Below are 53,453 nucleotides of genomic sequence, written 5' to 3'. Positions count from 1 at the left end.
ATAATCGTCGTGTCAGTATCGGGCCGAACAGCGACACGAACCGATGAGAGAACTCGCGCCGGTACCGGCACGGTCTCGCTTTCGCCGGTCAACCCACCGGAACGATCTCGGGGTTTATCGCCGATAAACCCATCCGTAAACACATGGCACACCGATTCGTGCGCGCTCGGCCGAAACGCGAGCGACTCCCCGAGTTACGCGACCGGCTCGACGACGGCGATATCGAGCAGTTGGACCCGTTCGGCCGTGCGATGACGACGGCCCTCGAGAACGCACGCTTCGATCCGACGACCGGCGAGGCGGTGTGGATCGAGGAGGACTACTGTACGCCGCCGCTGGCGATGGAGCGGGGCGCGGTCCTCGAGGAGTACTTCGACGAGATCACCGTCGTCGCCGACGACGTCGACGAGGCGGCCGGCTGGCAACGCATCGACGAGCTGCCCGGACTGTGGGGGCAAGTACTTGACGAGGCGTAGTTCCCGCTGCACCCGTCGTCCGGAGAGATGGCCGGGAGCTGAGTCCGGATATCGATGCGGCGATAGCGGCCGTTCTCACTCCGACTCCGAGAGCAACGCCTCGACGTACTGGTCTTCCCACTCCCGACGCGCCTCGAGTTCGCGCCGCCCGCGCGCCGTGATCGTGTAGTAGTTCGTCCGCTGGTCGAGTTCGCCCTTCTCGACGAGACCCTTCTCGACGACGTCGTCGAGATTCGGATAGAGTCGCCCGTGGTGGATCTCCTTCTCGTAGTAGGTCTCGAGTTCGTCCTTGATCGCGAGTCCGTGCGGCTCGTCCTGTCCGGCGATCACGTACAGCAGGTCACGCTGAAAGCCCGTGAGATCGTACATGTCCGAGCTTTGGTCGGGTCGCGTATAAGAACCGCGGAACGAGATCCGGTGTGTCCAATTGGTACAGATCCACAACCGACGAGTCGGGGCTCGCTCGCGACCGGTCGACCGAGCGGACGGCGATCGGTACGATACCGCTTTTCTTGGGATGACGAACCACACCGCTTAATCGGGAGAACTACCAACAGTATGTATGGTTCGCCGAAGCGTTCTGTTCGCCCCGGGAGACGAACCCGAGATCATGCGGAAAGCGGCCACGAGCGAGGCGGATGTCGTCGTCTTCGACCTCGAGGACGCGGTCGCACCGGCCGACAAGGCGGCCGCACGCGAGGCCGTTCGCGACGTCCTCGCCGACGGCGCGGCCGAGCCCGAACGCTGCGTTCGCGTGAATCCGGTCGGTACGTCGGCCGCGACCGATCTCGAGGCGATCCTCGAGGGACCGCGTCCGGACAGCGTGATGCTCCCGAAAACGGAGTCAGCAGCCGACGTCCGAACGGTCGAGCGCCTCTTCGACGAATACGATGCCGATCTCCCGGTCCTGTCGCTGATCGAGTCCGCCGCGGGCGTCCTCCGGGCCGACGAGATCGCCACGGCCGCCGCGACCGACGCACTCTTGTTCGGTGCCGAGGACCTCGCGGCGGACATCGGCGCGACGCGGACGAGCGAGGGAACGGAGGTGTTGTACGCTCGAGAGCGGACAGTTCTCGCGGCCAGCGCCGCCGGCGTCGACGCTATCGATACCGTCTATACGGACTTTACGGATACGGACGGACTTCGCGACGAAACGGCCTTTGCCGCGCGGCTCGGGTACGACGGGAAGATCGCGATCCATCCCGCGCAGGTCCCGGTCATCAACGACGCCTTCACGCCGAGCGACGACGACGTCGAGTGGGCGGAACGCGTTCTCGACGTCCGGGACCGGACGGACGCGGGCGTGTTCGAAGTCGACGGCGAGATGATCGATGCGCCGCTTATCGCACAGGCCGAACGCATCCTCGAGCGTGCCGAGCAGGTGGAGTGAGCCCTCGACCGATAGGAATAGGTGTTTCCCACCGGCCATTGGACGTGATGAAGGCCGCCGTCCGGACGAACTTCGACGAGAGCGTCTCCGCGTACGACGCCTACGAGCAACGCACCGGTCGGTTCACCGCACTCGCGAAGCTGTTGGCCGCCGAGCTGTCGGCTCAAGCGGACGGCCCCGTCGACGCCGTCCTCGACGCCGGTGCCGGCACGGGCGTGAGTACGCGCGTCTTCGCCGAGCGGGCGCGGCGAACGGTCGCGCTGGATATCAGCCGCGAGATGCTGCGCGAACTCGAGGGCGCGCCGCGGGTCGAAGCCGATTTCGATCACCTGCCCTTCGCCGCGGGCTCGTTCGACGCCGTCGCGTTTACCGCGTCGCTCTTTCTGGTCCCGGATCCCGCGGTCGCGACGCGGGAAGCCGCCCGCGTCCTGCGGCCGGGTGGAGTCGTCGGTGCCGTCGCGCCGCTTGGCTGGGTCGACGCCGACGGACGGGACGTCTTCGCGGCCCTCGAGCGGGAGTCGCGATCGCCGACGGGTGCCGACGCGGTCGTGGCTGCGCTCGCCGAGGAGTTCACGGTCACGACGGGGACGTGGCGGTTCGCGACGACGGCAGCGGACGTGCGGCGCTTCCACGCGATTCCGGCCATGGCGGCGCGGCTCTACCCGAAACTCGCCGCCGAGGAGCGCGTCGCGCGGGCCCGCGAGTTGCTCGCGGACCTCGAGGGCACCGTCGAACAGCGGTGGCGCTGGATCGTCGGCGTCGCCGACTGATGTCTTCCCGGCGTTCACGCCGAGGGGGATGTCAGTCGGCGTGTTCGCGTTTCAGCGAGAGCGCGGTCCGGTCGAACTCACAGACCAGCGGCTCCTCCGGATCGTTCACTTTGAACGCTTCGACGTGCATGGTGACGATGCCGCGCTCGCCGTCGCTGGTCTCGTGCTTGTCGGTGACCGTCGACTGGACCCGGATCGTATCGCCGTGATAGACCGGGTTCGGATGCTCGACGTTGTCGTAGGAGAGGTTGGCGACGATCGTGCCGTCGGTGGTGTCGGGGATCGTGAGCCCGACGGCCAGACTCATCGTGTAGAGCCCGTTGACCAGCCGCCCGTCGAACTGCGTTTCCGCAGCGAACTCGGCGTCGAGATGCAGCGGCTGCTGGTTCATCGTCATATCGCAGAACTGCTGGTTGTCGCGTTCGCTGATCGTCCGTCGCTTCTCGTGTTCGATGGTCTCGCCGACCTCGAACTCCTCGTAGTAGCGTCCTGTCATTGGTGGTTGTGAAACGTTCGAAGGGTAATCAGAGGACGGTGCCGTGTTTCTTATCGGGCAGGTCCTTCTCGACGGTCTCGTAGAAGGCAAAGCGGGCCTCGAGTTCCTCCCGCAAGTCGCTCGGCGGGACGATCTCGTCGATGACGACCTCGCTGGCCATCCGGTGGACGTCGATGTCCTCGCGGTACTCCTCGCGGAGTTCCCGCTCCATCCGTTCGCGTTCGTCCTCGTCGTCGATCTCGGCGAGCTTGCGGGCGTAGACGGCGTTGATCGCCGCCTCGGGGCCCATGATCGCGATCTCGCCGGAGGGAAGCCCGATGACGCTCTCGGGATCGTAGGCGGGACCGGACATCGCGTAGATACCCGCGCCGTAGGCCTTGCGGACGACCACCGACTGTTTCGGCACCGTCGCCGAGGAGGTGGCGTAGATCATCTTCTTGCCCTGTTCCAAGATCCCGTCTTTCTCGACCTGTGAGCCGGCCATGAAGCCGGGCGTGTCACAGAGGTAGAGCAAGGGGATATCGTAGGCGTCACAGGTCCAGATGAACTCGGCGGCCTTCTCGGCGGCATCGGGGAAGATCGCGCCAGCCCGGTGTGCGGGCTGGTTGGCGACGATCCCGATGGGCCGGCCGTCGATCCGGGCGAAGGCGGTGATGATCTCCGGCCCGTACTCCGAACGTAACTCGAGCGTCGACCCCGCGTCGACGATCCGGTCGATGACGTCGAACATGTCGTAGCCCTTGTTGGGTTCCTGGGGGACGACGGCGTCGATCCCCTCGGGCGAGGCGGCGGGTGCCTGCCCGTCCGTTCGGGGCGGGGTCTCGTCGCTGTTGTTCGGGAGATAGCCGATGAGTTTCGCGACCAGTTTCCGGGCGTGTTCCTCGTCGTCGGCGATGAGGTCCGCGCTCCCGGAGTGGGCGGCGTGGACGTCCGGCCCGCCCAGTTCCTGGAGATCGATCTGCTCGCCGGTGACCATCTCGACCATGCGCGGGCTGGCGATGGCCATCGCGCTCACGTCCCGGACCATGACCGTAAAGTCCGCGAAGACGGGGGTGTAGGCCGCGCCGGCGATACAGGGGCCATAGAGGACGCAGATCTGGGGTACCCGGCCCGAGAGCATCGAGTGGTTGTAGTAGTACTTTCCGATGCCCTCGCGGTTGGCGAAGAAGCCGGTCTGCTGGTCGATCCGGCCGCCCGAGGAGTCCATCAGGTACAACACCGGCTTCCCGGTCTTCAGGGCCCGTTGTTGCATCCGGAGGAACTTCTCGACGCCTTTCGCGGCCATGCTTCCGCGTTTGACCGTGTAGTCGTTGGCCATGAAGTGGACGTCGCGGCCCTCGAACTCGGCGGCGCCGGTGATCAGGCCGTCGGCCGGCAGCCGGTCGTCGTCGTCCGCGTCGGTGTTTGCACCGTCCGGATGCCAGTCGTCGAACGCGGCGAACTTCCCGTCCTCGAAGAGGAAGTCGTCGCCGAACCAGAGATCGATCCGGTCGCGGACGAACAGCTTCCCCTGGTCGGGCAGCTGATCCTTGTACTTCTCGGGGCCGCCCGCGAGGATCTCGTCGATCTCCGCCAGCAGCGCCTCCTCACGGGCCGTCGGTCCGAGTTCCGGTTCGGGCTCGGGGTCGGCCGGTTCGTCGGTCCCACCGTCGTAGGACGCACTGCCGAGTTCCTCGCCGTCGTCGTCGACGACGGTGACGTCCTCCCGGTACTTCGACGCCATCGCTTCGGCGATGGCCCGCGCCTGCGCGTCGGTCGTGTCGCTTGTGATTTTGACTCGCATCGGTATCACTCCAGTGTCACGAGGGTGTCGCCCATGTCGACGGAGTCGCCCGCCGAGATCGGTACCGACCGGACCGTCCCGCCGGTGCTGGCGACCACGTCGTTCTCCATCTTCATCGCCTCGAGGACACAGAGAACGTCGCCGGCCGCGACCTCGTCGCCTTCCTCGACGGCGACCGAGAGGATGGTCCCCTGCATTTCGGCGGTGACGGCCCCGGCAGCGGCGAGTTCGGCGTCGTCCCCGCCCGCGGCCCCACCGCCGGGAGTGGCTCCCGTCTCGGTGCGGTCGGCCGTCGCCTGCGACGCGCCGTCCTCGATGACGACGTCGAACCGTCGGCCGTCGACCTCGACGGTGACCTCGGTCGTCGTCGCCGTGGACCCGTTCCCGTCGGTTGCCGTCGCGGAGCCCCAGCGATCGACGGCCGCCGCGAGCGCGTCGTCATCGAGTTCCCGGTCGAGATACGTCGTCGTGTGATCGCCGGCGACGAAGTTCTCGTCGTCGAGCAGCAGCCGGTGGAACGGGATCGTCGTGTGGACGCCGTCGACGGCGAAGTGTTCGAGCGCGCGTTTCGAGCGCTCGAGACAGTGGTCGCGGTCGTCGCCGCTGACGATCAGCTTCCCGATCATCGAGTCGTAGTCGCCGCCGATCTCGTCGCCCTGCGCGACCGCGTGGTCGAGGCGGACGCCGATGCTCGCCGGTGGCCTGTAGGTCGTCAGCTTTCCGGGGGTCGGCGCGAAGTCGGCGGCCGGGTTCTCGGCGTTGATGCGGTACTCGACCGCGTGGCCGTCGATCTCGACATCGGCCTGGTCGAACGCGAGTTCCTCGCCGGCGGCGACCCGGAGCTGCCACCGGACGATGTCGATTCCGGTTACTTCCTCGGTGACGGTGTGTTCGACCTGGATCCGCGTGTTCACCTCCATGAAGTAGAACTCGCCGTCTTCAACGAGGAACTCGACCGTCCCGGCGTTCGTGTAGCCGGCCTCGCGGACGCCCTGCCGGGCGGCCTCGCCGATTTCGTCGCGCAGGTCGTCGTCGAGCGCCGGACTGGGGGCCTCCTCGATGACCTTCTGGTGGCGGCGCTGCAGCGAGCAGTCGCGCTCGCCGAGGTGCCGGACGTTGCCGTGCCGATCGGCGAGTACCTGGACCTCGATGTGTTTGGGCGACTCGAGGTACTTCTCGACGTAGACCGAGTCGTTGTCGAAGTAGGCCTCGCCCTCGCGTCGGGCGCTCTCGAGGGCGTCATCGACTTCGGCCTCGCTGCGGACGATCTTCATGCCGCGGCCGCCACCGCCGCCTTCGGCCTTGATCGCGATGGGGTAGCCGTACTCCTCGCCCAGTGATCGCACTTCGTCGGCGTCGGCGACGGGCTCAGTCGTTCCGGGGACGACCGGGACGTCGGCCGCTTGCATGACGGTTCGAGCGTTCGTCTTTTCGCCGAGCGTCTCCATCGCGTCGCTCGGCGGGCCGACCCACGTGATCCCGTCGGTCGCTTCGACGCGACGGGCGAAGTCGGCGTTCTCCGCGAGGAAGCCGTAGCCGGGGTGGATCGCGTCCGCGCCGGCCCGGTCGGCGACGTCGACGATCGTCTCCTGGTCGAGGTACGACTCGCTGGCCGGTGCCGGGCCGACGTTGTAGGCCTCGTCGGCGTACTCGACGTGGCCGGCGTCGCGGTCGGCGTCGCTGTAGACGGCGACCGTCCCGATACCGAGTTCTTCGCACGCTGCCATCACGCGGACCGCGATTTCGCCGCGATTGGCGACGAGGACTTTGTCGAACATGGTCAGTAGGATTTGGGGAAGCCGAGTTCCTGGCCGATGTGGTTGTAGGCCATCTGCTGGGAGACCGGTGCGAGTCTCGTGAGGTTGATCTCGCGCCACCAGCGCTCGACGTCGTACTCTTTCGCGTAGCCCCAGCCCCCGAACGCCTGCATCGACTGCTTGACGGCTTCGATGCCGGCCTCGACGGCCGTCGCCTTCGCGACGTTCGTCTCGTAGCCACACTCCTCGCCCTGGTCGTAGAGCCAGGCGGCCTTCTCGCGCATGAGCGCGGCCGTTTCCATCCGCGCGTAGGCCTTGGTGATGGGGAACGAGACGGCCTGGTGGCTACCGACCGGGGCACCGAACACCTCGCGGTCGGTGGCGTACTCGATGGCGGTGTCGGCGGCCAGTTTCCCGATCCCCGTCCCGGCCGCGGCGAAGCCGAGGCGCTCGGGGTTCAACATATCGAGCAGCGCCCACCAGCCCTCGTCTTCCGCCCCGAGCAGGTTCTCCTCGGGGACGCGAACGTCCTCGATGAACACCTCACAGGACTTCGAGTAGTTGATGCCGTGTTTGGGGATCGGTGAGACGTCGATCCCGGGGTCGTCCATATCGACGATGAACAGGCTGATGCCGTCGGTGCCACGGTCGACGTCCGCCCGCGGGGTCGTCCGGGTGACGAGGATCATGTTGTCCGCCCGGTCGGCGAAGGTGATCCACGCCTTGTTGCCGTTGAGGACGTACTCGTCGCCGTCTTTCTCCGCGCGCGTGGCGACGTTCAGCGTGTTCGTTCCCGCTTCGGGCTCGGTGATGCCGATCGAGAAGTTTCGCTCGCCGGCGGCGATATCGGGTAAGTACCGCTCCTTCTGGGCCTCGGTCCCGTTCTCGCGGATGCCAACAGCGGCCATCCCCGCGGTAAGGACCAGATACCAGGTCCCGGCCATGCCACAGCCCTCGGCACAGAGCGTCTCCATCGCCAGGCCCATCTCCTGCATGCCCATGCCGGCACCGCCGTACTCCTCCGGAACCAACAGGCCGTGGAACCCGGCCTCCGCGAGTTCGTCCCAGAACTCCTGTGCGAACTCGCCGTCCGCTTCTTTTTCTCGCCAGTACTCCGGTCCGTATTCGGCCGCGACCGCCTCCGCGGTCGACCGGATCATCGCACGTTCGTCGGTAGATTCGAAATTCATGTTGTGGGATAGATCGCTCGTGATCGGGGCGTCTCGAGGGCGGGTCGCTTACGGCGACGCCTCGGACTCTTCTTCCGCGTCGTCTTGCAGTTCGGTTCGGCGGATCTTCCCCGTGACCGTCTTCGGCAGTTCCTCGCGGAACTCGATCTCGCGGGGGTACTCGTGGGCCGAGAGTTCGTCGCGCACGTGGGTCCTGATGTCCTCTTTGAGGTCTTCGGACGGCGTCGTCCCCTCGCTTGGCACGACGTAGGCCTTCACGATGTTGCCCCGCTCCGTGTGGGGCTTGGGGACGACGGCCGCCTCGGCGACGGCCGCGTGTTCGCCCAGCGAACTCTCGACCTCGAACGGGCCGATCCGGTAGCCCGAGGAGAGGATGACGTCGTCGGCCCGTCCCTCGAACCAGAAGTACCCGTCCTCGTCCTTGTGTGCGAGGTCGCCCGAGAGGTACCACTCTCCCTCGGGGCCGTCGACGAAACACGACGCGGTCTTCTCCGGTTTGTTCCAGTACTCGGCGAAGAAGCAAGGGTAGTCGCCGCGCTGGGCGATCTCGCCCGTCTCCCCGGGCTCGAGGACGGCCCCGGTCTCGGGGTCGACGATGTCGGCCTCGATGCCCGGCAGGGGCTTGCCCATCGAGCCGGGCCGCAGCTCCATCGTGGGGTAGTTGTTGATGATCATGTTGCCCGTCTCCGTCTGGCCGTACGTGTCGAGGATGGTGACGCCGAGTTCGTCCTCGCCCCACTCGACGACGCCGGCGCTGAGCGGCTCGCCGATCGAGAGCGCGTGCCGTAAGTCGAGGTCGACGTCCGCCAGTAACTCCTCTTTTTCGCGGAGCATCCGGTAGGCCGTCGGCACCGAGAACAGGACGGTAATCGGGTACTCGTCGAGCAGTTCGGCCCACTCCGCCGGATCGAACTCGCCCTCGTAGGTGAACAGCGACGCGCCCCAGTACCAGGCCCCGAGCGTGTTGATTACGCCGGTCAGCCAACCCAGGTCACCGGTACTCCAGTAGAGGTCGCCGGGCTGGAGGTCGACGGCGTATTTCTGGGTCGCCGCCACGCCGGCCACCCAGCGCTGCTTGTGTCGGACGCCCTTGGCCAGCCCGGTCGTCCCCGACGTGTAGTACAGCAAGGCGTCGTCCTCGCCGCCGGTATCGGCGGCCTCGTAGTCCGTACTCGCGCCGTCGAGTGCCGTGTTGAACACGACGTCGTCGGCGGGCGCGCCGCCGCCGCGGTCGACGGTGATGACGTGGTCGACCGACGGCGCGTCCGCGAGGGCGTCCGCGACCGTCTCGCGGTTGTCGGTCGTCGTCACGAGGACCTTCGCGTCGCAATCGTCGAGCCGGTACGAGATCCCGTCCGGCCCGAAGCGTTCGTTGACGCTCCCCCAGACGGCCCCCCGTTTCAGCGTGCCGACCATCGCCACGTAGTGTTCCGGAATCCGTGGCATGTACGAGAACACGCGATCGCCCCGCTCGACGCCGAGTTCCTCGAGGACGTTCGCGAACTGGCTCGAGCGGTCGGCCAGTTCCCAGAAGGTCGTCTTCGTGAGTTCGCCGTCGGTGTCGACCTGATAGAGCGCGACCTTCTCGCGGTCGGCGGCGTGTCGGTCGACGGTCTCGTGGGCGATGTTCAGGTCCGTCGGTGCGTCCCAGTCGGCTTCCGCGTAGATCTCGTCCCACGAGAACTGATCCCGTTCGGCCTCGTAGTCCGAGAGGTTGTGGCTGGACACCATACACCGCCCCGGATCCCGTTTCCCGATATAATAGTATCGGTAAATTATGCGATGCTAATAGACACATCGTAGAGGGAACTGTTACGCCGAGGTGAGTTTCATCGAGTCAGTCATGCGTAAACGGTCCTGTTTTCAGCACATCCGTTTAGATATGTGTTTTTATCGACTGAAAACGTCCTCCTCGTCCTACGCGCCGTCGCGGTTCTCGTCGTCGGCCGCCCCGTCGTGACGCGTGTCCCACAACCGTCGAGCGTCGTCGCGAACGGACGCCGGGAACGACCGGTCGAACGCGACTCGCGGCGCGATATACGCGTCGTCCCACCGCGGATCCCACGCCGCGTTCACGTACAGCCGGGAGCCGGTCTCCCCGTCCCGGCGATACCGAGGCCGGTCCGCCATCGGTGCCGACGGTTCGCTGAAGATCCAGTCTCGAGACGGATGTGCTTTGACCCAGATATCGCCGAGAACGCGGCCGAGGTCCCGCGGCGAGACGTCGTCGTCGACGACGATGACCGTATCGAACAGCGACGAGAACGCAAAGAGAATGTTGGCGAGTTGCCACTCGAATCCGGCGTAGAGAACGTTCGTCGCAACGACACAGATCCCGAGTTCGGCCGCCGCCGGCACCAGCACCCACTCGACGGGCGAGATCCCCCAGTAGTCGTCGATGCGGTCGTACAGCGTCGCCGCCGTCACCAGTCCCGTCAGCTGCAGGTCGTCCGACAGCGGCCGCTCGAGCGGTGAAAAGGGAAGTACCGGGTCCTCGGTCGCGAGTATCCGTTCGACCGACAGCGCCATCGACGTACTCTCGGTGCCGTACTCCCACGCTTCGCGTCGGTCCGACCGGGAGTCGGGATGGCGATCGTCGACCGCCGCCTCGATCACGACCTCGGTCGCGCTCGGGACGAGCCCGCCGTTCGTCGGGACGAGCGACACGCGTTCGGCGACGCCACAGTCCTGGATCGGGACCTCGAGGCGGTCCCTGACGGCGAGCAGGTAGGCCGCCGTCACGGCCGCCGGTGGGACGCCGAGGGCGACCGACACCGTCCCGCCGTCGAGCAGCGACGACAGCGCCGCGGGCGTCCGTACCCGGAGCGTGTCGTCGCCGATAACGGCACCGTGAACCGGGGCCCAGTGGGTCCCCGCCGCCGTCGATACCGACGCGACGCCGAGCGTCAGGGCGGGCCAGACATCGTCGGCATCGCGCGGCAGGGCCAGTTGCCGTATCCCATCGATGGTGCGTGCGGCCGCCCGCCTGTCGTAGGTCGGCTCCGGCCGATCGCCGGCCGGCCCCAGCCGCGTGATCGTCTCGAGGACGGCGACGAACGACGCCTCGGGGTCCAGTCCCAGACCCAGCGCCAGCCGCGACCACGGGGCCGACTCGCGTCGCTGCAGTTGGTCGGGGCCGCTGAACGCACCGCTGGTGAGATCGGCGCCGTCGGTCCGTTCGTACCGGATCGCCGGGCCGTTCGCACGGAGGGCCTCCGCCGCGATGACGGGCGGCGGCACCTCGAACGGGCCCTCGAGCGTCAGCAACTCGTCGTTGCTCGCCAGCCCCTGGACGTACTGTGCGAACGGGATCATCGCCGCTTCCCCTCCGCCTCGAGCAGGTCGAACCGCGCCGCCGACATGCCCGCGGTGACGAGTCGCTCCTGGGCCCGTTTCCGACGGTCGTCGTCGGCCGTCTCGTTCGCCCGTTCCCCGTCACTGGTCGCGTCGATGTACGCCTTCGCGGTCTTGGCTTTCGAGGTCCCCACGTCGGCGCTGCCTTTCTCCTCGGGCGTCTGGTAGATGTTGAGCGGGACCTTGGGCATCCGTTCGACGCCGAACTGGTGAAAGTCCGCGTCCGGGTCGGCGTCCAGCGCGATCGCCGTCAGCACGGCCCGCGGGTCGAACGGGTCGACGTCGGCGTCGACGAACACGAAGAAATCGATGTGGAGCATCCCCCAGGTCGTGAACACGAAGTTGGCCAGTTGATGGAGATAGCCCGGATAGGGACGGTCCGTCGAGATAACCCAGACGGTCCGGGAGGTAAAGCGCCACGGCACGGCCGACTCGACGTCGAAGCCGGCGGCCTGCAGTCCGAGGGTCGCATCCGGGCCGGCCGCGGCGAGTTGGAGCGTGCTGCCGGAGTTTCGCCCGTATCCCACGCCGGTCCCTTCGACGCAAAACGGGACCCGCGGCTCCGTCCGGCGGGTTATCGCGTCGATCGCGAACGCGGGCATCGATCGCCGCGGTCCGTTCATATATCCGAAGTAATCGCCGAACGGCCCCTCGTCGAGTCGTTCGTTCGGGAGGACACGGCCCTCGAGGACGACCTCCGCCGTCGCCGGGACGTACAGGTCGTTCGTCTCACACGGAACGAGGTCGACGGGTCGGTCTTTCATGCCGCCCGCGAAGGTGGCTTCGCTCCGCCCCGCCGGGATCCACATCTCCGTCGTCGACTGGACGACCGGCTCGGCACCGATGACGACCGCCACCGGCATCGGTTCCTCTCGCGGCTCGTAGTCGTAATAATACCGGTTGGGTACCTGTTCTCCCGCCAGAAACAGCAGGCTGGCGAACGGCCCGTCGTGGATCATCAGCCGATGGCTCGACCAGCGGCCCCACCGCGTCTCCGGGTCCGGTGCGACGACGGTGTGGAGGTTCGAGTACCGCCCGCCATCGCCCCGATGGATGTACGGCCACGGGAGCGACAGGAGATCGACGTCGTCGCCGGTCCGAACGACGTCCTTGCAGGGCGCCGCGTCGCGCTCGAGGACTCGCGGCTCTCGAGGTGATCGGAGTCGGTCGATGAGCCGCTCGTAGTACGCCCCACCGGACAGGCCGGTCGGCAGCCCGATCGCCCGGGCGAGGTGATCCCACGGTCGGTTTCGGGGCCCCCGGTACGGATCGCCGACGAGCGACGCGTCAACCGCTGTCTCCGTGACCGACTCGAACACCGGGACGTCGCCGTCGGACCGGTTTGCGATCGTCGTGATCGCGCTCGCCTCGAGGTCCCACGAGACCGGCTCGTCGAACGAGACGAGGGCGTCCGCCTCGTCGAGGCACTGGAGGAATCCCCGGAACGAATCCACCGTCATGGCTCGTTTTCCGAGCGGGCGCGGCGGAGCGGATCGTCCTCGAACTCGGTCCGGACGGTCTCGTAGGCGTCGAGTAACGCGGGGCGGTTCGCCGCGAGATACTGAAACGCCATCTCGCGAAGCGCCTCGGCGGTCGAGTCGTACTGGCCGGATTCGACGAGATACCGGAGGATGACGTTGAGATCGTCGGACCGGGTGTTGACGATGTTCGAGGTCGATTCCTGGTCCGCCGCGAGCCGGCGCAGGAGGTCCTCGTTGATCCCCGCCGCGTCGATCTCGTCGATGAGTTCGACGTACCGTTCCTCGCTGACGCTCTCGTGTGGCCCGGCGACGACGGTCAGCGGCCGTGGATCCGTGAGTTCGTCGGGATCGTTCGCGATCCGGACCCGCGCCTCGAAGATCCGCTTCGTCTCCGCGTCGGTTATCTGGAGTTTCGTTTCCGTCCGCTCCTCGTCGGGCAGATGTTCCGCTGCCGTGATGTACTGGTTTGACATGGCCTCCCGTCGCGTATCGTTTCCACGACCCACGTTCGTGGGGTCACGTGCCAGTGGTCCTTATGCTCTTTCTCGTCCGGAGGCGCGTTCGGCGGGCGGAAACGAGGTTCGCAACGGGAGCCGGCGGCCGCGCGAGGACGCGGTCGGAGCCCCGCGGGACCGGACGCACTCGTCCCGATCGGGACGCTAGTAGCCCAGCTGCTCGCGGACGAGGACGACGGTCGTCCGATCGTCCTCGAGTTCTTGTCGGAAGATGAGCTGTTTGGCGATGGCGGACTCGACGCCGTAGGCCTCCTGTGCCCGTTCGTTCTCGAGGGGATAGGCGACCGACTCGAGGCGGTCGAGCGCGTCGTCGAGCGTCGGCACGATCTTGTTCGCGCCGCTGACGATCACGACGTTGCTCGCGGCGAAGGGGTACGCGCCGATCCGGCTGCCCGAGCGGTCGGCCGCGACGAGTTCGCCGGTCTGGGCGATCGCGTTGATGCCGCCGAGGAAGTAGTCGGCGGTCTGGGACTCGCGGCGGGCGGCCTGCCGTTCCGCGTCGTCGTCGATGCTCCAGATGTCGTCGGCCAGGCTCTCCCACTCGTGGTCGCCCTCGGAGAGGTAGTCGGCGAACCCGATCTCCTCGAGCGTCGTGGAGTGGCCGTTCATGACCGACGCGCCGGCGGGGATCCGCGACTGGACCGCTTCGAGGGCCTCCGCGGCCGAGTCGGTGACGACGACCTCGAAGCCGTTCGCCTCGAGGTTGTCGACGGTCGCCTCGATGGCCTCGTCGGTCGGCAGTTCGTCGAGCGTCGCGTCGATCTCGGTGTCGTCTACGTAGTCCGGTTTTCGTTGTGACATGTGTCGTTGCCGTACGTTCGTCTGGGGCCGAGATCACCGTAAGTGTTCGCGGATACCGGTGTTAGCTGATTACACCGGTGTTACTTCGTCGTTCGGTCGGCCCGCACTGCCGTCCGCGAGTGCCACACGCTGGGCCCAATCACGAATTACCGGGCCGAATACCGCCAATAAGCAAAACGACTAACACGTCACCCGTGGTCGGCGACGTATGCGGGACTTTCACGTTCACTCGAACTACTCGGACGGAGACTTCCTTCGATCGATGGTTCGGACGGCCGAGGCGGCCGGTCTCGACGGCATCGGGTTCGCCGACCACTGCAACGTGGCCTCGCGCGAGCGGCCCGAGTCGATGCGGGGGGTCTACGGCTTCAACCTCGATCTCACCTACGAGCGCCGCCGTCGGGGGATCGAGCGACTGCGCGAGGCGTTCGACCTCGAGATCTACGACGCCGTCGAGATGGACTACGATCCGCGCGACGAGGCGGCCATCGACGCCTTCCTCTCGGAGGCGGGGTTCGAATACGCGATCGGCAGCGTCCACGCCGTCGACGGCAACAACGTCCAGGTCGCGTCACACTTCGCGGCGATGTCCGACGCCGAACGCGACGCGGTCGTCGACGAGTACTTCGACCGGCTGGTCGCGCTCGTCGAGTCGGAACTGTTCGATATCGCGGCTCACGTCGACCTGCTCGAGCGGACGCCGCCGCTCCGGGGGCGGGCGACCGAGGCCCACTACCGGCGCGTGGCGCGGGCACTTGCCGACTCGCGAACGGTGCCGGAGGTAAACGCCGGGCGGGCGCTTTCCGACGCCGGGGTCGTCCATCCCGCCGAGCGGTTCCTCACCGTTCTCCGCGACCACGACGTGGCCGTCACCGTCGGCACCGACTCCCACCACCCCGACGAACTCCCCGATCGAGCCGCCTTCCTCGAGGACTTCCTCGACGAATGGGGTCTCGAGGCAGTCGACCCGGACGGGCTCGGGACCGACGCGTGAATCGACGGGAGCCGTCACGTCTGCTTCAACGCCGAGAAACGATACACTCGTTCCCGATCGAATGTGACGAACAGCAACGGGTTCCTGGCTATCGTAATGATCGTTCATACATATTCTTCAATGTACGTCCATTCTTCACGAAAGATCCTTGGTAATCTATAGCAAAGTCTTTAGGTCGCGTGGAGCAAACTCGAGGATACGGTCGATCATCGGCCACTGATCCACTATGAGCGACGATGAACTCATCTGGCGAATCGCGGGCGGTTCCGGCGACGGGATCGACTCGACGAGCCAGAATTTCGCCAAGGCGCTGATGCGCTCGGGGCTCGACGTATTTACCCACCGCCACTATCCGTCGCGGATCCGCGGCGGCCACACCTACGTCGAGATCCGAGCCGCGGACCATGAGGTACAGTCACGCGGCGACGGCTATAACTTCCTGCTCTCGCTGGGTGACTCCTTCGCCCGCAACCCCCAGGAGGAAGCCTACTACGGCAACGAGGAGATCAAGCCCCTCTCGGAGAACTTAGACGAGCTTCGCGAGGGCGGGATCATCGTCTACGACGAGGGCCTCATCAGCGAGGAGGACGTCGAGGCGATCGATCTCCACGAGCGCGCCGAGGAAAACGATTGGCACGTCTTCCCGATGGACCTGCGCGGACTCGCACGCGAACACGGTCGCGAGGTCATGCGCAACACCGCCGGCGTCGGCGTCACCGCCGCCCTGCTGGACATGGACCTCGATCACATCGAGGACCTGATGTCCGACGCGATGGGCGGCGACGTCCTCGAGGCCAACCTCGAGATCCTCCACGAGGCCTACGAGACGACGCGGGAGGAGTACGAGTTCGAACACGACCTGCGGGCCCCCGAGGGCTCTCACGACGCCGAACAGGCGCTGCTGTCGGGTTCGAACGCGATCGCCTACGGCGCGATCGACGCGGGCTGTCGGTTCATCGCCGGCTACCCGATGACGCCGTGGACGGACGTGTTCACCATCCTCGCGCAGAACTTCCCCGACATGGGCGGAGTCTCCGAGCAGGTCGAGGACGAGATCGCCGCGGCCGCGCTGGCCGTCGGCGCGAGCCACGCCGGCGTCAAGGCCATGTCCGGCTCCTCCGGCGGCGGCTTCGCGCTGATGAGCGAACCGCTCGGGCTCGCCGAGATGACCGAGACGCCGGTCGTCCTCGTCGAGTCGATGCGGGCCGGCCCCTCGACCGGGATGCCGACCAAGCCCGAACAGGCCGACCTCGAACACGTCCTCTACACGAGCCAGGGCGACTCCCAGCGGGTCGTCTTCGCGCCCGGCACCATCGAGGAAGCCTACGAGCAGACGCGACTGGCCTTCGACATCGCCTGGGACTACCAGATCCCGGCGATCGTCATCTACGACCAGAAGCTCTCCGGCGAGAACACCAACGTCGATGTCGACTTTTTCGACCGCGAGGTCTCGCCGGACCTGGGCTCGACGCTGACCGAGGACGAACTCCGGGAGGCCGCCCACGACAACTCCGGGAAGTTCAAGCGGTTCAACTACGAGGACGCCGAGAACGGCGTCGCGCCGCGCTCGATCCCCGGCCAGAAGGGCGGGCGCTTCCTCGCGACCGGCAACGAACACAGCCCGGTCGGCCACATCAGCGAGGACCCCGACAACCGCGTCGCCCAGATGGACCGCCGCCTCGAGAAACTCGAGTCCATCCGCCGCGAACTCGACGAGGAACGCGAGTCCACCCAGACCTACTTCGGCGACGAGACGGCCGACTACGGCGTCATCACGTGGGGCTCCTCACAGGGCGCCGTCGAGGAGGCCGTCGCGCGACTCAACGAGAACGGCCACTCCGTGAAGGGGCTCAGCGTCTCCGATATGGTGCCGTTCCCCGAGAAAGAGGTGACCGAGTTCCTCGAGAGCGTCGACGAGGCGATGGTCGTCGAGATGAACGCCACGGCGCAGTTCCGCGGCCTGCTCCAGAAGGAGCTTGGTCGGTTCGGCGAGAAGCTCACGAGCCTGCTGAAGTACAACGGTAACCCCTTCGAGCCCGCCGAAATCGTCGAGGGCTACGAGGTCAACCTCGCCGAGGAGGACCGCGAACCGACCGCACAGGTACGAATCGAACCCGCTGCAGGTGACTGACAATGAGCGCATTCAACGCAATCGGTGAGGAGCGAGAGATCGACCGGGACGAGTTTACCCCCGGCGTCGAACCGCAGCCGACGTGGTGTCCGGGCTGTGGCGACTTCGGCGTCCTGAAGTCCCTGAAACAGGCGCTGCCGGAGGTCGGCAAGACCCCCGAGGAAGTGCTGACCGTCACCGGGATCGGCTGTTCGGGCAAGCTGAACAGCTACCTCGACACGTACGGCTTCCACACCATCCACGGCCGCTCGCTGCCGGTCGCCCGCGCGGCCAAGCTGGCGAATCCGGAACTCGAGGTCATCGCCGCGGGCGGGGACGGCGACGGCTACGGGATCGGCGGCAACCACTTCATCCACACGGCCCGGGAGAACCACGACATGACCTACATCGTGTTCAACAACGAGATCTTCGGGCTGACGAAGGGGCAGACCTCGCCGACGAGCCCGAAGGGTCACAAGTCGAAAACCCAGCCCTCGGGCAGCGCGAAGACGCCGATCCGGCCGCTCTCGCAGTCGCTGACCGCCGGCGCGAGCTACATCGCCCGCACCGCCGCGGTCAACCCTAACCAGGCGAAAGAGATCATCAAGGAGGCCATCGAACACGACGGGTTCGCTCACGTCGACTTCCTGACCCAGTGTCCGACCTGGAACAAGGACGCCCGCCAGTACGTCCCCTACATCGACGTCCAGGAGTCCGACGACTACGAGTTCGACGTCACCGATCGCGCGGAAGCCGCCGAGATGATGCGCGAGACCGAGGACGTCCTCAACGAGGGGACCGTCCTCACGGGCCGGTACTACGTCGACGAGGACCGACCGTCCTACACCGAGGAGAAGGCGGCCGTCGGCGAACTGCCCGACCAGCCGCTGGCCGAGCGGTACTTCGACGACGACGCCGAGTGGGAACGCAGCTACGACCTCCTCGAGCGCCACACCTGAGGCCGGTCGCGAACGACCCCGAATCGGTCGGTCCCGTTTCACCGCTTCGGGGAGCCGTTGACGTGACTGGTTAGATCGAACTCAGTCGCGTCCGTCCGCGCCGACCCCTTTGGCGAACAGCTTCGAGACGTAGCTCAGAATCAGGAGGGCGAGGACGAGGCCGGCGAGCAGGCGCGGATCGAACCCGTACAGCGCCTCGCGGACGCCGTAGGCGACGACCAACAGTCCCATTAGCAGTGCCGTTCCGCCGGCCCACCGCGAGGCGTATGCGGGATCGACCGATTCGTCGTAGTTGGCGTGGAGGTCCGCCCGCCCGCGAACGGCGATGAGCCACGCCAGTCCGAGGATCGCGAGTCCACAGCCGATCCAGACGACGCCGCTGATGAGAGTCGGAGCGACCACGATGGTCGCCCTGGGTCCACCACGGGAATAAACCGCGCGATTTCGGGCCTCGAGCCAGCCGTCTCCACGGGTCTTCCGTTCGGATATACGTCGTTTTCGGATACAAAAGATATTTTTCCGCCGGAGCAAAACGTACGCTCATGAGTACGCAGGCGACGGAAGATCGTATCCTCGAGGTCCTCGAGGAGGACGCCCAGGCGTCCTATGCGGAGATCGCTGATCGGGCGAACGTCTCGAAGCCCACGGTACGAAAGTACATCAACCAGCTCGAGGAGGAGGGGGTGATCGTCGGCTATTCGGCCGACATCGATCCGAAGAAGCTCTCGAGCCAGACGATCGCGATGGTCGGGCTCGACGTGGCCAGCGAACGCTACGTCGAGGCGACGAAGGCGATCAAGGACCTCGAAGCGGTCGAGGCCCTGTACAGTTCCAGCGGCGACCACATGCTGATGGCCGAGGTGCGCGCCGAGGACGGCGACGCCCTGGGCGAGATCATCTCCGAGGACCTCCTCGAGATCGACGGCGTAACTGCGGCCCATCCCTCGTTCCTCCAGGAGCGTCTCAAGTAACGCGCGTCGCCGTTCGTCGCCGGTCGTTGGGACCGACGTTTTCCCCATGGCCGCCGTAGCCGTCACCGAGCGATGCCTACCTACGAACGCGAGACGACCGTTCGATCGCCCTTCGAGGACGTCTGGGCCTTCCACTCACAGATCTCCGGCCTCGAGGGGCTGACGCCCGACTGGATGAACCTGCGCGTCGAGCGCGTGATCGGGCCCGACGGGGAGCCGGATCCGAACGTCCTCGAGCCCGGCTCGGAGATCGCGCTCTCGATGTGTCCCTTCGGCGTCGGGCCGCGCCAGCACTGGACGTCGGTGATCACGGACCGCGAACGCGAGGACGGATCGGCATACTTCCGGGACGAAATGGTCCACGGCCCCTTCGACCGCTGGGAGCACACCCACTCGTTTCACGCCGACGGGCGGCGGACCCGGATCCGGGACCGGGTCACCTACGAACTCCCGATCGGCGGGCTCGGGGACGCGGTCGCCCCGCTCTCGAACCTCGGGTTCGAGGCCATGTTCCGGGCACGCCACCGGCTGGCGAAGGCCCAGCTCGAGTGACCGAGCCGCGGTGACGTGTCGGCAGCCCAATCGGGCGATTCGACACCCGAACCAGTCCCGTTTTGCCCGTTGCCGGCCTACCGGGATGTATGACTGACGACGGGGTCGACCGGCGACGATTCATCGGTGCGCTCGCGGCGGGGACGGGCGTGGGTATCGCCGGCTGTCTCGGCGAGAGCGAGTCCGATGACGGCCCTCCCGCACAGGTGTACGAACCGACGCTCGAGGGCATCGAGGAGGGACCGTTCGAGTACCCCGAGGGGATGTCCTGTGCGGTCTGTGGGATGACCGCCGCGGACTTTCCCGAATCGAGCCAACTCCGTCACGAGAACGGGCAGGCAGCCGTGTTCGAGTCGCCGGGGTGTCTGTTCACGTACGTGGTCTCGTCGACGCCGGACTCGCCGATCGACGGCGCGTGGACGGTCGATCGCGAAACCGGCGAACAGATCGACGCGACCGAGGCCCACTACGTCCTCATCACCGACGAGCGGGCGGTCGACGATCCGATGGGTATCGATCCCAAAGCGTTCGCCGACCGCGCGGACGCCCTGAGCTACCTCGAGGCGTGGGAGGCCGAGGACCTCTCTCCCGAGGACGACATCATCACCGGGCTCGAGCCGGTCGACCTCGAGATCGCGGCGATCTACCGCCCGTATAAGGTGCCAAACGAGTAGCCCGGGTTTGCACGCGACCGGTTTCCGGAAGCCGTTTGTGGGGTCGCGCGGGAGCGATGGACGTGCGCGCCGATCGCGATCTGTCGCCGGTGGCCGCCCTCGCGATTGCGGTAGTTGCGACGAGTACCAGCGCCATCCTCGTCCGCTGGAGCGTGGCACCGAGTTCGGTCGCGGCGCTCTATCGCGTCCTCTTCACGGCCGTCTTGGTCGCACCCGTCGCCGCGACCCGTCACCGCGGGGCCTTCGCACGACTTTCCGTCCGGGACCTCGCGGGTGCGGTCGTCGCCGGCGTCGCGCTGGCGGTTCACTTCGCCGCGTGGTTCGAAAGTCTCGCCCACACCAGCGTCGCCGCCAGCGTCACGCTCGTCCAGAGCCAGCCGGTCTTCGTCGCGCTGGGCGCGTGGCTGGTCCTCGGCGAGCGACTCACGCGCGCGACGGCCGCCGGGATCGCCGTCGCGCTCGCGGGGGCGACGGCGATGTCGCTCGGCGACGCCGGTGGCTCGGCCCTCACCGGGACGACGACGTACGGCAACGCCCTCGCGGTACTCGGCGCGGTGACCGTCGCAGGCTACATGCTCGCGGGCCGCTCGATCCGCCAGCGGGTCCCACTCTTTCCCTACGTGACCGTCGTCTACGGGGTCTGTGCGGTCGCGCTCTTCGTCCTCGTGGGCGTGCAGGGTCACGCCTACGTCGGCTACCCGCCCCGCGAATGGGCGCTCTTTCTCGCGCTGGCCGTCGGCCCCGGCCTCCTCGGGCACACGGTGAGCAACTGGGCGCTCGCCCACCTCGAGTCGGTCGTCGTCAGCGTCGCCTGGCTCGGCGAGCCGGTCGGCGCGACGCTGCTCGCGCTCGTCCTGCTCGGGGAAGTGCCGGGCCCGGTTACGGTCGGCGGCGGCCTCGTCGTGATCGCCGGCGTCGCGGTGACGACGCTCGAGCGGGACCGGCGCGTCGACACGACGGACTGACGGCCGGGGCGGAGTCGTCGACGGAAAAAAGAGCCCGGCAGCGGGCTACTGGACGTCGATCTCGCCGACCGCGTCGAGCTGTGACTGGTCGATGTAGACGCCCATGTCCTCCTCGGCGACGAACTCGACGGTCTGGGTCTCACCCTGTTCGCTGAGGAAGTCCGAACGGACGTAGGTGTTCCACTCGTTCGTCCCGCCCGCGCTGGCGATCACGAAGTTGTGGCCGGGCAGCGGTTCGTAGGTCCTGTTCTCGCCTTCGGGCTGGTGTTGCCCGATCGTGTTCTCCCACTCGAGGGCGTAGGTCTCGCCGGCCTCGAGTTCGAGCGTCGGGTTCTCCTCGTCGGCGATGGCGTCGGGACCGACCCCGACCCAACGCCCTTCCTCGAGCCGCATCGAGTAGGTCTCGGCCGGGTCGCCGGGTTCGGTCGCCGACAGGGTGGCGGTGAACGCGGCGTCGTCGCCGTCGATGGTCACCGTGTCGGTCAGTCGCTCGTGACCGTAGGTCCAGACCTCGACGTCGTACTCCCCGTCCTCGAGCATATCGAAGCGGGCGACTGCGGGCGGTGCTTCCTCCTCCTCTTGGCCCGGTTTGGCGGCGACGTCGGAGAAGGAGTGGTGATCGCCGACGAACACCTCCGCGCCGAGTGGGTCGCCGTTCTCGTCTTCGACCCGTACCCGCAACTCGTGGACCTCGTCGGCGTCGATCAGTTCGATCGGGCCGCGCATCTGGACGGGATGGGGAACGCAGTAGTAGCCCGCCATCCCCTCCTCGGCGGTGACCGTCAGCGAGGTCGATTCGCCCTGCTCCTCGACGAAGTCGGTCGCCTCGATCACCTCGCCGTCCTCGTCCTCGAGGGTGAAGTTGTGCCGCGAGCCGTCGCCGTTCGTCCAGACGATCTCGTGGTCTTCGCCCTCGATCAGTCGCAGCGGCGGGTTCGAGCGGCCGTCGATCTCGGCGGGGGCGACCCCGACCCAGCCGCCGACGATACCGAGCAGCGAGAGGGTCCGGCCCGCGCCGTCGTTTTGCGTGGCCGGCAGTCGGAAGTCGATCTCGTCGCGATACGCGCCCGCGGTGCCGGCGGCTGCCGTCCCGGCGAGCGCCGCCGTTCCCTGCAACAGCCTGCGGCGGGACACGTCGTCGCGTGAACGTTGTTCGTTCGACATTGTTGTGTGGTGGTGATCGGTCGTCGGTCAGTCCTCCATCGAGAACACGGCGAGCGTGTCCCCGCGCGGTCCCTGCCGGAGCCAGCCGCTGCCCCCGACCTGCACGGCGACGTACTGCTTCCCCTCGTCGGGGTCGTACCAGCTCATCGGCGAGGCACTGATCGGCACGTCGAACTCGTACTCCCAGAGGCGGTCGCCGGTCTCGCCGTCGTAGGCGACGAAGGTGCCGTTCTGGGTGCCGTTGAAGACGAGTCCGGTGGCGGTCGACAGCGAGCCGCCCCACATGTAGTGGTCGTCCTCGCTCTCGATCCATTCGCGCCAGACGCGCTCGCCGGTCGTCGGATCGACGGCCGCGAAGGCCGTGATCGCGCCGTTCCACTCGTCGGGGAACTCGCTGGCCGGATCGGCCAACCCGCCGCCCCAGTAGGGGTTGCCCTCGCTGAACTCCTCGTAGCGCCAGTAGAGGTCCTGCGGGTAGTTCTGGTGGATCACGTACACCAGTCCCGTCTCGGGGTTGTACGACGGCGGCTGCCAGTCGTTGCCGCCGGGCGCACCGGGGACGAACGGGACGCGCTCGTCCTCGCTGATGTGGGGGATCATCTCCCACATATTGATGTGCTGGCAGATCTCTTCGCTGCGCTCGTGGAGGTCGCCCGACTCGGCGTCCATCATGTACACCCAGCCGGTCTTGTCCGAGCCGACGACCATGTCCATCGACCCGTCGTCGGTCTCGACGTCCCGAACCAGCACGCGCGGCGCGACCGCGTCGTAGTCCCAAACGTCGTGGGGACTGCTCTGGAACCCCCACTGGAACTCGCCGCTCTCTAAGTCCAGCGAGATCGTTCCACAAGTGGGGAAGTTTGGCCCCGGCCGTACCGTCCCGTCGAAGTCGGGGCCGGGGTTGGCGACCGCCGTGTAGAGGACGCCCGCCTCCTCGTCGATCGTCGGCGTCATCCAACTCGTCCCACAGCCGTGTTCGCGGCTCGCACCGACCCACTCGTCCTCGAGCAGCGTGTCGGTTTGCCACTGTATCTCGCCGCTCTCGGCGTCGATGGCGGCGATGAATCCGAGAACGCCGTACTCGCCGCCGGCGCTACCGGTGTAGATCGTCCCGTCGTGGACGACCGGTGCCCACGTCGCCGAGTACCCCTCTTCGTGGTCGGCGGTACTCGTGTACCAGCGCTCCTCACCGGTGTAGCGGTCCAGCGCGACGACGCCCGAGTCGAGCGTCGTCATATAGACCGTGTCGCCGTGGACGGCGGCCCCGCGGTTGTTGTCGTCACAGCATAACTCGACGCCCATCGGGACTGCGTAGGTGTAGCTCCACAGGATCTCGCCCTCGCGGGGGTCGATCGCCTTCATGTGGTTCGGCCCGTTGGTCTGGTACATCACCGGCGGATCGCCCGGGACGACGATCGGCGTCCCCTCCATGCTCGAGCCCGTCCCGACCGACAGCTCGTACTCCAGCTCGAGGTCGGCGACGTTCTCCGGCGTGATGACGTCGGCCGGCGTCGCGCGGTGTTGTTCGTAGCTGCCGCCGTACATGAGCCAGGACTCGGGGTCCTCGCCCGTGTCGCTCAGCATCTCCTGGTCGACGTCGACCTCGGGAATCCGGTCGGTGTCGTGTTGTTCGGTGACCGCCTCATCGGGACCCCCGACGAGCGTATAGCCGTCCTCGATCTCTTTCAATTCGATCTCGCGTGCGGCCTGAACGGCCCTGTCGTTGCGTAGTGCCATCGTATCACCGCAGTTCGCTCGGGGCGCGCATCTCGTCCGTGATGTAGAACACGGAGTGACACAGTTCCTCTTGGGCGACGATCCCGACGGCCGACCCCGCGGTGAACGCGGCGGTCAGTTGCTCGTCGGTGAGCCGTCGGTCCCCGACGAGGTCGCAGGCAGCCGTCGCCGTCACGAACAGCCCGCCCAGCATCGCCTTCGTGTACTGGGCCGCGTCGTCGAGGATTTCGTCGGTGACGAGAACCTCGTACTGGCTGAGGTGTCTATCGAGCCCGCGGATCCACAGCAAAGCCCCGCCCATCGCCCGCTGATGCAGCGGTGGGACGGTCTCGGTTTCGAACTCGACGCCCGCCGGGATCCCGTTCGACGGGACCCACCGCGCGAGCCGCTCGCTGTTGTTCGCGACATCGGTCAACAGTGCCGTCTTCTCGGCCTCGTCGAACCCGACGCCGTCGAGCGCCGACGACAGCGGGTCCGCCAGTACCAGTTCGCGGACCGTCGTCTCGATGTGTCCCGCGGTAAACCGCGGCAGGTTCTCGTCGAGACTCTCGAAGAAGCCCGCCTCGAGCAGGTGGTCGTACAGTCGCCAGCCCGGTGCCGCCAGCGCGGTATACGGGCCGTCCGTCCCGTCGGGGACGCCGCCGTCGCGAACCGCCGGTACGCGACCGATCGCGTCCGCGATGGTCTCCCGCTCCCGCTCGAGTCGGTCCCGCTCGAGTCGCCCATCGAGGTCGGCCCGAATCGCTTCGCCACGGGAGGCAAAGGACGAGTCGGACCGCGGTTCGATCTGTCCCGCGAGCCCCGCCCACGTTACCGCGCCGTCCGACGGCTCGTCGACGCCGAGGACCGCTGCCAGATCGCGTTGTTCCGCGGCTGTCATGTTCGCCGCAGTGGATATTTGTGCCATGATACCACGGCACAAAGAACGCCATCACGTGCTTTGATAATGCTTATCAAAGAATTCCGGCGCGATAGGGTCCACCTAAACGAGTGTACGGCCGAGCGGAGAGAACGTGTTGCTGCTGTGGTGGTTCTCACAGACTGTACGGACGACTTACCGGGCGACCGTGGTGCCGGCCGGTAAGGCAGGTCGTCCCGTAGCCGGACCGTACGGGACGACACCCGTTTTTGATCCTCGCGACCGTACGTTCCGTGGGTGAGAGCCGGTGATCGATCTCCGCGACCTCCGGACGCGCCTCGAGCAGCCGGCGTACGTCGGTGAGAACCGGTGTTGGCCGTGTACGGCCGTCAACATCGTGATCGCGGTCGCCGCCGGGATCGCGGCAGGGATCGCCGTCGCCCCGTCCGTCGGCGCGCTCGTACTCGCCGGCTGTCTCGTCGTCGTCCGCTACCGCGGCTACCTGCTCCCCGGAACGCCGACGCTTACCCGGCGGTATCTCCCCGATCGCGTCCTCGCGCTGTTCGGCAAGACGCCGTCGCCGCAGGCGACGATCGGGACCGTGTCGCCCGCGGAGTTGACGGACGTCCTGCTCGCTGCCGGGATCGCGACCGACCGGGCGGGTGACCTCCGACCGACCGCGACCGCCCGGAAGCGGTGGGTCGACGACTCCTCGAGCGACGGGCCCGCCGAACCGAGCGCCGCCGCCGTGGCATCGATCCTGGGTGCGGACGACATCGAACGGATCGACGACGCCGCGTTCGTCGTCGACGGCCGCAAACGCGTCCGCTGGGAATCGCCCGCGGCGCTGCGAGCCGACATCGCTGCGGCCCCGCTGCTTCGCGCCCGCCTCGAGGGCTGGGACGACCTCGAAACCGACGAGCGCCGCGACCTCCTTCGAGGGGTCCGGCTGCTCCGGGATCGCTGTCCGATCTGTGGCGGAGCGGTGACGACCGCCGCCGACCGTCGCGACCACTGCTGTCGGCGGCCCCGCGTCGCGATTCGGGCCGTCTGCGAGGACTGCGACCGGCCGCTCGTCGAACTCGCCGTCGCCGAATCGGCGGCCGACCCGTGGCTCGAGGTTGCCGGCCTCGCCCTCGCGGACGAGTCGCCGTCCGAACCCTGAGCGGGTCAGTCCTCGGCCGTCGGATCCGCGGTCTCGCCGAGCGGTTCGACCTCGACGTCGATCTCCGCGGCGGCGGCCTTGTACTCGGGGATCTTCGCGCGCTCGTCGAGGACGTGGTTCGTCAGCTTGTTCGCCGACGCGGCGGCGAAATGCGGCGTCGTCCAGACGACCCCCTCCTTGGTGTCGTCGGTAACACGGGCCTCGAGCGTGATCTCGCCCCGCCGCGAGTGTAACCGGACGTACTCGCCGTCCTCGATGCCGTAGCGCTCGGCGTCCGCGGGATGCACGTCGACGAAGTTCTCCGGGGTTTGCTTGTTCAGCGTCGGCGAGCGGGTACTCATCGTCCCGGTGTTGTAGTGTTCCTCGAGGCGGGCGGTCGTCAGTATCAGCGGGTACTCGTCGTCGGGGGTCTCCGCGGGCGGGGTGTGTTCGACCCCCTCGATGTGGCCCAGCCCGCTCTCGGTCTCGAACTCGTCCTCGTAGAGGAACGGATCGCCCTCGTCGCCGGGCTCGTAGCAGGGCCAGTGCAGCCCCTCCTCGCCGAGCAGGTCGTAGGTCATCCCGTGGTAGCTGGGACAGACCTGCCGGAGTTCCTCGAAGATCGCCTCGGGATCGTCGAAGTCAAACCCCTCGCTGAACAGCCGCGTCCCGATCTCGGTCAGGATCTCCCGGTCGTGTCTCGTGTTCTCGTGGACTTTCCCGACGCCGCGCATCCGCTGGACGCGTCGGTCGGTGTTGGTGACGGTCCCGCCGCGTTCGGCCCACGTCGTCGCCGGGAGGATCACGTCGGCGTAGTCCGCCGTTTCGGTGTGGAAGATGTCCTGGACGACGGTGAACTCGAGGTCCGCCAACCGCTCGGCGACGGCGTTGGCGTCGGGTTCACTCATCACGGGGTTCTCGCCCATGACGTAGAGGCCCTTGATCGAGTCGCCCGCCTCGTAGGAAATCTCGACGTTCGTCAGGCCGGGTTCGTCGGGGATCTCGAACCCCCAGACGTCTGCGACCGATTCGCGGGCCTCGTCGTCGTCGACCAGCTGATAGCCCGGGAGGACGTTCGGCATCGCGCCGACGTCACAGGTCCCCTGAACGTTGTTCTGGCCCCGCAGCGGGTTGACGCCGGTGCCGGGCCGGCCGAGGTTGCCCGTGATCAGCGCAAGGTTGATCTCGTTTTGGACGTTGTCGACGCCACAGGCGTGCTGGCTCATCCCCATCCCGGTGAAGATGGCCGCGTTGTCGGCCGTCGCGTACTGTTCCGCGGCGCGTTCGATCGCCTCGAGCGGGACACCACATTCCTCGGCCGCGGCGTCTTTGTCGAAGTCCTCGAGCGTCGCTTTCAGGTCCTCGAACCCCTCGGTTCGTTCCGCGACGAACTCCTCGTCGATCCAGCCGTCCTCGGGGTGTTCCTCGTGATGCTCGAGGATCGTCTTCAGGACGATATTCAGTAGCGGGATGTCGGTCCCGGGGTTCAACTGCAGGTGCTGGTGGCGTTCCGTGTCGCCGATCTGAAACGACCGCGTCGTCTTGTTCGCGTGGGGGTCGACCTGAATGACCGTCGCGCCCTCCAGTACCGCCTGCCGGAAGTACTGGCTGTTGGCGATGGGGTGTTGCTCGCCCGGGTTGGCCCCCTGAATCCAGAACACGTCGGCTTCTTCGCGGAGGTCGCGCATGCTGTTGGTCATCGCCCCCGCGCCCAGACTGGTCCGCAGGGCCCAGACCGTCGAGGCGTGGCACATCCGCGTGCAGTTGTCGACGTTGTTGGTGCCGTACCGGCGGGCCAGCTTCTGGAGCAGGTAGTTCTCCTCGTTCATCACCTTCGAGGAGCCGAAAAAGCCCATCGCGTCCGGGCCGTACTCCTCGCGGATCCGCTCGAGTTCGTCGACGACGTACTCGTAGGCCTCCTCCCAGGAGGCCTCGCGGAACTCGCCGTCCTCCTTGATCCGCGGTTCGGTGAGCCGTTCCTCGTGGTCGACCACTTCCGTCGCCGCGCCGCCCTTGATGCAGATCCGGCCCTCGTTGACCGGGGCCTCGCCCCAGGGCACGAACCGGACGTCACCGGGCTCCTCGCCCGGCTGTACTTTGATCCCGCAGCCGACCCCGCAGTACGGACAGATCGTCTTGACTGGCTCCTGTTGATCGCTGGACATCGTGGGTACACCCGTTAGTCGAACGGGTCCACCCCCGTGTGCATGATACTTTCTACCATGAAACTGGCATGTGACCGTCGGTAGTGGTACGGTTTCTCGAAACTATCCGTGAAATCCGTACTCAGTATCGATGAAGGGTATACCAGTCCGATAGTTCCGCTTTTGATACCACTGTTAGTGGGTTACTCTATCTTGGCGAGTTTCGTCTGGTGAGCAGCCAGCAGTTCTAATACCGGTTTGATTTCGTCAAAGCGAGGGCCCCGTTCGATGGAGTTGACACTCGGCAGCCAGTTGATGTAGCCGTACTCGTCTAACTTGGGGAGATGTTTGTGTCGATAGGCGATTCTGTTCGTTTCGTCGGCGGTCTCTCCGTCGGGCGGAGAGTCGAGATTCATCGGTGAATCGGTCTGTATGGGCGTCTCCAGGAGGGCGAACAACACCCGTCTCCGGTGAGTGTCTGCTACCGCATCAAATACCTCGTCGGCTTTTTGAGCCATTACACTCTACGTAGGCCTTCTGTCCGTTTAGGTACTCGAGGTTTTCACTCCGGGGAGAGTTTTGATTAACTGAGTAAATGGACATTCGTTGCAGTACCGGCTGCCGAACTACTGCTGTGACGGAACCGTTGCACACCGGACCGTGACCGAGCGACAGCCTCGTCTCGAGACCGCCGGGACAACGCCTACGGGCCACCGTGTCAAACGGTTTCACGATGGAACTCACCGACTCGCTCGTCGCCGCGACGGCCCGCGAGTACCGCGAGCGGGAGCCGCTGTACGCCGTCGAGGCCGAACAGCTCGAGACGCTGCCGGCGGCCTTCGCGGCCGGCGAGTACGGCCGTCGGGACGCGGTCTGGGTCGTCCGGTGGTACTACCGGCGCTTCCTCGGCGACTACCCCGACGCTGACCGCCGCGCGGCCGAGGACCGCTTCCGGGACAACGACTTCGAGGCCGTCCGCGACGCCATCGCCGACGCCGTTGTGGCGGACGGCGCCACGGAGGCAGTCGACGCGCTGACCGCCCTCGAGGCCGTCGACGTTCCCGTCGCCTCGGCGTTTTGCATGTTTCTCGAGCCGGACGTGTACGTCGTCGTCGGCCCCCGCGAGTGGGCGACGCTCCGCGACGCGGGCGAACTCGATCGGCCCTACCCCGATCCGCCGTCGGTGGCCGACTACGAACGCTACCTCGAACGCTGTCGGACCCTCGCCGACCGGTTCGATTGCGGTCTCTGGACGCTGTACCGGGCGCTCTGGCGGCTCTCCGACTGAGTACCGACTCCGCTCGACCGCCCTGCCCCGGCCGCCGTCACCGGGGTCGTTCCCGTCGGCGGGGCACTTTTGCCATCGCTGGACGAACGCTCGGCTATGTCCCTCGAGTCCGACCAGTCGGCCGTCGTCCTCGCGGGCGGGGGCTCGACCCGCTTCGGCGACGCGGACAAGGCCGTCGCCGACCTCGCCGGGACGCCGATGGTCCGCCGGGTCGTCGATCGCCTCGAGCCGGTCGTCGACAAGATCGTCGTCAACTGCCGCGAGGAGCAGGTGCCGTCGCTCGAGGACGCACTCGCGGGCGGCCCCGACCCCTCGTTCGCCGTCGACCCGGTGCCGGACCGCGGACCGATGGCGGGCATCATGACCGGCCTCCGGGACGCGACCGGGGAGTACGCCGCCGTCGTCGCCTGCGACATGCCCTTCGTCGACCCGGCGCTGATCGCCCACCTCTTCGAGCGGGCCGCCGGCCGCGAGGCCGCAGTACCTCGCGTCGACGGGGAGTGGTTCCAGACCACGCAAGCCGTCTACCGGGCCGATCCGATGACCGCCGCCTGCGAGCGTGCCTTGGAGCGGGGCGACCGCCGAGTCGTCGAACCGCTGTCGGACCTCGACTACGTCGTCGTCGAGGACGACGAGATCCGCGAGTACGCGCCGCTCGAGACCTTCGAGAACCTCAATACCCGCGAGGAGTTCGAGGCGGCGGCCGAGCGGCTCGCGGCCGACTCGTGACTACCGCTCGAGGACGTCGACGATCGGTTCGTCGTCGATCATCCGGGCCAGCACGACCCGGGAGACGGTCGGCGCTCGCTCGAGCAGTTCCCGGCCGATCGCCGTGGCGGTCTCGCGCAGTTCCGGCCCGTCGACCTTGTTGAGCAGCGGGACGACCGTCGCGCCCTCGGGGACGCCTCGCAGTCCGCCGCGGTCGCTCGCGAGGACCCGGGCCACGTCGACGGGGCGGATCGCGTCGCCCCGATCGAGGCCGGTGATCGCGGCCACCCGCTCGGGCCGGTGGACCGTCGCGGCGGCTAGCGGCTCCCCGACCGCCCGGATGCTCGCGATCGGGACCACGGTATCGACGCTCGCGGGGAGTTGTGGCTCGCGGTCGTTCGGAGCCTTGAACTCCCGGGTCCGCGCGCCGTCGGCCTTGACGAGGACGAGATCGGCGGCGTCGGTTGCCGCGAGGCCGTCGACGACCGCGGGATCGTAGCCCACGTACCGGTCCTCGCCCTCCCGTTCGGGGACGACCCCGACCGGCCACGATTCGGCGCGCTCGAGCGTCGCCGCTGGGTCGTCCGTGACGACGACGCGCTCGACGCGGCGGTCGAAGATGGGGATCCGGACCGTCGCGGTCACGGCCGCCCGGAGCGACCGATCGTGGGCGGCCCGGGCCGCCAGCGCGTACAGCGTCGTCTTCTTCCCGCCCGCGCCCACGACCGCGACGAGGCCGGACTCGGCCCGGAGCGCCTCGAGGGGGTCCATATCCCAGCTATCATCGGCACTCGCTAAGTAGTTGGGACGCCGCGCTTCACAGCTTCAGTATCTCCCGCGCCTGTGCCGGCGTCGCGAACGGCAGCTGGTGGCGGCCGAAGATCAGCGTCGCGTAGACCGGCTCGGCGAGGTTCCGGCGCTCTAACAGACCGCGGGTCTCGTTAGTGTGGCCGTCGTTGAACACCTCGAACGACGACTGAACGCCGGCGACGGGGGACTGAGACCGGATCGCCGCTGCTCGCGCTTTTAACACTGCCCGTTCCGTATGGGGGTCCATGACACCGTCCGACGCGAACGGCCGCGACTCCGCGTTCCGATTCGACTACCAGCCCCCGACGATCCGGTTCGGGTCCGGTTGCGCCGACGACCTCGCGGCCGAACTCGAGGCACAGGGTCTCGAACGGGCGCTGGTCGTCTGTGGCTCGACCGTCGGGAGTACGCCCGACGTTATCGATCCCGTCAGGGAGGGACTCGGCGATCGGCTGGCCGACGTCTTCGACGGGACGACCCCCGAAAAGCGGCTCGCGACGGCCGTCGAAGGACGCGAGCGCCTGCGTGCGGCGGACGCTGACGCGCTCGTCGCACTCGGTGGCGGCAGCAGTCTCGACGTCGCGACGGTGATCAGCGTCCTCGCGGCGGGCGATCGCACCCACGAAGAGGTCGCGGCCGAGTTCGCCGAGACGGGGACGATCGCCGTCCCCGACGAGGGGCTGGTGTCGATCGTCACGGTCCCGACGACGCTGGCCGGGGCCGACCTCTCGATGGTCGCGGGCGTCACCGCCGCGCCCGACTCGAGCCCGGTCGACGAGGAAATCGGCGGCGGGATCTCCGATCCCGACCTGATGCCCGCGGCCGCGGTCTACGACCCGGAACTGGTCGCGACCACGCCGGACGCGATCCTGGCCGGCTCGGCGATGAACGGCTTCGACAAGGGGATCGAGACCCTCTACGCGAGCAACGCCACACCGGTCACCGACGCGACGGCGAGATCCGGCCTCGAGACGCTCGCGGACGGCCTCCGGACGTTCGGCGACGGCGACCGCGGGATCGAGACGGTCGAGACGATCCTCGAGGGGATCGTCCTCGTGCAGTACGGCATCTCCCGGCCCGGCGAGACGACGGCCTCGATCGTCCACGCCTTCGGCCACGCTCTCACGCGGACGGACACCGTCCAGCAGGGCGCGGCCCACGGCATCATCGTCCCGCACGTCCTCGCGTACTGCTTCGAGCAGGACGGGGTCGACGCACGCGCCGGCATGCTCGCGACCGCGCTCGGCGTCGACGACGCGGCCGACCACGGGGCCGCGGTCGTCGAGGCGGTCACGGAGATCCGGGACGCGCTCGGTCTCCCCGCGCGGCTCCGGGACGTCGACGGCCCCGGCCCCGAGGAGTTCACGGCGGTCGCCGAAGCGGTTCTCGCGGACCCGTTCATGGCCAACGCGCCGCCGGGGCTCGAGCCGACCGTCGCGGAAATCGAGGGAATCCTCGAGGCGGCGTGGTAGAGGGGTTTCAGCGGTCGGTGCCGGTCCGCGGCTCTCCGACGGCCGTCGGCGGTTCGACGCCGCGGCGCGGCGGCTCGAGACCGCGATGGAACGGTGAGGCGAGCCTGATGAGGGAGATCAGCATGGCCGTACATCCCGCAGTGAGGAGCAGGGTAACGAACGGGTCGGCTAGTTGGACGATCTCGAGGAGATCGAGCCCGATCCCACCGACCAGTAGCGAGAGGAGTTGACTGGCGGGGGCCCAGTCGGGCAGCCGGTCGACGATGCGGTCTCGATAACGGGTCGTGTAAGAGAACCCGCAGCACGCACCGAGCAACACCGCGGGCCAGTAGTCGACGACGGCGGGCAGTCCAACATAGACGTCAGCGACCCAAGCGTACAGCGGCAGCCCGACGACCAACACCACGAACTCGCCGCGACGGCCCTCGGGAAACCGCCAGTCCCCGTCGTCGTCCCGGAACCACTCGCGGATCGGTTCCCGCCGTTCCATCGCCGGGACCGTCACGGTGAGCGAGTAAGAACGTTTCTATCAGTTGTCGTTTCGATCGCGGTCAGAACGGGGCCTGTGGACCGTCGTCCGCCGCGGCGTCAGAATGGGTTGCCGTCGCCGTCGATGCCGGCCCGCTGCCGGCGTCGGTCTTCCCGATCAGCACGCGGAACTCGCCGGGGTCTTTCAACCGATACTCCCAGTGGAACTCGGGGCCGGCCTCGGCCTCGAACTGGTGGTACAGCGGCTTCGGGTCGTGGTCGTTGACCAACACGAACCCCTCGCCGGCCTCGAGGTCGGCGTAGGACTCGAAGATCAGTTCGTGGCGCTCGGCGGGCGGCCGATCGCGGACGTCCAGTTCGGTCGTCACCGCGAGGTCGTCTCCGGCCCCGTCGGCCCCGCCCGACCCCTTGGTGATCCGGACCCGAACCTCGCCGGGTGATCGATCCATCACCGCCCACTCGAAGGCGTCACCGTACTGCTGTTGGAACTCTTGGTGGAGCGGTTTGGGTTCGTGGGGGGCGACGATCTCCATCGCGTCGCCAGCCTTGAGGTTGCCGTACCGATGGTGGATCGTCGGATGGCGCTCCGGCTTCGGGATCTCGCGAACGTCGAAGGTCGCGGCCACGCCGTCGTCGGTTGCGGCGTCGCTCTCGTCGGTCTTCGCGATTTCGACGCGCCACTCGCCGGCGTCGCGGCTCGCGTACTCCCAGCCGACGACGTCGCCGTGAGTCGATCGCAGTTCGTGATACAGCGGCTCCGGATCGTGGTCGTTGACCAGCACGAACCCCTGGCCCGGCTCGAGACGGTCGAACGTGTCGGTCAGGACCTCGTGGCGGCGCTTGGGCGGGATCTCTCGGACATCGAAATCGGGAGATTCAGCCGTCGATTCATCCCGTTTCGTCACGTGGACCTCCCACGCGTCGGGGCCGTCCGTCTCGACCGTCCACTCCAGGGCCGTCTCCCGTTCGATGCGGTACTGGGCGATGCTCGGGCGAACGTCAGTGTCGGCGGTGATCGCCACCGTCTCGCCGGGTTCGACCCGATCGAGACGGCCGAACACGCTGTCCCGTCGCTCGGCTCGAGGCTCGTCACGGACATCGAGAGGGTCTTCCATCGGGACGAATCGATGAACCGGATTCGAATAGGGACTCTCCCGAACGTATTCGTCACGTCATAACACCTGTGGGGATCGACGGGCGGTCACGACGGTGATCGGCGGTATCACGTCGTCGGATTCTCGAGCCGGAGCAGGTCCTCTCCCGGCTGGGAGAGCCGCGGTTCCGTCTCCCGATGGGGATCGAACGCGCCGTACGCGACGGCCTGCCAGAGGACGCGCTCGGGATACGGCCGTTCGGAGAGATCGATACCGAGCGCGGCCGCCAGTCCGCGATCGTCCAGTTCGCCGGCCGCGGTCGGCACGGGGACGGGGTTCGGCAGGGCCTCGAGGTCGAGCCCGAACGCGGGAAAGAGGGCAGCGTCGGAGCCGCGAGCAGGGTGATACAGCGTCCGCGGACCGGGGTAGCGGACGCGGAGCTGCGGCGTCACGGTCCGTGTCTCGTCGCCCGTCGCCGAGCGGACGGACTGGGACGACAGCTCGACCGTCGTCCGCTCGCCGGCCGGCACGGAGAGCGGACCGGCCGGCGTCTCGAGGGACACCGCGTCGGCGTCGGCGGATCGAACGGCGATTGCGGGCGGTGAGTACTCGCGGACGGCGGCGACCGTCGAGTCGCCCGCGACGGTCCCGTCGACGATGATCTCGTGGACAGCATCGGTACCGGAGGCAGCCCCGTCGCCGGTCGTCCCGTCCTGTGGCCACAGCGGCGGCGACCGCGTCCCGTCGGCGGTGAGCGTACGGAGGCCGTGTGTCGTCGCGCAGACGCCGGTCCAGTCGGCGGGTGCCGGCCCGTCGGGGGGAAGCACCGAGCGCCAGTAGAACACGCGCCGTTCGCCCCGGAACTCGTAGGGGATCGCGTCCGGAAAGAACGCGTCGCCGAAGCGGTCGGCCTCGAGCGACGGATGCTCGAGACGGAGTTCGACGTACGGAACCCGTTCAACGAGGGGTGCGGGCCGATCCTGGCTCCCCCTCGTCCACGAAATCGGCGTCGTCGACTCTCGAGCGTCGGTGCCGGGCATGGCGTTGGGCGGCGCTAGGGCGTCGAGACGCTAAGGTCCGGGCCCGAACCGATTCGTCCCTGGTTCCGGACCGTTCGGCCGGTGGGGGACAACGTCGCTTGGCCGTCGCGACGCCGAACCGGTTCGACCCGCTGAAACCGCGCGATCGAATATGTCCGCGACCAGCCCTTAGTGGCGACCGACCCAACGACGAGGCGGGTGACCCCACAGTATGGCCGGCTCCACGAGGCAATCCGTCGAGACGACGGCGGACGACCTCTTCGACAAGTACACGCTCCCGAAAATCGCGCTGACGATCATTCTGGCCGCGTCTTTCCTCGGCACGGTGGTGACCGGCCGACTCGCCGGTGGCGGGGACCTCGCGGTGGCGGTCGCCAAGTGGGGCTACTTCGTCGCCCTCGGCGTGCTTGCCGGCGGACTACTCTGGAAACACGGCTTCGTCCGCCCGGGCGATCTCGAGACCGGGGCCGACGCCTACTGCGCGCGGATGTACGACCGGTTCGACCGGATCGCGATCGGATCGCTGGTGGTCCTCGTCCCCGGAGCCGTCGTCGCGATCGACCGGTACGCCGCGGCCGTCTCGCGGCCGCTTCCCGTCCTCGTTCTCGGAACGGCGGTCCTCGGACTCGTCGCGACCGCCGGGACTCAGTCGCTGCGCTCCGCGTCGGTCGACGCCCAGTTCCGGGGTCCGCTCGGGCTCGCGGCGCTCGCGCTGGCGTTGGGCGCCGTCGTCCTGACGGCCGCGCTCGAGGTCGGACTCCGGGCCGGCGACGGCCTCGCGGTCGGCGTCCGAGTCCTCCACCTGCTGGCGTTCGCGGTGTGGGTCGGCGGGGCCGTCTGGAACATCTTCGTCGCCGTCCCGACCGGTCAGGAGTACCCGACGACGCCCGTGATCCGGGCCGCCGGCCAGCAGCTCGAGCGGTTCCGGTGGGCCGTCCGCTTCATTATCCCGACCCTGATCGCGACGGGACTGTATCAGGCCGTCGACGCCCTCGGCACGACGATCGGGACCTATCTGGGAACGACCCTCGGACTCGCAGTCGCGGCGAAACTGGGATCGATCGGCGTCCTCGTCGTCATCTTCAAACTCTGCCCGATGTGGCGGGCCTGTTCGCCCATCGACGGGGTCTGTGACCTCGAGGAGATGGGCGGCCAGCGGGACGGACCGACGACCGACGCCGCCGGCCCCGAGCCGACGGAGGTGACGAGCGATGACTGACGTGGCCGTCCCGACGGAGCTGCCCGACGTCGACCCCGATCGGACCGTCGACAACCGCGGCCGGGGCTGTGCCAACGGCATCGCCGCCGTCCAGCGAGCCCTCGAGGATCTGCCCGACGGGGCCGTCCTCGAGATCCGGAGTACGGACAAGCGGGCGAAAGAGGAGTATCCGCAGCTGGCGGCACAGACCCCCCACGAACTGCTCGGCATCGAGAGCGAGCGCACCGGCCTGCTGACGACGGTCTACACGACGTATCTGCGCGTTCGCGAGGAATGAGCGACGCGCCGTTCTTGGTGGCCTACTCCTCCGTGTAGGACGGCCGCTCGGCGTACTCGATCGGGTCGCGGACGCCGATATTCTGGAACGCCTGCAGCCGGAACGCGCAGGCGTCGCAGGTGCCACAGGCGGGTTCGTTCTCCCGGTAACAGCTCCAGGTGTGTTCGTAGGGGACCTCGAGTTCGACGCCCCGTTCGGCGATGTCGGTCTTTGAGTGTTCGACAAAGGGGGCTTCGATCGAGATATCGGTCTCGGGCTTGGTCCCGACGTCGACCACGTCCTCGAAGGCCTCGAAGAAGGCGGGCCGGCAGTCCGGATACCCGGAGAAGTCCTCGCTGTGGGCCCCGATGAAGACCGCGCCGCAGTCGTTGGCCTCGGCGTAGGAGACGGCCATCGCGAGCAGGTTGGCGTTCCGGAACGGGACGTAAGAGGTGGGTATCTCGTCACTCTCCATGTCCGCGTCTTCGACGGCCATCTCTTCGTCGGTCAGGCTCGAGGCCCCGATCGCCGCGAGATGGTCGGTCTCGAGGCGCAGGAAGTCGGCCGCGGCGAACTCCTCGGCCAGTCGGCGGGCACACTCGAGTTCCCGATCTTCAGTGCGCTGGCCGTAGGAGGTATGCAGGGCGTAGATCTCGTAGCCCCGATCGCGGGCGACGGCGGCGGCGGTGGCGCTGTCCATCCCCCCAGAGAGGAGGACGACGGCGCGTTTTTCTGACGGTTCGTCGGTCGTGGTGTGGGTGTCGTCGGTCATGCGTGTCTCGAACGGTCGATCGGTCGGCGTTACGTCTCGGGGGCGTCGTTCCAGAGGGCGACGTGGAGTCGGGGCGTGTACCGAAAGCCGTACTCCATCGCGAGGTCGGCGACCCGGGTTCGGGTCTCCGCGAGGCGCTCGCGGGTCGCGCCCTCGGGCATCAGGAGGATGTCGTCGTCGGGGATCGGGACCGCGGTGGCGTCGCGGAGGTCGCCGAGCAACTCGAGGATCTCCGGCATGTCGTCGGCGTCGGTTACGACGAACTTCAACTGGACATCGTAGGCCTCGACCAGTCGGACGAGCGCGTCCATGTCGATTCGATCGCGCTCGTGACGTTCCTCCCACTCGCCGGCGGGGGCGTCCTCCGGTGCGCGTTCCGGCGTCGGCGTGCTGCTCGCGAGTTTCGGGCTGATCGAGGCGAGATCGATCGGCGCGTCCCGGTAGATCGTCCCGTTGGTCTCGACGGTGGTGTGATACCCCCGCTCGTCGAGGGCCTCGAGCAGGCCGACGCTCTCGTCGTGGAGCAGCGGTTCGCCGCCGGTCAGGACGACGTGGTCGGCATCGCGGGCCTCGATCTCGGCGAGTATCTCCTCACGGCCGAGCCACGCGTGGGTGGGCTCCCAGGAGGTGTGATAGGAGTCACAGAACCAACACCGGAGGTTACAGCCGCTCGTGCGGACGAACGTCGACGGAACGCCGGCGAGGGTACCCTCCCCCTGCAGGGAGTGAAACAGTTCGTTGATCGGCAGTCCGTCCGGCGTCTCCTCGTCGCCGCCTTCCGTACCGGACTCGAGGTCGATGGAGTCGGAAACCGGCATCTCAGAACCCGCTGCCCCCGCAGAGTTCGCTCGTCTCGCTGACCCGCACGGCGACGTCGGTGACCGTCTCGGGCAGTGCCGCCGCGAGCTTTCGCTCCAAGACGACGCTCATCACCTCCGCGGTCGGCGGGTTCTCGAGGACGACGACGCCGTCCCCGTCGCCGGCCGCTTCGAAGGCCTCGATCAGCGGGTCGCCGGCCTCGAGCAGGAACCGGTGGTCCCACTCGGATATCACGTCGGTAATATCGCCCTTGTCGGCGATCCATCCCTCGTCGGTGAGCCGGCCCGTGACGGTGACGGCGATCTCGTAGTTGTGGCCGTGCGGGCGGGCACACTTGCCGTCGTGGTGTCGTATCCGGTGGCCGGTACTGATCCTGATCGGTCGGTTGCGGCCGACGTGGAGGGTGCGACGTGTGCCGACGATCGCGTCGTCGGTCGTCGCGTCGGAGCCGCGTTCGCGGGGATCGGCGGTATCGGTCATATCATGGGATTCTCTTGGGAATACTTAAGGATGACCGAACGGCCGCTACGCTGGGATCGGAGTCGTCGCTTCGAGAACGGAACGCGGACTGTCCCGCCTCCCGGCGGGAACTGCCGGCTCGAGGCGTTAATCCTCGAGTTTGTCCTGGAGCCTGTTTTTCGCCTCGGTCCGGCGCTTGCGGGAGAACTCGGGGGTGTCGTTCGAGAAGTCGATCTCGATCTCGTCGAGCGTCCGTCGGTAGATGTTGGTCCGTCGCCCTTCGTCGGAGAGCTGTCGACCTTCGCAGGTCAACAGTCCGGCGTCGACGAGTTCCTCGATCCGGCGGTAACAGGTCGCGATCGGGATCTCGATGTCCTCGCTGAGCGCCTGCGCTGATTTCGGCGTTCCCGCCGCACAGAGGATCTCCGCGCTGTATTTGTTCCCTAGCGCGGATAGCACTGTGGCCGAGTCCGCCTCCGTTCGTTCCGTCCGACTCCGAGACATAGTACCCTCCTTACTAATTATCTGGATTGAATCTTGTGGTTACCGTGAGTACTACTTTATCAGACAGGTCGCGGCGAGGCCCACGAGCCGGCGACGATCCGCCGAGGGCGAGACGCATTTGGGGGTCCGGCCCGAACGACGGGGTATGAACGTCGCGGTCGTAACGGTCGGGGACGAACTGCTCGCCGGACGAACGACGGACACGAACGCCACGTGGCTCTGTTCGGAACTCGACGACCGCGGCGTCACCGTCGGCCGGGTGACCACGGTTCCCGATCGCGTGGCCGACATCGCCCGCGTGGTCAACGAGTACCGCGCCGAATACGACGCCGTCATCGTCACCGGGGGGCTGGGCCCGACCCACGACGATCTCACCATGGACGGGGTCGCGGCGGCCCTCGGCCGCGAGGTCGAAGAACACGACGCTGCACTGGCCTGGCTCGAGGAGGACGGGTACACGCGGGACGACCTCGCGGCCGGCACGGCCGATTTACCCGCCGGCGCGCGGGCCCTGCACAACGACGCGGGCGTCGCCCCCGGCGCGGCCCTCGAGGGGGTCTACGTCCTTCCGGGCGTCCCGGCGGAGATGAAGGCGATGTTCGAGTCGATCGCCGACGAGTTCGCGGGGACCCCGACATACCGCGAGACGGTCGTCGCCGGCGAGGCCGAGAGCGCCCTGCTCGATCGGATCGCCGACGTCCGCGAGCGGTTCGACGTGTCGGTTGGCAGCTATCCCGGCGAGTCGGTCAGGATCGAACTGACCGGCACCGACGAGGCGACGGTCGCCGACGCTGCCGATTGGCTCCGTGAGCGAGTCGACTCGCCGTGATCTTACCGGTAGAGCGAGACCGCCCAGGCGATCGTCACCAGGAGGCCGAGCGCGAGCGCGCCCCAGCCGACGAGTTGCATCGGCAGTTCCGGTTCCGTTTCCGACGCGAGAACAGCGGCCTCGATCAGTGTTGACATAGTCGGCGATCGGTACCCGTCCCCCTTAATTGTTCAGAAAGCGAGCGGGTCAGCTACGCCGCCCGACCCCGGGGGGTCCCGCTCGACCTCGATCGCGCGCTGCCGCCAGTGAAGGATTCGATCGCCTACCCGCCAAACACCGCCCGCAGGACACGACACGGCTTTCCGACTGGCTTCCCCAGAGACCGGTATGGAGTCCATCGGCGTCGTCGTCAACCCGATCGCGGGGATGGGCGGTCGGGTCGGGCTGAAGGGGACCGACGGGAAACTCGAGGAGGCACGCCGCCGCGGTGCCGAGCCGCGTGCCCCGGACCGGGCCCGCGAGGCGTTGCGGTCGCTCCATCGCCGCGCCCCCGACCTCGCGGTCTCCACGGCCGCGGGCGTCATGGGCGAACGCGCGGTCCGGGACGCCGGCTACGAACCCGAGGTCGTCTACGACCCGGCCGACGCCCCCGACGCGACCGACCGACCGGCTCGGGTCGCCGACCCCGAGACGGCCGAGACGTCGGCCGACGACGCGCGCGCGGCCGTCCGAGCGTTACTCGCGGCCGACGTCGATCTCGTCTTTTTCGTCGGCGGCGACGGCACCGCCGTTGACGTCGCCGAGACGCTCGCGGAAGCCGACGGGGAGACGCCGATGCTGGGCGTGCCGGCCGGCGTCAAGATCTACTCGTCGGTCTTCGGCGTGACGCCGGCCGACGCCGGCCGAATCGCCGCCGAGTTCGACCGCGTCGAGCGCCGCGAGGTCAACGACATCGACGAAGACGCCTACCGCGAGGGGGCGGTCCGGACGGAACTCAAAGCGATCGTCCCGGTCCCCGTCGCGCCGGCGGTCCAGTCGGGCAAACAGGTCTCGAGCGGGAGCGTCGACTCGCTGGCGGCGGGGTTCGCCCGCGAGGTCGAGCCCGGGCGGACCTACGTCTTCGGTCCCGGCAGTACCGTCGGCGCGATCGAGACGGAGTTGGGGATCGATCCCTCGCCGCTGGGCGTCGACGTCTGGCGTGCTGGGACCGAAGACGGGGAGTCAGGAGGCGCGTTGCTGGCCCGCGACGCCGGCGAATCGGAGATCCTCGAGACGCTGGCGACGCCGGCCACGATCGTTGTCTCGCCGATCGGCGGCCAGGGCTTTGTTTTCGGCCGCGGTAACCACCAGATCTCGCCGGCCGTGATCCGACGGGCCGAGGAGGTCGAGATCGTCGCGTCCGACGAGAAACTCGACGATCTCGACTCGCTGCGCGTCGACACTGACGACGAGGAGATCGACGAGCGACTCCGTGGGTGGGTACAGGTCCGGACCGGCCGGTTCACGACGCGACTGATCAACGTCGTGTAGCCGGCCCCGTCACGCTCGAAGCGTATAAGGGGTTGTTCGAAACGGCCACGGAAATCAACCATATAACCATGCGGCGCTATATAATGACCATATAGTCAAGATTAAGGTCAAGTCCCGCCTAGGGGCCCGTATGGAAACGCGGAAAGTTCAACGACTCGGTCCGTCGACGCTGGCGATGACGCTCCCGGCCGAGTGGGCGTCCGAACACGGCGTCGAGAAGGGCGACGAGGTCTCACTGCGAACCAGCGGTAAGGGCACGCTGACCGTGATGCCCGAGTCCGCGAGTTCGGAGGAGACGGAGGCGATCATCCACACCGACGATCTCGACGCCGACGCCGTCGAGCGTGCGATCGTCGCACAGTACGTCCTCGGCCGCCGCATCATTCGCATCGAGCGCGAGGACGGCGCGCTCGAGTCGGATCACATCAACGCGGTCTACCAGGCCGAGACCCAGCTGATGGGGCTGGGCGTCATCGAGGAAACCCCCGAGAGTATCTCGATCCGCTGTTCAGTCGACCCCGAGGACTTCACGCTCGACAACCTCCTCGAGCGCTTAGAGCGAACGGGACAGACGATGCGCGGCGAGGGGATCAAGGCGCTTGCCCACGGCAACACTGATCTGGCCCAGCGCGCGCTCAACCGGGAGCGCCAGGCCAACAAGATCTTCGTCCTCCTGCTGCGGCTGATCTTTACGGCCTACCAGAACCCCAACCTCGCGCGGGCGGTCGGCCTGAACACCGGCTTCCCCCTGATCGGCTACCGCTCGATCGCGAAGAACCTCGAGCTGACCGCCGACAACGGCGAGGACATCGCCGACATCGTCATCGAGACGGAGGGCCACACGTTGAACGTCGAGAGCGCCGTGATGCGCGAGATCCGGGAACTGAACGAGTTGGTCGACGAGATCACGACCAAGTCGGTCGAGGCGGCCGTCGAGCGCGACTACGACAAGTCCAACGAGGTCCGCGGGCTCTTCCACGAGATCTCCGCCCGCGAGGACGAGATCCTCACGGGGCTGCCGGAGATGGACAACGAGGATCTGCTTCGGGTGCGGGAGGTGCTGGTCAGCCTCGAGCAGACCGCCCAGTACGCCGCCCGAAACGGGGAAATCGCGGCCAACCTCGCGCTCAACGAGGAGTCCGAACACACGACGATCAAGTGACAGCCGCGCGAACGTGGCGAAGACGTTCGGTCGGTTCTCCCGCGAATCGGTGGCCGAGCGGCCGGCGTCCGTTCGACGCTCGATCCGTCAGGAATGGGTGAAGTTAAGGGACCCCACACGCAACCCCCGAGCATGGCTACGGAATCCGAAACGACGGACAAAGGCGTTGGACTGGCGCTCGCACTGGGTGCGCTCGCGGTGATCGGCGCGTTGCTGATGCTCGTCGGCGCACCGGAGATAACGGCGGCCTGGGGCTTCGCCGCGGCCGTTCTCTTTAGCTCGCTGGCGGTCGTCGGGATCCACCTCTTCTCCTACTGAGGCCGTCGGCAGCCCCGGCCACATGCCTCCGGTTTCGACCGCTCGCTGGGTATCGCGGGCCGTTGCCGTTAACAGTTAAGAGCGCTGCTCCCCTAGCGGGACGTACGGACGATGACGGACTACTCCGACGAAGAGCAACGGATCCTCTCGTATCTCCGCGAGAGCGCGGCCCGCGGCGAACAGTACTTCCGGGCGAAGAACATCGCGGACGCGATCGGACTCTCGTCGAAACAGGTCGGCGCTCGGCTCCCGCATCTCGCGGAGAAAGCCGACGAGGTCGACATCGAGAAGTGGGGTCGTGCCCGGTCGACGACCTGGCGAGTCACCACCAGTTGACCGACCACGCCGGACCGCGACGGCCGGGCCCGACTCGAGTCGACGCCGCCGATGGGTCCACGGCCTTTTTATCCAACAATCGCAGAGGTACGGGCATGACTGTACGTGTCGACCGGTCGTTCGACGTGCCCGCGTCGCCCGAGCGGGTCTGGGAGTTCATCGCCGACCCGTCGAACCGCGCCCGGGCGATCAGCGTCGTCGAGGAGTACGCCGTCGACGACGCGGACGGCCGACGCGTGACCTGGCAGGTGGCGCTGCCCATCCCGCTGGTTCGCAAGACGGTGACGGTCAACACCGAAGACGTCACCCGGCGACCGCCCGAGTACGTCAAATTCGTCGGCAAGTCGAAAGTGATGGACGTCACCGGGGAACACGAGATCGTCGAGACCGACGACGGGACACGCCTCGAGAACCACTTCGACGTCGACGGCAAGCTCCCCGGCGTCGAGAAGTTCTTCAAGCGCAACCTCGATTCCGAACTGCGGAACCTCCAGCGCGCGCTCGAGCGGGACCTGCAGACGACACAGTAACGGTGGTGGGGCCGCCACGCTCGAGGTATGAGCATCGAGACGGACGCCGACCACGACGGCGGTGAGTCCGGCGACTCGCTGTCGATCGCGCTCGCACAGATTCGCGTCGAGGCCGGCGAGGTCGAGGCCAACGTCGACCGTGCGCTGGCGGCGATCGCTCGCGCCGCCGACCGCGGCGCGGACCTCGTGGCCCTGCCGGAGCTGTTCAACGTGGGCTACTTCGCGTTCGATCTCTACGCGCGTAAGGCGGAGCCATTCGCGGGCGAGACGTTCGGTCGGCTCCGCGCGGCCGCGGCCGACCACGACGTCGCCGTCCTCGCGGGGACGATCGTCGAGGATCTCGCCGCGACCGATAGCGTCCCGACGCCGGCCGACGACGGGCTGGCGAACACCGCCGCCCTGTTCGATGCCGACGGCGACCTGCAACTGGTCTACCGGAAACACCACCTCTTCGGCTACGAGTCCGCGGAGTCGGAGCTGCTGGTTCCCGGCCAGCGCCTCGAGACGGCGACGATCGGCGGCCTGACCGTCGGCGTGACGACCTGTTACGACCTGCGGTTCCCGGAACTCTACCGGCGGCTGGTCGACGACGGCGTCGAGCTGGTGTTGGTCCCCAGCGCGTGGCCCTACCCCCGCATCGAACACTGGCAGACGCTCTCGCGGGCCCGCGCCATCGAGAACCAGGCCTACGTGGCGACGATCAACGGGGCCGGCGAGTTCGACGACGCGACCCTGCTGGGCCGCTCGAGCGTCTACGATCCCTGGGGCGTCGCGCTTTCCTCGAGCGGGGACGACCCGGCGCTGGTCACGGCCGAGATCGATCCGGCGACGGTCGCCGAGGTCCGCGAGGAGTTCCCCGCGTTGCGGGACCGACGGCTGTGACGGGGCTGGACCAGCGGCTGTAACGGGACCGGACGGACGGCCGTGACCGCGGGCCGGACACGGGTTCGCCGACCGCTGACTTTTTACTTTCCCACGCCATTTGTTTGGCTGCCGGCACAGACGCTTTTCACGTCTACCCGGCATTGCGCGTCGCTCCGGCCCGTCGCGCGCTCGGGTCCCGGGGCCCGAGCGTTACACCGCGCCCGCCTCCTCGTCCACCCTTTCGCCTCTCGCTTTCAGCCCGATCGCTTGAAGCAACGTCTCGAGGTCAAATATCGTACTCGCGAGAGGGCCGTGAATTATCGGAGTTGAATCGCCCGAGCGGAACGGAGCGTCCTGCTACCGTGGCTGCAGTGAGTAGCCACGCCCTCCCCAGCCGATTCGTTCGTTCCCTCCGGTCACTCACTCATCCCTCGCGCAGCGTCGTCGATCCGCCCTCACTGTCGTTCGGACGGATAAACAGCGCGCGCCACCGCGGGCGAACGGTCGGTTCGGAACGAGCGGCTGCGACCCGGTCGAGTCAGAACGGGAAGCCGCCGTAGCGCAGGTACACCATATCGAGGATGAGAAGCAACTGAAAGACTCCCTGGACGCCGCCGAGCATCGCGTTTTGCTTGCCGATCCCGGCGATGATCGACGGATCGGGATCGGCTGAGCGCATCTCGCGGTACATCCGGATCTCGCCGGGTAACAGGAAGCCAAAGCCCTGTACCGAGAGGACCGTGACGAGGACAAGCGCCACCGCGACGGTCGGTTCGGTCATCGCAAAGCCGTCGATCGTCAGCGCGACCCAAGCCAGCGAGCCGACCGTCGCGACGGCGAATGGAATCTGCCAGCGGCGGTCGTCCCAGGCGTCCAGTCGCCAGCCCAGCAGGAGCAGGATCGGGATCACGTTCACCGCGGTAAACAGCGCCAGCCACGCGTCGGCGTGGGGAAAGAGTCCGATCCGCTGGGCCAGCGTGATCCCGCCCGCGATGGTGACAAAGGCCAGCGACGGGAGCAGAAACGCCGTCTTCGGCGTGAGCCGCTGGAACACCGCCGAACTCTCCTCGTCGTCCAAGCCACCGATGACCGGGCCGAGGACCGTACCCATGAAGATGTCGATTCCCGTCCAGAGAACCCCCGCCATCACGTGAACGTAGGTGTGTTGCTGGACCGTCGCGACCGTCACCGCATAGCCCAAGGCGGCCAGCGGAATCAGTATCACCGCGACCGCGAAGGCCGGATTCGCTCGCTGTCCCATCCCCCTGATCGTGCCGCGAACCGTCGCCGTCGACATGTGCGGGAGAAGTCACTAATCCCCCATAAACGATGTTGCCGACGCAACGCTGTCCGAAAGGGCGACCGGCGCGTCGACGCGCGACTCGAGCGGGCCGTCGGACTACCGATCCCGCTCGACGGCTTCCCCGGGCCGCGTGGTCGCGCCGCCCTCGAGTTTCAGTCCGGGAGTCAGACTCGTGTTGATGCCGGTCTTGACGCCATCGCCGGCGACGACGCCGAACTTCCGACGGCCAGTCGAGACGCGCTCGCCCTTGACGGTGAACCGGATGTCGGCGTCGTCGTGTCGGAGATTGGCGACGTTCGTCCCCGCGCCGACGTTGACGTTTCGCCCGAGGACGCTGTCGCCGACGTAGGAGAGGTGGCTGACCGAGGTGCCCGGGGAAACGACGCTGTTTTTCACTTCGACCGCGTGGCCGATCTCGGCGTCCCGGCCGATCAGCGTCGCGCCGCGGACGTAGGCGTTGGGCCCCACTTCGGCACCCTCGCGGATCAGTGCCGGCCCCTCGATCACGACGCCGGGTTCGACGGTTGCGCCGTCCTCGACGACGACCGATCCGTCGAGGGTGGCGTCGTCGCTCACGTCGCCGTCGATTCGGCGCTCGAGGGTGGCGAGTTTCCACTCGTTGGCTTCGAGCAGTTCCCACGGGCGGCCGACGTCGAGCCACCGTTCGAGCGTGACCGGTGTCATGTCGAACTCCTCGATCACCCGCGCGACGACGTCGGTGATCTCGTGTTCGCCCCGCTCACTGGCGGGGACCTCGAGCCACTCCCGGGCTTCGGCTGGGAAGGCGTAGGCCCCGGCGTTGGCGAGGTTCGTCGGCGGTTCGTCGGGCTTCTCGATGATTCCGGTAACGGGGCCATCGGGGCCGCCTTCGGTACTCAGGACGCCGTAGTTGGACGGCTCCGCGACTTCGATCGCACAGATCGCAGGACAAGCGTCGAACAGCCGGTCGATCGCCGCCGGATCGTAGAGGTTGTCGCCGTTGAGAACGGCGAAGGGGCCCTCGAGGTGGTCACGAGCGGCGTTGACGGCGTCGGCGGTCCCGGCCTGTCGCTCCTGAACGGCGTAGGAGACGGGGACCCCGCGGTACTCGGGGCCGAAGTAGTCACGGACCGTCTCGGCCTCGTAGCCGATCACGAGGACGATCTCGTCGGCTCCGGCCTCGATCGCCGCGTCGACTGTGTGCGCCGCGAGCGGACGGTCAGCGACCGGTAGCATCGGCTTTGGCACCGATTCCGACAGCGGTCGCATTCGGGTTCCTTGGCCCGCCGCGAGAACGACTGCTTTCATGTCCGGCCCTTCCACGAATCCCCGGATAAGCGATTCGTTTCCGAGTAGGATCTGAAACGCAAGCCGGTCGTTGATAGGGTGGGGCGAAACGGGCTCAGTCCTCGGAGGTCGTGATATCGGCCGACAACCCCTGTGCCATCTCGATCTCGTCGGCGTTGTTCATCGTCCAGGCGGTGCGTTCGGTGACGGCTTCGATCGCCTCGCGGGCGCTCGGGTAGCCGTTGCCGGATTTCTTGACGCCGCCGAAGGGCAACTGGACCTCCGCGCCGATACACGGCAGGTTCGCGTACGCGAGTCCGATATCGGCGTGGTCGCGGAAGTAGTTGAGCTGGCGGTAGTCCTCCGAGATGATCGCCCCCGCCAGCCCGTAGGGCGTATCGTTGTGGATCTCGACTGCATCCTCGATCGTCCCCGAGTACTCGAGGAGGGCGACGTGGGGGCCGAAACACTCCTCGTTGAGACAGCGCAGATCGGACTCGTAGTCGATTTCGTAGACGAACGGGCCGACCCAGTGGCCGTCTTCGTGGTCGTCGGGGATCTCACTGTCCTCGAGTTCGAATCGATCGACCAGGACGTTCGCGCCCTCTTCGCGGGCCAACTCGTTGTGCCGGCGGATCTTCTCGACGTGGTCGGCCTCGATCGCCGGCCCCATGAACGTCGACTCCTCGAGCGGGTCACCGACCGCGATGTCCTGGGCGATGTCGACGAACCGCTCTTTGAACTCGTCGTAGACGTCCTCGTGGACGATCAGGCGCTCGCTCGAGACACAGCGCTGGCCGGTCGTCTTGAAGCTGGACATGACCGCGGAGTGGACCGCGGTGTCCATATCCGCGTTCTCCGTGACGACGATGCCGTTCTTGCCGCCCATCTCGCAGGCCGCGAGCTTGCCGGGTTCGCCGCCGACCGTGTCGGCGATCTCGTGGCCGACTTCGGCCGAGCCGGTAAAGAGGACGGTGTCGACGCGCTCGTCGTCGGTGATCGCCGCGCCGGCGTCGCCAAAGCCCTGGACCATGTTGAAGACGCCGTCGGGGATCCCCGCGTCCTCGAACATCTCGGCGATGATCTGGCCACACCACGGGGTCTGCTCGGCTGGTTTCCAGACGACGGTGTTGCCCTCGACCAGTGCGATGGCCATGTGCCAGAACGGGATCGCGACCGGGAAGTTCCACGGGGTGATACAGCCGACGATGCCCCGCGGTTTGCGGCGCATGTAGGAGTCCTTGCCCGCGACCTCCGACGGCACGACGTCGCCGTGGGGGTGGCGGGCGTTGCCCGCCGCCCACTCGACCATGTGCCAGGCCTCGGTGACGTCCGCCTTTCCTTCGGAAATCTCCTTGCCACACTCCTTGGTGACGATCTCCCCGAGTTCCTGATGGCGTTCGCGCAGCTCGTGGTAGATGTCCCAGAGGTACTCCGCCCGGTCGATGTAGGACAGCGCGCGCCACTCCTCGAAGGCCTCGTCGGCCGCTGCGAGCGCCCGATCGACCTCGGCCGCCGTGCCTCGCCGGAACGTCGCCAGCGTCTCGCCGGTCGCGGGGTTCTCGCTCGCGAAGGTATCGCCCGAGCCCTCCGTCCACTCGCCGCCGATGTAGTGGCCGTATACCTGTTCAGTGGCTTGCTGGCTCATACCACTGCCTACGACCGGCGCGGTCAAAATCCTGCTGGTCGTTCACATGTCACGAGTCGGTCGTGGGGATTTCGTATCCGAAAGGGAGGTAATTGGTCGACTCGAGACGGTCTCGGTCGACGGACAGTCGACTGCTCGAGACAGGCGAACCGCGGATGTCCTCCCTGATCATCCGGCATGCGGTGGCGCGCGCTGGCTACTGGCCGAGCGAGCGTTTCGAAAACGAACGGTGACCGGAGGGAACCGTGAGTACAGCGAGGCCAGTTGGCAACATCGTGCGAGGGATGAACGAGCGCCGCGAGGCGCGAGTGAATCGGTTGGGGAGGGCGTGGTCATCCCGTGGTGCCACGATAGCAGAACGCCTCGTTCCGGGCCGCCGACTCGAGTACGGCACTCGAAGACGGCGTCGTCTATCGGTCCTCTTTCTCGCCGCGCTCCTCGGTGACGGTCCGTTCCCCCTCCGGCGGCGCGTCCGCCATGTCCGGGTGGCGCTCCGCACCGGCCTCCGTCATCCCCTCGGCCGAGGGCTCGAGGCCCTCACCGGTCCGACCCTCCTCGCTCGCGGCCGGCTCGTCGGGCGTTCCGGACGGCGGCCCCATGGTCCGCTGTTCGTCGCTGTCGCCCCGCTCGGCGGTGCGTTCGTCGCGCTCGATGACCGGATCCATCCCGCCCGTCGACGGCTCGGCCGCCAACGACTGGCCGGCCTCGAGTCGGATCACGGTCCCGGTAATTTCGGTCACCGCGCTCGCGTCTAGCGGGACGATGTCCTCCTCGGACTCCCACTCGAGGATCGCCCGGAGCGTCTCCCGGGCGTCGTCGTTCACGTCGACGTAGGCCGTCTCGGGTTCGGTCAGCGTGACGGTTCCGAGGACATCGCCGCCAGCCGTTTCGACCCGCTTGCCGACGTCGTCGTCGGTAAACGTTTGCCCCATGGACGGCCCTAGCGCGATTCCCGAAAAACCCGTGGTGCCTGCAGCCGCCTGTGGTCGGGGCGTGACCGGTCCTCGCCCTCACACCCCGCCCAACTCGGCCGCCTTCTCGAGTTCGCTGCGCAGCGTCGTTGAGTCGAACTCGTGGTCGGGCCGGAGCCGCACGAAATCGAGGAACTCCCGTGCGGCGAGCAAGGTGTCGGGTCCGTAGGCCGTCGCAGCGGCGTCGACGGCCGCTCGAGGCCCGATCCGGGGTTCGAGGACCGCGAGCGCACAGGCCAGATCGTAGGCGGTCGTCTCGTCGACGCGGTCGTCGTGGACGCTGGTCGCGTCGATGAAGTAGAACTCGTCGTCACACAGCAGGATGTTCTCGGCCCGCAGGTCGCCGTGGGCAAGCCCGTGGTCGTGCAGCATCGCGAGCATGGCGAACAGCTCCGGCGCGCGTTCGGCGACGGCGTCGTCGGCCACGTCGTCGAGCGACCGGAACTCCGGGAGGTACTCGAGGACGAGGACGCCTAGTCCGTTGACCTCGAAGGCATCGATCGGCCGGGGGGCGTTGATACCGATCTCGCGCATCCGGAGGGTGGCCTCGTACTCGTGTTCGACCATCTCTCGAGGGGTGTCGAACCGATCGAAAAAGCCCTCGGTACCCGAGGAGAACGCGCCGACGTTCCGGCCGGTCGTCAACACCGCATGCACCAGGGCGTTCTGCCGGGAGACGATCTTGACGAACCACTCGTCGTCGATGACGCAGGGCGTCGAGAGCCAGTTGTCCGCCTCGAGGAACTCGACGCGGACCTCCTCGCGGTCGTAGCGATCCGCCAGCGTGCGGACGACACGCTCGATGCGGCTCCACTCGACGGTCCCTCGTGCGAGCCGGCGGATGTCCATACCGCCAGTCAGGAGCGGCGGCGTTAAATGCGTCCCGAAGTGTTATCGGTGGAAGGTGTCGCTGACGGCGGGGGACCAGGGGTTGGAACGCTAACACTATGAGTCGAGACGTTCTACTCGTAGCCAATGTATGCGCTCGACGACCTCAGCGACGCGATCGATGTCACCCGCGAGTTTCTGACGCCGATCCGTCCCTGGATGTGGCTCAAACTCGCCTTGCTGCTCTTTTTCATCGGCGGCGTCGGGTTCGGCAACCCCGTCTTTTCAGGCGGCGGTGGGGGAGTTAGCGACGAGGGGACGTCGGTCGATCCGGGCACCGTCGACGTCGGCGAGTTACTCCCGATACTCGTCGTCGTCACCGTCGCCGTCCTCCTCGTCGGACTCGCGTTCCTGCTGGTCGGATCGATATTCGAGTTCACGTTCCTCGAGTCGCTGCGCTCCGGCGAGGTACACGTCCGTCGGTACACGAAGCGCAACGTCGGACACGGCGTTCAACTGTTCGGGTTTCGGGTCGTCCTCGGGCTGATCGCGCTCGCAGTGATCGGGCTCCCGGTGGCCGCAGTTTTCCTCTCGGGGTCGGACGCCGTTTCGCTGGCGATGATCGGTATCGTGATCCTCGTTGCGATCCCCGTGGTGCTGGCCTATGCGGTCATCAGTCGGCTCACGACGGTCTTTATCGCCCCGACGATGCTGCAGGAGGATCTCGGTGTCGTCGCCGCCTGGAAGCGGTTCTGGCCGACGCTGTCGGGCAACTGGGCGGAGTATATCGTCTACCTCCTGCTGGTCTGGCTCCTGCAGCTGGTCTTCGCCTTTGCGATCGGTATCGCGCTGTTCATCCTGGCGATTCCGATCGTGATCGTCCTGTTCGTTCTCCTGTTCATCCCGTTTCTGAACCTGCTCGTCCTGCTGGTCGCGATTCCGCTGCTCGTGGTACTCGTCCTGTTGGTCCAGGTGCCGGTCGTCGTCTACCTGCGCTACTACGCCCTGCTCTTGCTCGGTGATACCGACGCGGACCTCGATCTGATCCCCGACCGCCGGGACGCGGTTCGCGGCGGCCCGGGCACCGGCGGCTCCTGGGAGACGCCCGACTCTCGAGCCGAGGACGATCGCCGGGACGACCGCGACGACCTCGGGACCGACGACATGTGGGGCGACGACTCGGAATCGTTCGACAGCCGCTGGAACGAACCGGATTCCGACGACTCGAGCGGCTGGGGGGACCGCGACGAGTCGGACAGCGGGGTCGGCGGAGGCGACTCCGACGATGACGGCGGCGGCTGGGGCGACTCGAGCGGGTCGGACGATGATGACGACGATCGGGACGATCGAAGCGGCTGGTAGGAGTGACTCTCTCGGCCGCCCCCTGCGGGCGGCGGTGCGTTTATTCCCGCCCTCGGCAAGTATTGCGTATGGCCGCCGATCTGCCCGACGAACACCGGATGATTCGGGAGACCGTCAGGGACTTCTGCGAGGCCGAGATCGAGCCGATCGCTCAGGAGATCGAGGACGACCATCGGTTCCCGGCCGAGGTCTTCGACCAGTTGGCCGCCCTCGATATGATGGGGGTGCCGATCGACGAGGACTACGGTGGACTCGGCGGCGATACCCTGATGTATACGCTGGTCGCGGAGGAACTGGGCCGGGTCTCCGGGGCCGTCGGCCTCTCCTACGTCGCGCACACGTCGCTGGCCTCGAAACCCATCGAACGGTTCGGGACCGAGGCCCAGAAGGAGCGTTGGCTGCGGCCGCTGGCCGAGGGCGAGACCATCGGCGGCTGGGCGCTGACCGAACCCGAGAGCGGCTCGGATGCCTCGGACATGAACACCCGGGCCCGGAAAGAGGGCGACGAGTGGGTACTGAACGGGACCAAGCAGTTCATCACGAACGCCTCCGAGGCCGGATCGATCCTCGTCAAGGCCGTCACCGATCCCGACGCGGGCTACGACGGCATCTCGACGTTCATCGTCGCCCCCGACGCGGACGACGGCTTCGAGGTGACGACCGTTTGGGAGAAGCTGGGTCTCAACGCCTCGCCGACCTGCGAGATCGCGTTCGACGACGTTCGCCTCCCCGCGGATCGCCTGCTCGGCGCGGAAGGCGACGGGTGGGACCAGACCAAGCAGACCTTGGACGGCGGCCGCATCTCGATCGCCGCGCTCTCGACCGGGCTCGCGCAGGGGGCCTACGAACACGCGAAGACCTACAGTCAGGAGCGCGAGCAGTTCGGCCAGCCGATCTGCGAGTTCGACGCGGTCCGGGACACGATCGTCGACATGCACCGCAAGACGGAGCGGTCGCGGCTCCTGACCCGACAGGCCGCCCGGACGTACGACCGGGACGACCCCGTCACCAGGGAGTCGGCCCTCGCGAAACTCGAGGCCAGCGAGGCCGCCCGCGAGGTCGCCGAGGACGCCGTCCAGGTCCTCGGGGGCTACGGTTACACGACCGACTTCGCCCCCCAGCGGTTCTACCGCGACGCGAAACTGATGGAGATCGGAGAGGGGACCAGCGAGATTCAGCACCTGGTGATCGGCCGCGAACTCGGCCTGTCGGGCCCACAGTGACCGTCGCCTCGAGCCGCGGGTCGCCGTCCGGACCGAGGTAAAAGCCGGTCGGGCCCACAGTGACCGTCGCCTCGAGCCGCGGGTCGCCGTCCGGACCGAGGTAAAAGCCGGTCGGTCAGCCGAGGAT

Annotated in this window: 57 protein-coding genes (1 of these 57 only partly in view); 25 read left to right on the top strand and 32 right to left on the bottom strand. The window is 67.4% G+C overall.

The window, feature by feature from the left end:
- Nucleotides 1-143 precede the first annotated feature (143 nt).
- Entirely contained in the window at nt 144-476 is a 333-nt protein-coding gene (locus tag ACSBP4_RS13430) for a hypothetical protein (RefSeq protein WP_006181118.1), read from the top strand.
- Between the two features lie 75 nt (nt 477-551).
- Here ACSBP4_RS13430 and ACSBP4_RS13425 read toward each other — a convergent pair whose 3' ends face one another.
- Entirely contained in the window at nt 552-845 is a 294-nt protein-coding gene (locus ACSBP4_RS13425) for a PadR family transcriptional regulator (protein WP_049964735.1), read from the bottom strand.
- Between the two features lie 193 nt (nt 846-1,038).
- Between ACSBP4_RS13425 and ACSBP4_RS13420 the strand changes: the two genes are divergently transcribed.
- Both ACSBP4_RS13420 and ACSBP4_RS13415 read left to right on the top strand, forming a co-directional pair.
- A complete protein-coding gene (locus ACSBP4_RS13420; protein ID WP_435552507.1) occupies nt 1,039-1,866 on the top strand; it encodes an HpcH/HpaI aldolase/citrate lyase family protein in 828 nt (275 codons plus the stop codon).
- Nucleotides 1,867-1,913: 47 nt separating this feature from the next.
- Entirely contained in the window at nt 1,914-2,636 is a 723-nt protein-coding gene (locus ACSBP4_RS13415; protein ID WP_435552506.1) for a methyltransferase domain-containing protein, read from the top strand.
- Between the two features lie 31 nt (nt 2,637-2,667).
- On the opposite strand, the gene ACSBP4_RS13410 is transcribed toward ACSBP4_RS13415, so the two are convergent.
- From ACSBP4_RS13410 to ACSBP4_RS13370, 9 genes are all read right to left on the bottom strand, one after another.
- Nucleotides 2,668-3,132, bottom strand: a complete 465-nt coding sequence (locus tag ACSBP4_RS13410) for a MaoC family dehydratase (RefSeq protein ID WP_006649306.1) — start codon at nt 3,130-3,132, stop codon at nt 2,668-2,670.
- A 28-nt stretch (nt 3,133-3,160) separates the two neighbouring features.
- Nucleotides 3,161-4,915 carry an acyl-CoA carboxylase subunit beta gene (locus ACSBP4_RS13405; protein WP_435552505.1) on the bottom strand — a complete coding sequence of 585 codons (1,755 nt, stop codon included), beginning with the start codon at nt 4,913-4,915 and terminating at the stop codon, nt 3,161-3,163.
- A gap of 5 nt (nt 4,916-4,920) precedes the next feature.
- Complete coding sequence (locus tag ACSBP4_RS13400; RefSeq protein ID WP_435552504.1) at nt 4,921-6,693, bottom strand: acetyl/propionyl/methylcrotonyl-CoA carboxylase subunit alpha; 1,773 nt, start codon at nt 6,691-6,693, stop codon at nt 4,921-4,923.
- 2 nt (nt 6,694-6,695) lie between these two features.
- Entirely contained in the window at nt 6,696-7,862 is a 1,167-nt protein-coding gene (locus ACSBP4_RS13395; RefSeq protein ID WP_373631112.1) for an acyl-CoA dehydrogenase family protein, read from the bottom strand.
- Between the two features lie 48 nt (nt 7,863-7,910).
- Entirely contained in the window at nt 7,911-9,593 is a 1,683-nt protein-coding gene (locus ACSBP4_RS13390; protein WP_435552503.1) for an acyl-CoA synthetase, read from the bottom strand.
- Between the two features lie 186 nt (nt 9,594-9,779).
- On the bottom strand, nt 9,780-11,177 hold the full coding sequence (locus ACSBP4_RS13385) for a prenyl carboxy-lyase (protein ID WP_435552502.1): 1,398 nt from the start codon (nt 11,175-11,177) through the stop codon (nt 9,780-9,782).
- Entirely contained in the window at nt 11,174-12,676 is a 1,503-nt protein-coding gene (locus ACSBP4_RS13380; protein ID WP_435552501.1) for a UbiD family decarboxylase, read from the bottom strand. Before ACSBP4_RS13380 ends, ACSBP4_RS13385 begins: the two co-directional genes overlap by 4 nt.
- Nucleotides 12,673-13,170 (bottom strand): ubiD operon protein, encoded by a 498-nt coding sequence (locus tag ACSBP4_RS13375; protein ID WP_435552500.1) that lies wholly within the window; start codon nt 13,168-13,170, stop codon nt 12,673-12,675. The genes ACSBP4_RS13380 and ACSBP4_RS13375 overlap by 4 nt, the downstream gene beginning before the upstream one ends.
- A 186-nt stretch (nt 13,171-13,356) precedes the next feature.
- Nucleotides 13,357-14,013 carry a lactate utilization protein gene (locus tag ACSBP4_RS13370; protein WP_435552499.1) on the bottom strand — a complete coding sequence of 219 codons (657 nt, stop codon included), beginning with the start codon at nt 14,011-14,013 and terminating at the stop codon, nt 13,357-13,359.
- A 208-nt stretch (nt 14,014-14,221) separates the two neighbouring features.
- Here ACSBP4_RS13370 and ACSBP4_RS13365 point away from each other — a divergent pair, with 208 nt between their 5' ends.
- From ACSBP4_RS13365 to ACSBP4_RS13355, 3 genes are all read left to right on the top strand, one after another.
- Nucleotides 14,222-15,007 (top strand): PHP domain-containing protein, encoded by a 786-nt coding sequence (locus ACSBP4_RS13365; RefSeq protein WP_006649298.1) that lies wholly within the window; start codon nt 14,222-14,224, stop codon nt 15,005-15,007.
- Between the two features lie 226 nt (nt 15,008-15,233).
- Nucleotides 15,234-17,138: a 2-oxoacid:acceptor oxidoreductase subunit alpha gene (locus tag ACSBP4_RS13360; RefSeq protein WP_435552498.1), complete on the top strand. Its 1,905-nt coding sequence runs from the start codon at nt 15,234-15,236 to the stop codon at nt 17,136-17,138.
- A 2-nt stretch (nt 17,139-17,140) separates the two neighbouring features.
- Nucleotides 17,141-18,076, top strand: a complete 936-nt coding sequence (locus ACSBP4_RS13355) for a thiamine pyrophosphate-dependent enzyme (protein ID WP_006181102.1) — start codon at nt 17,141-17,143, stop codon at nt 18,074-18,076.
- Between the two features lie 81 nt (nt 18,077-18,157).
- Here ACSBP4_RS13355 and ACSBP4_RS13350 read toward each other — a convergent pair whose 3' ends face one another.
- The gene (locus tag ACSBP4_RS13350) at nt 18,158-18,478 is read right to left on the bottom strand and encodes a hypothetical protein (protein WP_006181101.1); all 321 of its coding nucleotides are present in this window, start codon (nt 18,476-18,478) and stop codon (nt 18,158-18,160) included.
- A 140-nt stretch (nt 18,479-18,618) separates the two neighbouring features.
- On the opposite strand from ACSBP4_RS13350, the gene lrpA1 reads away from it, so the two are divergent.
- The 4 genes from lrpA1 (at nt 18,619) to ACSBP4_RS13330 (ending at nt 21,238) form a co-directional block, all read left to right on the top strand.
- Nucleotides 18,619-19,047, top strand: a complete 429-nt coding sequence (lrpA1, locus tag ACSBP4_RS13345; protein ID WP_006181100.1) for an HTH-type transcriptional regulator LrpA1 — start codon at nt 18,619-18,621, stop codon at nt 19,045-19,047.
- 72 nt (nt 19,048-19,119) lie between these two features.
- Entirely contained in the window at nt 19,120-19,599 is a 480-nt protein-coding gene (locus ACSBP4_RS13340) for an SRPBCC family protein (protein ID WP_049964724.1), read from the top strand.
- An 89-nt stretch (nt 19,600-19,688) separates the two neighbouring features.
- Nucleotides 19,689-20,273, top strand: a complete 585-nt coding sequence (locus tag ACSBP4_RS13335) for a nitrous oxide reductase accessory protein NosL (protein WP_006649295.1) — start codon at nt 19,689-19,691, stop codon at nt 20,271-20,273.
- Nucleotides 20,274-20,329: 56 nt separating this feature from the next.
- The gene (locus ACSBP4_RS13330) at nt 20,330-21,238 is read left to right on the top strand and encodes a DMT family transporter (protein WP_435552497.1); all 909 of its coding nucleotides are present in this window, start codon (nt 20,330-20,332) and stop codon (nt 21,236-21,238) included.
- Between the two features lie 45 nt (nt 21,239-21,283).
- Here the strand turns inward: ACSBP4_RS13330 and ACSBP4_RS13325 are convergent, their stop codons facing one another.
- From ACSBP4_RS13325 to ACSBP4_RS13315, 3 genes are read right to left on the bottom strand one after another with little or no spacing between them, the layout of a single operon-like run.
- Nucleotides 21,284-22,402, bottom strand: coding sequence for a cupredoxin domain-containing protein (locus ACSBP4_RS13325; RefSeq protein ID WP_435552496.1), 1,119 nt, complete (start codon nt 22,400-22,402; stop codon nt 21,284-21,286).
- Between the two features lie 27 nt (nt 22,403-22,429).
- Nucleotides 22,430-24,139: a pyrroloquinoline quinone-dependent dehydrogenase gene (locus ACSBP4_RS13320; RefSeq protein ID WP_049964721.1), complete on the bottom strand. Its 1,710-nt coding sequence runs from the start codon at nt 24,137-24,139 to the stop codon at nt 22,430-22,432.
- A gap of 4 nt (nt 24,140-24,143) precedes the next feature.
- Nucleotides 24,144-25,046 carry a hypothetical protein gene (locus ACSBP4_RS13315; RefSeq protein WP_435552495.1) on the bottom strand — a complete coding sequence of 301 codons (903 nt, stop codon included), beginning with the start codon at nt 25,044-25,046 and terminating at the stop codon, nt 24,144-24,146.
- A 259-nt stretch (nt 25,047-25,305) separates the two neighbouring features.
- Here ACSBP4_RS13315 and ACSBP4_RS13310 point away from each other — a divergent pair, with 259 nt between their 5' ends.
- Complete coding sequence (locus ACSBP4_RS13310) at nt 25,306-26,163, top strand: hypothetical protein (RefSeq protein WP_435552494.1); 858 nt, start codon at nt 25,306-25,308, stop codon at nt 26,161-26,163.
- 5 nt (nt 26,164-26,168) lie between these two features.
- Here ACSBP4_RS13310 and fdhF read toward each other — a convergent pair whose 3' ends face one another.
- Nucleotides 26,169-28,307: a formate dehydrogenase subunit alpha gene (gene fdhF / locus ACSBP4_RS13305; protein WP_435552493.1), complete on the bottom strand. Its 2,139-nt coding sequence runs from the start codon at nt 28,305-28,307 to the stop codon at nt 26,169-26,171.
- Between the two features lie 182 nt (nt 28,308-28,489).
- Complete coding sequence (locus ACSBP4_RS13300; protein ID WP_435552492.1) at nt 28,490-28,804, bottom strand: hypothetical protein; 315 nt, start codon at nt 28,802-28,804, stop codon at nt 28,490-28,492.
- Between the two features lie 215 nt (nt 28,805-29,019).
- Between ACSBP4_RS13300 and ACSBP4_RS13295 the strand changes: the two genes are divergently transcribed.
- Entirely contained in the window at nt 29,020-29,574 is a 555-nt protein-coding gene (locus tag ACSBP4_RS13295; protein WP_435552491.1) for a hypothetical protein, read from the top strand.
- Nucleotides 29,575-29,670: 96 nt separating this feature from the next.
- Nucleotides 29,671-30,303, top strand: coding sequence for a molybdenum cofactor guanylyltransferase (locus ACSBP4_RS13290; RefSeq protein WP_435552490.1), 633 nt, complete (start codon nt 29,671-29,673; stop codon nt 30,301-30,303).
- Here ACSBP4_RS13290 and yqeC read toward each other — a convergent pair whose 3' ends face one another.
- Together yqeC and ACSBP4_RS13280 are read right to left on the bottom strand one after the other, a co-directional pair.
- A complete protein-coding gene (gene yqeC / locus ACSBP4_RS13285) occupies nt 30,304-31,053 on the bottom strand; it encodes a selenium cofactor biosynthesis protein YqeC (protein WP_435552489.1) in 750 nt (249 codons plus the stop codon).
- Between the two features lie 46 nt (nt 31,054-31,099).
- Entirely contained in the window at nt 31,100-31,339 is a 240-nt protein-coding gene (locus ACSBP4_RS13280; protein ID WP_435552488.1) for a hypothetical protein, read from the bottom strand.
- Here ACSBP4_RS13280 and ACSBP4_RS13275 point away from each other — a divergent pair.
- Nucleotides 31,338-32,564: an iron-containing alcohol dehydrogenase family protein gene (locus tag ACSBP4_RS13275; RefSeq protein WP_435552487.1), complete on the top strand. Its 1,227-nt coding sequence runs from the start codon at nt 31,338-31,340 to the stop codon at nt 32,562-32,564. The two genes, ACSBP4_RS13280 and ACSBP4_RS13275, sit on opposite strands and share 2 nt — an antisense overlap.
- A gap of 7 nt (nt 32,565-32,571) precedes the next feature.
- On the opposite strand, the gene ACSBP4_RS13270 is transcribed toward ACSBP4_RS13275, so the two are convergent.
- The 3 genes from ACSBP4_RS13270 to ACSBP4_RS13260 all read right to left on the bottom strand — a co-directional run bounded on the left by ACSBP4_RS13270 (nt 32,572) and on the right by ACSBP4_RS13260 (nt 35,187).
- Entirely contained in the window at nt 32,572-33,054 is a 483-nt protein-coding gene (locus ACSBP4_RS13270; protein WP_006649282.1) for a hypothetical protein, read from the bottom strand.
- A 61-nt stretch (nt 33,055-33,115) separates the two neighbouring features.
- Nucleotides 33,116-34,168: a DUF2249 domain-containing protein gene (locus tag ACSBP4_RS13265; RefSeq protein WP_435552486.1), complete on the bottom strand. Its 1,053-nt coding sequence runs from the start codon at nt 34,166-34,168 to the stop codon at nt 33,116-33,118.
- Nucleotides 34,169-34,275: 107 nt separating this feature from the next.
- Nucleotides 34,276-35,187, bottom strand: coding sequence for a hypothetical protein (locus tag ACSBP4_RS13260; RefSeq protein ID WP_435552485.1), 912 nt, complete (start codon nt 35,185-35,187; stop codon nt 34,276-34,278).
- 211 nt (nt 35,188-35,398) lie between these two features.
- Between ACSBP4_RS13260 and ACSBP4_RS13255 the strand changes: the two genes are divergently transcribed.
- The gene (locus tag ACSBP4_RS13255; protein WP_435552484.1) at nt 35,399-36,406 is read left to right on the top strand and encodes a hypothetical protein; all 1,008 of its coding nucleotides are present in this window, start codon (nt 35,399-35,401) and stop codon (nt 36,404-36,406) included.
- Complete coding sequence (locus tag ACSBP4_RS13250) at nt 36,399-36,683, top strand: sulfurtransferase TusA family protein (protein ID WP_435552483.1); 285 nt, start codon at nt 36,399-36,401, stop codon at nt 36,681-36,683. The genes ACSBP4_RS13255 and ACSBP4_RS13250 overlap by 8 nt, the downstream gene beginning before the upstream one ends.
- Nucleotides 36,684-36,705: 22 nt before the next feature.
- Here ACSBP4_RS13250 and queC read toward each other — a convergent pair whose 3' ends face one another.
- The 4 genes from queC to ACSBP4_RS13230 all read right to left on the bottom strand — a co-directional run bounded on the left by queC (nt 36,706) and on the right by ACSBP4_RS13230 (nt 39,216).
- Entirely contained in the window at nt 36,706-37,434 is a 729-nt protein-coding gene (gene queC, locus ACSBP4_RS13245; RefSeq protein WP_435552482.1) for a 7-cyano-7-deazaguanine synthase QueC, read from the bottom strand.
- A 29-nt stretch (nt 37,435-37,463) separates the two neighbouring features.
- Entirely contained in the window at nt 37,464-38,252 is a 789-nt protein-coding gene (locus tag ACSBP4_RS13240; RefSeq protein WP_435552481.1) for a 7-carboxy-7-deazaguanine synthase QueE, read from the bottom strand.
- Between the two features lies 1 nt (nt 38,253).
- Nucleotides 38,254-38,733: a 6-pyruvoyl trahydropterin synthase family protein gene (locus ACSBP4_RS13235; RefSeq protein WP_435552480.1), complete on the bottom strand. Its 480-nt coding sequence runs from the start codon at nt 38,731-38,733 to the stop codon at nt 38,254-38,256.
- Nucleotides 38,734-38,859: 126 nt separating this feature from the next.
- On the bottom strand, nt 38,860-39,216 hold the full coding sequence (locus tag ACSBP4_RS13230; RefSeq protein WP_015299140.1) for a winged helix-turn-helix domain-containing protein: 357 nt from the start codon (nt 39,214-39,216) through the stop codon (nt 38,860-38,862).
- Between the two features lie 145 nt (nt 39,217-39,361).
- Between ACSBP4_RS13230 and ACSBP4_RS13225 the strand changes: the two genes are divergently transcribed.
- Nucleotides 39,362-40,045: a competence/damage-inducible protein A gene (locus ACSBP4_RS13225; RefSeq protein WP_006182067.1), complete on the top strand. Its 684-nt coding sequence runs from the start codon at nt 39,362-39,364 to the stop codon at nt 40,043-40,045.
- A gap of 2 nt (nt 40,046-40,047) precedes the next feature.
- On the opposite strand, the gene ACSBP4_RS13220 is transcribed toward ACSBP4_RS13225, so the two are convergent.
- The gene (locus tag ACSBP4_RS13220) at nt 40,048-40,182 is read right to left on the bottom strand and encodes a hypothetical protein (protein ID WP_006649274.1); all 135 of its coding nucleotides are present in this window, start codon (nt 40,180-40,182) and stop codon (nt 40,048-40,050) included.
- Between the two features lie 190 nt (nt 40,183-40,372).
- On the opposite strand from ACSBP4_RS13220, the gene ACSBP4_RS13215 reads away from it, so the two are divergent.
- From ACSBP4_RS13215 to ACSBP4_RS13190, 6 genes are all read left to right on the top strand, one after another.
- A complete protein-coding gene (locus tag ACSBP4_RS13215; RefSeq protein ID WP_435552479.1) occupies nt 40,373-41,515 on the top strand; it encodes an ATP-NAD kinase family protein in 1,143 nt (380 codons plus the stop codon).
- 130 nt (nt 41,516-41,645) lie between these two features.
- Nucleotides 41,646-42,677, top strand: coding sequence for a phosphate signaling complex PhoU family protein (locus ACSBP4_RS13210; RefSeq protein ID WP_006649272.1), 1,032 nt, complete (start codon nt 41,646-41,648; stop codon nt 42,675-42,677).
- Between the two features lie 132 nt (nt 42,678-42,809).
- Entirely contained in the window at nt 42,810-42,995 is a 186-nt protein-coding gene (locus ACSBP4_RS13205; protein WP_006182063.1) for a DUF7525 family protein, read from the top strand.
- A 111-nt stretch (nt 42,996-43,106) separates the two neighbouring features.
- Nucleotides 43,107-43,331, top strand: coding sequence for a DUF7123 family protein (locus ACSBP4_RS13200; RefSeq protein WP_006182062.1), 225 nt, complete (start codon nt 43,107-43,109; stop codon nt 43,329-43,331).
- Between the two features lie 95 nt (nt 43,332-43,426).
- A complete protein-coding gene (locus tag ACSBP4_RS13195; RefSeq protein ID WP_006182061.1) occupies nt 43,427-43,861 on the top strand; it encodes an SRPBCC family protein in 435 nt (144 codons plus the stop codon).
- A 27-nt stretch (nt 43,862-43,888) separates the two neighbouring features.
- Entirely contained in the window at nt 43,889-44,743 is an 855-nt protein-coding gene (locus tag ACSBP4_RS13190) for a nitrilase-related carbon-nitrogen hydrolase (RefSeq protein ID WP_435552478.1), read from the top strand.
- Nucleotides 44,744-45,263: 520 nt separating this feature from the next.
- On the opposite strand, the gene ACSBP4_RS13185 is transcribed toward ACSBP4_RS13190, so the two are convergent.
- From ACSBP4_RS13185 to ACSBP4_RS13165, 5 genes are all read right to left on the bottom strand, one after another.
- A complete protein-coding gene (locus ACSBP4_RS13185; protein WP_435552516.1) occupies nt 45,264-45,986 on the bottom strand; it encodes a hypothetical protein in 723 nt (240 codons plus the stop codon).
- A gap of 138 nt (nt 45,987-46,124) precedes the next feature.
- Nucleotides 46,125-47,315, bottom strand: coding sequence for a bifunctional sugar-1-phosphate nucleotidylyltransferase/acetyltransferase (gene glmU, locus ACSBP4_RS13180; protein WP_435552477.1), 1,191 nt, complete (start codon nt 47,313-47,315; stop codon nt 46,125-46,127).
- A gap of 94 nt (nt 47,316-47,409) precedes the next feature.
- Nucleotides 47,410-48,942 carry an aldehyde dehydrogenase family protein gene (locus ACSBP4_RS13175; RefSeq protein ID WP_435552476.1) on the bottom strand — a complete coding sequence of 511 codons (1,533 nt, stop codon included), beginning with the start codon at nt 48,940-48,942 and terminating at the stop codon, nt 47,410-47,412.
- Nucleotides 48,943-49,352: 410 nt separating this feature from the next.
- A complete protein-coding gene (locus ACSBP4_RS13170; RefSeq protein ID WP_435552475.1) occupies nt 49,353-49,874 on the bottom strand; it encodes a hypothetical protein in 522 nt (173 codons plus the stop codon).
- 78 nt (nt 49,875-49,952) lie between these two features.
- The gene (locus tag ACSBP4_RS13165; RefSeq protein ID WP_049964701.1) at nt 49,953-50,762 is read right to left on the bottom strand and encodes an RIO1 family regulatory kinase/ATPase domain-containing protein; all 810 of its coding nucleotides are present in this window, start codon (nt 50,760-50,762) and stop codon (nt 49,953-49,955) included.
- 126 nt (nt 50,763-50,888) lie between these two features.
- On the opposite strand from ACSBP4_RS13165, the gene ACSBP4_RS13160 reads away from it, so the two are divergent.
- Both ACSBP4_RS13160 and ACSBP4_RS13155 read left to right on the top strand, forming a co-directional pair.
- Entirely contained in the window at nt 50,889-52,103 is a 1,215-nt protein-coding gene (locus ACSBP4_RS13160; RefSeq protein ID WP_435552474.1) for a DUF7544 domain-containing protein, read from the top strand.
- A gap of 68 nt (nt 52,104-52,171) precedes the next feature.
- The gene (locus tag ACSBP4_RS13155; RefSeq protein WP_435552473.1) at nt 52,172-53,326 is read left to right on the top strand and encodes an acyl-CoA dehydrogenase family protein; all 1,155 of its coding nucleotides are present in this window, start codon (nt 52,172-52,174) and stop codon (nt 53,324-53,326) included.
- Between the two features lie 115 nt (nt 53,327-53,441).
- Here the strand turns inward: ACSBP4_RS13155 and ACSBP4_RS13150 are convergent, their stop codons facing one another.
- Nucleotides 53,442-53,453, bottom strand: partial view of a DUF6517 family protein gene (locus ACSBP4_RS13150; protein ID WP_049964698.1) — the end only. 720 nt of this gene lie beyond the right edge of the window; the window shows 12 of its 732 coding nt (coding positions 721-732); its start codon lies off the right edge, out of view; its stop codon occupies nt 53,442-53,444.

This window comes from Natrinema sp. CGMCC1.2065 (assembly GCF_051225675.1).
In the GTDB taxonomy this organism is placed as follows: Archaea; Halobacteriota; Halobacteria; order Halobacteriales; family Natrialbaceae; genus Natrinema; species Natrinema thermotolerans.
Note: the sequence above shows the minus strand (reverse complement) of the source record. Positions and strands in the feature narration are given on the sequence as shown.

Excerpts from the sequence above, each read along its gene's own strand:
- ACSBP4_RS13380 (WP_435552501.1), bottom strand. The coding sequence starts at position 12,676 with ATGACGGTGGATTCGTTCCGGGGATTCCTCCAGTGCCTCGACGAGGCG.
- ACSBP4_RS13340 (WP_049964724.1), top strand. The coding sequence starts at position 19,120 with ATGCCTACCTACGAACGCGAGACGACCGTTCGATCGCCCTTCGAGGAC.
- ACSBP4_RS13230 (WP_015299140.1), bottom strand. The coding sequence starts at position 39,216 with ATGTCTCGGAGTCGGACGGAACGAACGGAGGCGGACTCGGCCACAGTG.
- glmU (WP_435552477.1), bottom strand. The coding sequence starts at position 47,315 with ATGAAAGCAGTCGTTCTCGCGGCGGGCCAAGGAACCCGAATGCGACCG.
- ACSBP4_RS13270 (WP_006649282.1), bottom strand. The coding sequence starts at position 33,054 with ATGGAACGGCGGGAACCGATCCGCGAGTGGTTCCGGGACGACGACGGG.
- ACSBP4_RS13275 (WP_435552487.1), top strand. The coding sequence starts at position 31,338 with ATGACACCGTCCGACGCGAACGGCCGCGACTCCGCGTTCCGATTCGAC.
- ACSBP4_RS13315 (WP_435552495.1), bottom strand. The coding sequence starts at position 25,046 with ATGGCACAAATATCCACTGCGGCGAACATGACAGCCGCGGAACAACGC.
- ACSBP4_RS13300 (WP_435552492.1), bottom strand. The coding sequence starts at position 28,804 with ATGGCTCAAAAAGCCGACGAGGTATTTGATGCGGTAGCAGACACTCAC.
- ACSBP4_RS13385 (WP_435552502.1), bottom strand. The coding sequence starts at position 11,177 with ATGATCCCGTTCGCACAGTACGTCCAGGGGCTGGCGAGCAACGACGAG.
- ACSBP4_RS13240 (WP_435552481.1), bottom strand. The coding sequence starts at position 38,252 with ATGCCGGTTTCCGACTCCATCGACCTCGAGTCCGGTACGGAAGGCGGC.
- ACSBP4_RS13210 (WP_006649272.1), top strand. The coding sequence starts at position 41,646 with ATGGAAACGCGGAAAGTTCAACGACTCGGTCCGTCGACGCTGGCGATG.
- ACSBP4_RS13355 (WP_006181102.1), top strand. The coding sequence starts at position 17,141 with ATGAGCGCATTCAACGCAATCGGTGAGGAGCGAGAGATCGACCGGGAC.
- ACSBP4_RS13400 (WP_435552504.1), bottom strand. The coding sequence starts at position 6,693 with ATGTTCGACAAAGTCCTCGTCGCCAATCGCGGCGAAATCGCGGTCCGC.
- ACSBP4_RS13190 (WP_435552478.1), top strand. The coding sequence starts at position 43,889 with ATGAGCATCGAGACGGACGCCGACCACGACGGCGGTGAGTCCGGCGAC.
- ACSBP4_RS13375 (WP_435552500.1), bottom strand. The coding sequence starts at position 13,170 with ATGTCAAACCAGTACATCACGGCAGCGGAACATCTGCCCGACGAGGAG.
- fdhF (WP_435552493.1), bottom strand. The coding sequence starts at position 28,307 with ATGTCCAGCGATCAACAGGAGCCAGTCAAGACGATCTGTCCGTACTGC.
- lrpA1 (WP_006181100.1), top strand. The coding sequence starts at position 18,619 with ATGAGTACGCAGGCGACGGAAGATCGTATCCTCGAGGTCCTCGAGGAG.
- ACSBP4_RS13335 (WP_006649295.1), top strand. The coding sequence starts at position 19,689 with ATGACTGACGACGGGGTCGACCGGCGACGATTCATCGGTGCGCTCGCG.
- ACSBP4_RS13175 (WP_435552476.1), bottom strand. The coding sequence starts at position 48,942 with ATGAGCCAGCAAGCCACTGAACAGGTATACGGCCACTACATCGGCGGC.
- ACSBP4_RS13405 (WP_435552505.1), bottom strand. The coding sequence starts at position 4,915 with ATGCGAGTCAAAATCACAAGCGACACGACCGACGCGCAGGCGCGGGCC.
- ACSBP4_RS13220 (WP_006649274.1), bottom strand. The coding sequence starts at position 40,182 with ATGTCAACACTGATCGAGGCCGCTGTTCTCGCGTCGGAAACGGAACCG.
- ACSBP4_RS13170 (WP_435552475.1), bottom strand. The coding sequence starts at position 49,874 with ATGGGGCAAACGTTTACCGACGACGACGTCGGCAAGCGGGTCGAAACG.
- ACSBP4_RS13410 (WP_006649306.1), bottom strand. The coding sequence starts at position 3,132 with ATGACAGGACGCTACTACGAGGAGTTCGAGGTCGGCGAGACCATCGAA.
- ACSBP4_RS13295 (WP_435552491.1), top strand. The coding sequence starts at position 29,020 with ATGGAACTCACCGACTCGCTCGTCGCCGCGACGGCCCGCGAGTACCGC.
- ACSBP4_RS13360 (WP_435552498.1), top strand. The coding sequence starts at position 15,234 with ATGAGCGACGATGAACTCATCTGGCGAATCGCGGGCGGTTCCGGCGAC.
- ACSBP4_RS13215 (WP_435552479.1), top strand. The coding sequence starts at position 40,373 with ATGGAGTCCATCGGCGTCGTCGTCAACCCGATCGCGGGGATGGGCGGT.
- ACSBP4_RS13365 (WP_006649298.1), top strand. The coding sequence starts at position 14,222 with ATGCGGGACTTTCACGTTCACTCGAACTACTCGGACGGAGACTTCCTT.
- ACSBP4_RS13395 (WP_373631112.1), bottom strand. The coding sequence starts at position 7,862 with ATGAATTTCGAATCTACCGACGAACGTGCGATGATCCGGTCGACCGCG.
- ACSBP4_RS13255 (WP_435552484.1), top strand. The coding sequence starts at position 35,399 with ATGGCCGGCTCCACGAGGCAATCCGTCGAGACGACGGCGGACGACCTC.
- ACSBP4_RS13155 (WP_435552473.1), top strand. The coding sequence starts at position 52,172 with ATGGCCGCCGATCTGCCCGACGAACACCGGATGATTCGGGAGACCGTC.
- ACSBP4_RS13290 (WP_435552490.1), top strand. The coding sequence starts at position 29,671 with ATGTCCCTCGAGTCCGACCAGTCGGCCGTCGTCCTCGCGGGCGGGGGC.
- ACSBP4_RS13160 (WP_435552474.1), top strand. The coding sequence starts at position 50,889 with ATGTATGCGCTCGACGACCTCAGCGACGCGATCGATGTCACCCGCGAG.
- ACSBP4_RS13235 (WP_435552480.1), bottom strand. The coding sequence starts at position 38,733 with ATGACCGATACCGCCGATCCCCGCGAACGCGGCTCCGACGCGACGACC.
- yqeC (WP_435552489.1), bottom strand. The coding sequence starts at position 31,053 with ATGGACCCCCTCGAGGCGCTCCGGGCCGAGTCCGGCCTCGTCGCGGTC.
- ACSBP4_RS13225 (WP_006182067.1), top strand. The coding sequence starts at position 39,362 with ATGAACGTCGCGGTCGTAACGGTCGGGGACGAACTGCTCGCCGGACGA.
- ACSBP4_RS13415 (WP_435552506.1), top strand. The coding sequence starts at position 1,914 with ATGAAGGCCGCCGTCCGGACGAACTTCGACGAGAGCGTCTCCGCGTAC.
- ACSBP4_RS13320 (WP_049964721.1), bottom strand. The coding sequence starts at position 24,139 with ATGGCACTACGCAACGACAGGGCCGTTCAGGCCGCACGCGAGATCGAA.
- ACSBP4_RS13250 (WP_435552483.1), top strand. The coding sequence starts at position 36,399 with ATGACTGACGTGGCCGTCCCGACGGAGCTGCCCGACGTCGACCCCGAT.
- ACSBP4_RS13390 (WP_435552503.1), bottom strand. The coding sequence starts at position 9,593 with ATGGTGTCCAGCCACAACCTCTCGGACTACGAGGCCGAACGGGATCAG.
- ACSBP4_RS13195 (WP_006182061.1), top strand. The coding sequence starts at position 43,427 with ATGACTGTACGTGTCGACCGGTCGTTCGACGTGCCCGCGTCGCCCGAG.
- ACSBP4_RS13425 (WP_049964735.1), bottom strand. The coding sequence starts at position 845 with ATGTACGATCTCACGGGCTTTCAGCGTGACCTGCTGTACGTGATCGCC.
- ACSBP4_RS13205 (WP_006182063.1), top strand. The coding sequence starts at position 42,810 with ATGGCTACGGAATCCGAAACGACGGACAAAGGCGTTGGACTGGCGCTC.
- ACSBP4_RS13370 (WP_435552499.1), bottom strand. The coding sequence starts at position 14,013 with ATGTCACAACGAAAACCGGACTACGTAGACGACACCGAGATCGACGCG.
- queC (WP_435552482.1), bottom strand. The coding sequence starts at position 37,434 with ATGACCGACGACACCCACACCACGACCGACGAACCGTCAGAAAAACGC.
- ACSBP4_RS13165 (WP_049964701.1), bottom strand. The coding sequence starts at position 50,762 with ATGGACATCCGCCGGCTCGCACGAGGGACCGTCGAGTGGAGCCGCATC.
- ACSBP4_RS13260 (WP_435552485.1), bottom strand. The coding sequence starts at position 35,187 with ATGCCCGGCACCGACGCTCGAGAGTCGACGACGCCGATTTCGTGGACG.
- ACSBP4_RS13420 (WP_435552507.1), top strand. The coding sequence starts at position 1,039 with ATGGTTCGCCGAAGCGTTCTGTTCGCCCCGGGAGACGAACCCGAGATC.
- ACSBP4_RS13265 (WP_435552486.1), bottom strand. The coding sequence starts at position 34,168 with ATGGAAGACCCTCTCGATGTCCGTGACGAGCCTCGAGCCGAGCGACGG.
- ACSBP4_RS13280 (WP_435552488.1), bottom strand. The coding sequence starts at position 31,339 with ATGGACCCCCATACGGAACGGGCAGTGTTAAAAGCGCGAGCAGCGGCG.
- ACSBP4_RS13185 (WP_435552516.1), bottom strand. The coding sequence starts at position 45,986 with ATGGGACAGCGAGCGAATCCGGCCTTCGCGGTCGCGGTGATACTGATT.
- ACSBP4_RS13325 (WP_435552496.1), bottom strand. The coding sequence starts at position 22,402 with ATGTCGAACGAACAACGTTCACGCGACGACGTGTCCCGCCGCAGGCTG.
- ACSBP4_RS13430 (WP_006181118.1), top strand. The coding sequence starts at position 144 with ATGGCACACCGATTCGTGCGCGCTCGGCCGAAACGCGAGCGACTCCCC.
- ACSBP4_RS13330 (WP_435552497.1), top strand. The coding sequence starts at position 20,330 with ATGGACGTGCGCGCCGATCGCGATCTGTCGCCGGTGGCCGCCCTCGCG.
- ACSBP4_RS13200 (WP_006182062.1), top strand. The coding sequence starts at position 43,107 with ATGACGGACTACTCCGACGAAGAGCAACGGATCCTCTCGTATCTCCGC.